This is a genomic window from Streptomyces sp. NPDC093097, from assembly GCF_044754325.1.
GTDB lineage: Bacteria > Actinomycetota > Actinomycetes > Streptomycetales > Streptomycetaceae > Streptomyces.
In genome coordinates this window covers 1-56,869 of sequence record NZ_JBIVOW010000005.1, presented here as the reverse complement: position 1 = coordinate 56,869, position 56,869 = coordinate 1, and the positions used below count along the sequence as shown (strand labels likewise).

Here is a 56,869-nt window from a genome sequence, read left to right as displayed (position 1 = left end):
TGCACGACGCCGAGCGCGGCGCGGCGGATCTGGTGATCCTGTCGGCCCAGGACTTCACGGGCGAGCCGGTCGCGCGCGTCCACCTTCCGGTGCGGATTGCCGAGAGTGGTGCTTCTGACCTGGACACCTTGATATCAGCGGCAATGGCGCCGTGGCGCAAGCCGCGGGCGGTGCACGACCCGGGCAAGGTCCTGCTGGATGTCGCGCTCGCGACGCTCGCGCGTTCCCAAGTGCACGGCAGGGTCCGGGAGTTGGCCCGTGCAAGCAGTCCGGCCGCCGACGGCAGTTGATCGTGGACATCGACGGCGTGCCGGTGCTTGCACACTCCGAGAAGCAGGACGCCACCGCGACCTGGAAGAAGACCTTCGGCCGTCATCCGCTCGTCGCGTTCGTCGACCAGGGCCAGGCCGGGTCCGGGGAACCGGTGGCCGCCCTGCTGCGGCCCGGGAGCGCGGGCTCCAACGCCGCCGCCGACCACATCGAAACCCCCCAACTCGTCCTGGCCCAACTGCCCAAACGCCTGCGGCGGGGACGACGGACACTGATCCGCACCGACTCCGGCCGCGGCACCCATGCCTTCCTCGACTGCCCGGGCCGATGGGTCTCCGACTCAGGTCACTGGGGAATGACACGGTTCCTCAGGTTGTGAGGGTAGGGGCCCTCGCCGTGAATTCTCAGTTCCGTGGCCACGTCGAAGCTGTAGTAGGGGTGTGAGGTGAAATAGCTGTCCAGGTTGGTGCCGCCGAAGCAGATGAGATCCGCTCCGCCCGCCGAGTTGGGCCCGTTGCAGAGGCTCAGCGTCGGGTACCGGAACCCGTCGAGCGGGCGGAAGCCGGTGCCGCCGGGGCCGGGAACGGGCAGGTGACCGACGAGCCCGCCAGGGTCGCCCGGCCAGTTCGACTCGCCGGGCTGCCGCCGGCCGTCGGCGAACAGGATTCCCTGGATGTTCCGGCCGGGCGGTTCGGTTTCCAGGACGGTGCCCGCGACGAGGGCGCCGAGGCTGAATCCGACGATGTACACCTTGGTGTTGAGGTCACACCCGTTGGTGACGTAGAGGTTGTAGAGCGCCGTCCTGAGGTTGGCGACACCGGCGTCGACATCGGCGTACAGGTTGATGTCGTTGACACTGTTGGGGTAGGGGATGCGTACGGGGTTGGCTCCCTCGGGAGCGAGAGCCGGGTCCAGGAGCTTCTGGGCCCCGCCGTCCTGCCAGCCCGGGACCACGAACATGACCGGCCCGCAGGACCGGGCAGGCCGTGCGGGAGCGGCCTGGGCCGTACCTGCCGACCCGATGATGGTGCTGGCGACGCTGGCGATCGACAGGGCGATGGCCAAGAGCCACCTCTGTCGCGGCGGTTCGAAGCTTCGTGTCACGTTTTCTCCTGATTCCTGAGTAGTGTGGGATCGGCCGGGCTACGTCAGGGACGCCGACTGGGCGGCGTTGTAGACGGCCTGCTCCTCGTCACCGAAGTGGGTGGAGCTCATGTTGGGGCCCTCCTGCCAGCCGAGGACGCCGATGATCTGGCCGGGGTCGTCGTAGCGGGAGAAGACTCCGGACTGCAGGCCTGCGCCGGTGGTGGGGTCGAAGTTCTGCAGCACGGCGCCGCCGCTGCATCCGGGTGACAGGGCCCCGGGCATCACGTCGCTGTAGTAGACCGGGTCGGCATGGGTGGTGCCCTGGGCGACCATGAGGTTGCGGCCGTCGAAGGTCCGCTGGAGTTCCGGGGAGACGTGGCCTGGGCGGTAGTAGTTGCGTTCGTTGATGGTCGGGTAGCCGAAGATGTGGTTGGTCTGGTTCTGCGGCTGGTTGAAGCCGATTCGCTGAGCGCCGGTGATCTGGCCGATCGGCCGTGGGTCGTCGGGGCTGGCCACGAGGACCGCGGCCATGTCGTGCCCCAGCAGCCAGTCGGCGCTCTGGCTCCAGGTGCTGGTGAACCACTCGCGGGTCACTCCCCAGACCCCGTACGGGGCGATGTCCTTGCCGGGGAGCGCCGTGCTGGTGGTGTGGCGGGGCAGGTTCGCTCCGTTGAATCCCGGCACGAAGGCCATGTTGGTGACCACGATGTTCCCGAAGCCCACGTCGACCGGGGTGTGGACGCGCAGGCAGTGGGCGGCGGTCACCACGACGCTCTGATTGGCACTGGCCACGACGTTGCCGGAGCACGCTGATTCCGTGACGGCACCGTTGTCCAAGTTCTTGTACTCCATGAAGAACTTGCCCGCGGTGCGCGAGACCAGTCCCGCCTTCTGCGGCCACGGCTTGCTGAGGTTGTCCCAGCCCCCCGGGGGCGGGGTGGCGTCCTGGTCCTCGTGGTTCAGGCCGACGGAGGCCATCTTCGCGAGGGTCCAGTGTTCCACTTCGGCCCTGAGCCTTGGCTGGTGGTCTGCACCTGCCGGGACCAGCGGAAGGAGCTCGAACGCGGAGACCTCGGCCCGTGCCGGAGGCGCCGCGACGAAGAGTGTGGCCACCAGCGCGAGTACGCCGAGCAGGGTCGTTCTCGTGCGTCCTGACAGCATTCCGATGGACAAAGTCTTTCCTCCTTGAAGGTATGGAGAGAGACGGTTCCGATGACGTTGGACGTTTTCCACGGCCGGTCTTACGGGTTGGTGGTCACCTCGAAGCCCGCGCCGAAGACGCCGGCGGGGGAAGCGGCGTCACGGGCACGCAGGTCGGCGAGGATGTTCGCCGAGCTGGTGAACAGGAAGGGCGGCAGTTGCAGGGTGATCCCCTTGACGATGCCAGCCCAAGGGCCCGATGCCTGGAAGCCGTTGGCCTGGGAGGGGAAATCGGTCCCCGGCACGTGCCAGATCGCCGGCCCGCCCGAGTCGCCCCTCAGGAAAACGGCCGGTGACCGGTAGACCCCGTCGGCGTTGTCCATGACGGTGCCGTACCACACACCCGCCTGGCCCGACGTGATGATCTCGTTGGTGCCGGTGGCGAGCAGTCGCTCGTTGTCCAGCGCGGGGCTCAGGGCGTTGGGACTGGCGGTCCCGCCGGGGACCTTCACCTCGCCCGTCTGCTTCAGGTACGGCCCCTGCGAGGAGAGCGTCACCTGCGGGACCAGCTCGATGACCATGTAGTCCTTGGTCACGTGACCCGTCTGGGAGCCCTCCGGGTCCTTGAAGTAGCGCACGTATCCGATCGGGCCGAACCCGGCGTCCGACCGGTCGTAGACGGGGGCGACGTTGTCGTGGATCTCACGGTCCGCGTATGTGCCTTCGGGGTCGCCGAGGCAGTGGCCTGCCGCGATGGCTAACTTGTGCCCGTACTTGTCGTTGCCCACCGCGCCGACCGTGCAGAAGAGATCGGGTGCCGACGGGTTGAAGATGATCTGCATCGCGTTGAAGACCCGCTTGCCCGGCTGGGCGTGGGCGGCGCCGACCCCCACGGTGCAGAGCACCGCCAGGCTCAGCAGGATGGTGCACAGTCGCTTGATCACGTACGTAACCCTGTCTGTTGGGAACGGGAGAGGTCAGGCGGACCTGAAGGCCGCTTCCACGCGTGGCACGAAGTCGACGAAATCCTGCGCCCAACAGCCGTAGCTGTGGCCGCCGTCGCAGCTGCCCCAGCCGGAGCCGTTGCCGTAGTCCACGTAGTGATAGGGGTAGCCGAGCTCGTCCAGGTGGTCCTTGGCGTGCTGTGCCGCCGACCTGACCCAGAACTCGGGATCGGTGGGCTTTCCCCTGCCGTCGCCGGTGTAGAGCGAGATGCCCATGCCGGCCAGCCGGTCCATGTGCGTGGACGGGTCTGCCTCGTTCCAGCGCCAGTCGGCGTCGAGGATCGGAAACGGCGTGCCGAAGAGCGCGTCGCTGGACACCGCGGGCCCGAAGTCGAGCGAGCAGGTGGAGTCGCTGGAGCCGCAGAGCGGCGCGCCGATGTTGGTGAGCGTGGCGACCACGGCTGCCCGCATGACAGCGTGGTTCCTCGAAAGGTCGACCGCGCCGGAGAACACCCCGACCTGGCTGAACAGTTCGGGATGCGCCTGGGCGTAGTGCAGGGAACCGAAGCCGCCCATCGAGAGGCCGGTGACGGCCCGCCCCTTCTTGGCCGCGATGGTGCGGAGATTGGCGTCGATGAACGGGATCACCTGGTTGATGTGGAAGTTCTCCCAGTTCTGCGCGCCGGCGGCGGTCTCCTGGTCGACCCAGTTGGCGTACCAGCCCCTGCGGCCCCCGTCCGGAATGACCGTGATCATCGACTTGGCCGCGAGGAGGGCGGGGTAGGCGAGTCTGGGGTTGCCCGGGTCGTCGGAGGCTCCGTGCAGGAAGTAGAGCACCGGGTAGCGCTTGGCGGGGTTGGACGTGTAGTCGCCGGGCAGCAGGATCCGGATGCGGTGCTCACCGGCGACCTGGGCCGTCTTCACGGTGACCACGAAGTTGTTGGCGGAACCGTATGCGGCTTCGGACTGGGTCAGACCGAAGCCGTCGGCCATCCTCGGCGGATCGGAGGGCTGTGCGTGCGCGGAAGGCGTTCCCAGTAAGAGGAGGAGGGTGGCCGTCACGGCGGCGACTGCTGCCCTCGCGCGCGGGAGCCGGAGGGACAGGACTGGTCTCATCAGGTGTCCTCGGAATGGGCCGGATGTCAAGGAACCGACGGTTTCGGCCAGACACCGGAATTCTCACCGCAGTGCTTCGTACAGCGCCATACTGAGACGGTGGCACACTCGGGCCACTGGCCCACGTGCGCCACCACGCAGTACGCCTCGGCGGCCGGGCGGGCCACCCCTGATACGGGCGAAGGGCGTGCCGTGCACGACGTGTTGGACCCGGACTCCGACCGCGGGCGCGTCTACCGATCCCTGGTCGGTCACCCACGTGAGCCCGTCGGACGGCTGGCGGCCCGGACAGGGCTGGGCGAGACCGCTGTACGGGCGGTGCTGAAGGAACTCGCCGCCGCAGACATCGTCATGACGACGGACGCCGGCGACGGGGAGGAGTCCTGGGAAGCACTGCCGCCCACACAGGTCGTCGAGGCGCTGCTGCAGCGCGATGCCGCCCTGTGGACGGCCCTGCGCCAGGCCGGGACGGAACTGGAAAAGCTCTACCGCTTCGCCAGGAGGGATGCCGGTCACTACGGCGCGCTGGAGGTCGTCGAGGACGCCGCCCGCGTCCTAGCCGTCAGCCGGCAGCTTCAGCAGTCCGCATGCCACCAGCTCCGGACCATCGACGTGCCACCGTACTCCGGCACGGTCGACCACTACCTCGGGCAGGAGGTGCTTCAGCGTGAGCGCATGGCCGCCGGAGTCGTCTACCGCACCATTTACCACGGCTCCGCGTTCGACGACCCCATCGCGGGGCCCAACATGGCCCGCATGATCGAGGCCGGGGAACAGGCGCGGACACTGGACGATCCGCCCATGAAACTCGCCATCGTCGACAGCGAGTTGGCAGTGGTCACCCTCGCCGCCGATGACCACCCCGGTGTCGTCTCTCTCCTGGTACGTCCCTCCAGCCTCTTCCGGGCACTGTCCAACGTGTTCGAGTCCCTGTGGAGGCTTGCCGTTCCCGTTTCGGCGACGGGCATCGGCACCCAGATCGATGCCCGGGACCGGCAGATCCTCACCCTCATGGCCAGCGGTGCCACCGACGACGCGATCGCCCGACGCCTGGGCATGGGCCGCCGCACCGTCGTACGCCGCGTCTCCGTCCTCCTCGCCAGGCTGGGTGCCACCACCCGCTTCCAGGCCGGGGTTCAGGCGGGCCGGCGCGGCTGGCTCTGAGAGGGCGTTTACCAGCCTGACCTTCAACGCCAGAGGCCGAACGACGCCTCACACGTGATCACTGGCTTGGTAACCGCCCACCGTGCAGGCGGACTTCGGCTGACCATGCGCTCCGGCCGAGGTACGCATGCACTCAGACGAAGGCCGTGGGGGCGAGTTCGCGGCATCACGTGGTCCGGCACGAGCCGTTCGCGTGGAACGGGCAGGCTTCCGGGGCGAAGTCCGCCGCACGTCAGGGCCGCGCCTCACGGTGGGGGAGGGGCGGCCGTGCGGTCGGCTCCGGCGGCACTGCCGAGCCCCGCCAGGGTCCTCAACTGCAGCCAGAGGACGAGGCGTTCATCGGGATCCTCCAGATCGATGCCGAGCTGCCGGCCGGCCTGCCGCAGGCGGTAGCGGCAGGTGTTGGGGTGGACGGAGAGCGCTTTGGCCGCCCTCGCCACGTCGCAGCCCGCGTCGAACCAGGCCACGAGAGTGCGGGCGTAGTCGGAGCCGTGGTCGACGTCCGCGGCCAGCACCCGCCGCCAGGCACCCGCGCTCAGCGCCCGCCGCTCCCGCATCACCTCGGACAGCAGCAGGAGCGTCACCTGGGGACGCACCTCGTCGACCATGGCCACCGGCAAGGCGTCGTTCAACAGGCGCAGGACCAGGTCCGCGTCCGCTCGCGAGTCCGTCACCTCGGCGAGGTGGGGCACCACCTCGCCGAGCGCCGCTCGCACCGGCACCCGCAGCGACCGGCCGGCACGGCACACGATGTCCTCCGCCATCTGCCGGTGCCGCCGGTCGACCGCGCTGCGCTCCTGCGGCGTGCGTCCTCCGCCGTGCTCCCCGGGCGCGGGCAGCAGTGCGTACACCACTCCGTCCAGGAGCACGCAGGCATGTTGCCCGTAGCGTGCCTCGCACTGCAGGCGTACGACGTCCAGCAGCCTGAGTGAGGTCCGTTCGGCGTCTGGCACGCTCGCCGCGGAGTCCAGCACGAACGCGGCCACGCGGACGGTGTCCCACCCCAGGCGGTGCGCCGCCGCCTGGGCATCCGCCGAGCCGTCCAGCAAGCGGCGTACCAGGTCGGTGTTCTGATGGCGAGTCAGTTCCTCGGTGGCGCGGGCTCGCAGCAGGAGCAGTGCCGCCGTCGATGCGCCCTGGGCCAGGGTCTTCTCGGCGTCCGCGGCGAGCGTGCCGCCGTCGACCACCCAGACCGAGCCCAGGGGTTCGCCGCCGGCCCGCACCGCGATGGCGAGCCGCGGCAGACCGCGCGGTGTGGCCGGCGGCAGCCACACCGGCCCGTCCGAGGCGAACACCAGCCGGACCTGTTCCGAGTTCTCCACGTCGTCCGGGACCTGGAGGCCGAGGATGCCCTGGCGGCGTTCCTCGTCGACCGGCTGGCCAGGCACGGTGGAGTAGGCCAGGACCCGTTGGCGCGGGTCCTCCACGGACACCGCCCCGCCGACCGCCGCCGCGATCGCGTCGGCCAGCGCGAACAGGTCGCCCAGTCCGCCGCCGTGTGCGGACCGTGCCCCGATCGCCGAGGCCAGGAGCAGGTGCACATGGTGCCAGGCCGTCTCCTCGTCGATCGCCAGCAGCGCCACGCCGTGCGTCTCGGCCTCGTCGACCGGCCCGTCCGTGCCCCGCACCACGACCCCGGTCATCCCTGCCTGCGCGGCGGCCCGCACCAGTGGCCCGGCCGCCGCCGCCCGCACGCCGACCGCGAGCAGCAGGGCCCCGGGCGCAGGGGGCAGCGGGGCGTGCGGGTCGTACAGCAGCGCCTCGGTGACCGGGGCCGAGGGGTCGGCCGGTGCGGTGTGCAGCCGTAGGGCCGGACTGCCGACGACGTTCATCAGGTCGCCGAGGGTGCAGCCGTTCATGGGTCCCTCTCCCGTATCGGCTCCGGTATCGCTTGGTGTCTCCGCGAGCGGGCTGTGGTTCAGTTGAGGGGGCGAGCGCCCCATGTGTTCTGGAGAGCCGGCTGTACGTCTTCTCCGAGAACGATGTGCGTCATCTTGCCGGGCAGGGTGGGGAGTTCGGCCCAGTGGGTCACGGTTTCGTCGCTGCCGAGGCCGTGGGGCAGGCGGACGACCCCGTCGGAGTCGACGAAGCAGTCCCGGTGCTCTGTCCCGTCCGCACTCTCATGCCGGGTCGTGAAGTACATCGGCCTCACCAGCCAGAATTCCTCCCCCAACGCCGCATCGGAGGCGGTGGCACTGTCAGCCGGATACCGGCCCGTGATCGCGGCCGCCACCGGGATACCGATCCGAGGCAGCCTCTCGCGCACGTCGACCCAGGTGACCACGGTGTTCAGGTTGGTCATCTCCACCCTCTCTCAGGCACTCGGCACGTCGTCTTCGGTCCCTATGGCGGCGCGTCGGCAAGGGCGCTGCCCGACCTCGGCACCCGGCAAGACTGCCTGGCGCTCGTGAGGGTTGCCTGAGCCGGACCTGCGGTCGCAGAAAACGTTTGCTGCGGTGTGGAGTTGGAGGACGAGGAACGGCTGCGGCCGGACAAGAAGGAGACGCCCGGGCGGCCGGCGCATCGCCCACGGCGGGGTGGAGGTTTTCCATGCCGAGGTGGCGCGGCCGGTGCGGGGAGGCGGTGCACGGCCTGGGCCTCTGATCGGCGCGGACTGCGGAGCCGGTCCGGGAGCGCTGTCAGGAGGTGTGGGTCTTGAGGTGGGCCCGCTCTCCCTGACGGCCGAAGAGGACGAGGAGTTCGACGACCCGATCGTCGTCGGGGCCGAGCCAGTGCGGCACATGGGTTCCGAAGCCGACGCCGAGCTGGACCGCGGCCACCAGCGCCCCGGTCCAGTTCCGCCAGAACGCCAGGCACCGCCACGGCCGACATCAGCACCCACGACCCCAGGACGAACGGCCGCCGCCTGCTGGCCCGGTCCGACCAGACCCGATCCACGACCACCGTGGCTGGCAACGTCACACCGTTCACGGCGGTCAGTGCCAGCACATCGCCTTCCGGAGCCGCCACCGCAACACGTCTCGCACGTAGTACAGGAGATACAGCAGCACCAGCGCATTCCCGAGGTTCACCAGAAACGGGTCAGTCAGGCCCAGCCCAGATCAGGATGACGCCGCACATCGGGCCTGCCCATAGTGGAATGTGGTGGGCGGCCGTCCCGTCCGCTGCGTGGTAATCGAGCCCCGTGATCAAGTCGTCATCGGATGCCTTTCTCCTTGCGGAGGATGCACATTTCTCGAACGTCGGGATCGCCGATGAGGAAATATAGATAGGTTCCTTTGGCATCACTTGAGGGGTTCATGATCCACGTGGAGGAGTGACTCTGCGAGTCATGCCCTGAGGGGAAGTGCGAGAGGGCGTCATTGTCACGCTTCTCGTCATCTTGACCGTCCTTTGATTCGTTGTCCGTCGCAACGGACAGTCTGAGCAATTTCCCGTTCCCTACAGACATCCCCCCTTTGTATTCGCCAGGCTTGACGACTCGCCATGCCCCTTCCCCTGAGACTGGTTTGTTCGGATCGTACTGGAACTCCTGGCGCCCAAGCCCCTCGACTGCTGCGCGCCCTGAAGTGTCCAGTTTCACCGATCCGTTGCATCCTTTCCACGTGCCTACGAGTTCACGTTCCTTCACCGGACGATCGTCGGGGAGTGGCTGATACCTGGAGTCGGGCGCGCAACTGCACAGCAGCGTGAGGAGCAGACATGCGAATGTCGGGGTTCTGCCGGGTATGTTGAATTTCTTCTCTGTGGTCAAAGCCTTGGCCTTCGGCGTGCTTCGTCGATGCGTGTGCCCTCGAGGGAGTTCTCAGTGAAGTGCGGACCTCGCCGCTATCTTCATGGGTATCCCGAACTCGTACTCCCCGTAGGCGGTTTCGGCAGGGTGATGGGGGTGACCGGCCTGTTCGGCCAGAGTCCGGCCGTTCTTGCGTTTCAGTGGGGCGATCAGTCCCCGCATGTAGGCGAGTGCCGACTCCCGCGGCTCTGACGTGGAAAACCTGTGCACGAACCGGTCATGTACTGCGTCCAGTTCGCCGGCCCACACCCTGATATCAGCGAGGTCCCCACCCATGCTCAGGCCAACGACCAGCCTGTCCGACCGTCCCGACGAACACCGTTGCAGTACTAGCAAACGGTCTCCGCGTGGAGTTCGGCCCTGCTCGACAGCGCTAGCAGTGCCGCTTGGGTCGGGGAGTCCGGTTCGGCCGCGTACAGCAGCAGTGTCAACTCCTCGTCCGGCGGCGGCAGTCGCATCGCCTGGAAGTGCAGCTCCAGTGTCCCGTAATCGGGATGGCGGACGAGCTTGACGCCGTGTCCCTTCTCCTCGACCTCCTGGGATTCCCACAGCCGGGCGAACTCCGGGCTGCGCTCGCGCAGTTCACCGACCACCTCGCACAGCTGGACGCTGTCCGGGGTGCGGCCGGCCTGGGCGCGCAGTACGGCGACGACCTCGCGGCGGATCTGCGCCACCTCCGGGTGCGCGTCCGCCACGTCCGCGTGGAGGAACATCAGCCTGGCGATGTTGCGTTCCTCCGGCGATCGCTGCGCGAAGCCGCACAGCAGTTGCCCGCCCAGCCGGTTCCACGCCAACACGTCCATGGCGCGGCCGTAGACCAGGGCCGCGACGCCGTCCATCGCGTCGAGCACCGCACGCAGGCCGGGCCGCACGACCTGCGGTACTTCCGGGGCCGGCTGCCGCGCGGCCCCGCCGCGCGCCGCGCGCTGCACCATGTTCCGCAGGTATGCGTGCTCGGCCGAGGTCAACCGCAGCCCGCGGGCGAGGGCGTCCAGCACCTCCGGCGAGACGTTCCCGCCGCGACCCTGCTCGATGCGCGTGTAGTACTCCACGCTGATCCCTGCCAGCCGGGCGGCCTCCTCGCGGCGCAGCCCGCGCACCCTGCGCCGCGCTCCGCCGGGCGGCAGGCCGACTTCGGCCGGGTCGAGGGTCGCCCGACGGGCCTTGAGGAACGCGTTGATCTCCGGCTCTGCATGCATCGGACCATTCTCCATGCCGGGTTCAGCCTGGCCCTGCGGGTACCAGGATCCGCCGGGTCTGGTTGGTGCGGGGGCCGGCAGGCAGGGTGGATTCCGACACCGGTCATACGAAAGGCATGGGAGCAGCCATGAACCGCAGGATCCTCGGCGGCACCGGCATATCCGTCAGTGAGTACACCCTTGGCGCGATGATGCTCGGTGCGTGGGGCACCAAGGATCACGACGAGGCCGTCCGCATCGTGCACACCGCCCTCGACGCAGGCATCAACACCATCGACACCGCCGACATGTACTCCGACGGTGAGTCCGAGGTGATCGTCGGGAAGGCACTGAAGGGCCGCCGGGACGACGTCGTCCTCGCCACCAAGTTCCACCATGCGATGGGTCCGGACGCCAACCACCGTGGCAATTCCCGGCGTTGGATCGTCCGTGCGGTCGAGGACAGCCTGCGCCGCCTGGGAACCGACTGGATCGACCTCTACCAGGTGCACCGCCCCGACCCGTACACCGACATCGACGAGACCCTGGCGGCGCTGTCCGATCTGGTGCGCTCCGGCAAGGTCCGGGCGATCGGCTCGTCCACCTTCCCCGCCGGGGAGATCGTCGAGGCCCAGTGGGCCGCCGAGAAGCGCGGCCATGTCCGCTTCCGCAGCGAGCAGCCGCCGTACTCGATCCTGGCCCGCGCCATCGAGCGGGATGTGCTGCCGGCCGTGCAGAAGTACGGAATGGGCGCGCTCACCTGGAGCCCGCTCGCGGGCGGTTGGCTGTCGGGCAAGTACGGCGGTCCCGACGGCGCGGCTCCGAGCGAGGCCACCCGCTCCACCTTCCTGCCGCAGCTGTTCGACACGAGCCTGCCTGGCAACGCCGCCAAGCTCACCGCGGTCACCGAGCTGAAGAAGGTGGCCGCCGACGCGGGGCTGACGCTGCCGGCACTTGCCACCGGATTCGTCCTCTCGCACCCCGCGATCACCTCCGTGATCATCGGCCCCCGCACCCACGACCAGCTCACCTCGCTGCTGGACACCGCGGGAACGGTGCTGAGCGGCGACATCCTCGACCGCATCGACGAGATCGTCCCGCCTGGCACCGACCTCAACCACGACGTCACCCACTACGACCCGCCCGCGCTCACGGACAAGGCGCTGCGCCGCCGCTGAGTCGGAGCGCGGAACGCCCCGCACACCGGGCGTAGTTGGCACCCGACAGTCGAGCGCCGTGGACCTCAGGTCCACGGCGCTCGGCCGTTCCGAGGTGTCCCGGCGTCATGCGGCGACTGGCGCCTTCACCTGCTCCCAGCGGCCGTTGAGAGCCTGCTTGGAGGCGTTCAGGGCATCGCTGACGGTCCCTTGCAAGGGGACTGTCATGATGGCTGCCTTGTAGGCCCAGGCGAGGCGCTTGACCTTGTCTTCCATCGGTTTTTTGGGGTCGATCCAGTCCCGGTGGGTCAGGGAATTGTGCAGGCCCGTGTCCTCCGTGACCTTCCTGACGCTGATGACGGCCTTTTTCTCCAGGGTTTCGGTTCCGCCGGTGTCGAATCCTTTGTACCCGTCGTCCAGTGCCCTGTTCATCGGTGTCCGGCCGCCGCCCAGGTCCCACAGAAGACTGTCCATGCCCTTGCGTTGCCATACGGCGCTCGCGAAGTTCGGGCCGATCCTGTCCGTCTTCCACGGATCGCTGTCGGTTATCTTCTTCAGGCTGTTCTTGTCCGGCTGGAGCTTGATGTTGCGATACAGGCCGACTGCTCCAGGCGTCAGCGCAGCCAGGTCCACGCGTATCGTTTTGATGTTCCAGGATTTCGCGGTTTCGGCGAAGAGGTAGACGAGCAGGGAGCCCAGCCCTATCCCCTCGGGTTTGGCGTCGATGTTCTCGATGACCATGGCGGCGTTCTTGCTGTCGTACTTCACCTCGAGCCAGGCCCGTATGGTGGTGTCGGTTTCTCCCTTGGCCTCCCACTTCACGGATGTCGGGCTCGGGGGAGGATTATCCGGGGTGACGTTCACGGCCTTGCCCTTGTGTGGGCCCTCCTGCGTACATTTCCACTTGGGCATCTTGTTCCCCTTGCCGTCGGGTCGGGTCGGGCTGGGCGCACGCAGATGGGTGGTGCGCCTGTTTCGGCCTTCACCACCCATGCCAGCATGGGCGCGTTTGGGCTGCATCTGGATCTCCGGCGCGCTTGTCCCCCCCGGTACGTTCCAGGTCGGCCGCGTAAGCGTCCGCTTGAACGTCTCGTGCTGTGCGGCGACTACGGGCCCTCTCTCTGGCGGTCATCGGATCTCTCGCGCCTCGTCCACGCGCGACGAAAAAGACCTCTTGATCAGTGGCTTCCGCTCTTCATGAGCGGTGAGGTTCGGTGGTCGCGTCGTAATCGCGACCACCGTGGAGGTCTTCCCCATGCTCCTTGTCCTGTTCATCGCCGCATCTCCGACATTGTTCTTCGCCCACGCAGCTTCCGCTGTCCTCGTCGAAGTAATCGGGTGCGTGTGTCCGGGGCGAGGTCGTCATGGCCCCGTCTCCCGGGAACGTCATGGTGTGCGGGGGGAGTGGTGATGGCGCCGCTGCACCGTAAGCGCAATGCCGTTCGCGTGGTCTGGCGCTGGACCGAAGACACCCCTGATGCGGTGTCGCGAGCCCGGACGGCCCTGGAGTGTGCTTTGGACCAGCTCGGATTTGGCGGAGAGGTGCGCGAAGACGCGGTGTTGGCCGTCTCGGAGCTGGTTGCCAATGCGCTGGAACACGCGCCGGGTCCCTATGAGATGAGACTGCGTCGGGTCACGGCCGGAATGGTCTGTGAGGTGGTGGATCGAGACCCACGCATTCCTCGGGTCCCCGCCATGTCGGCACGGATGCCTTTCGACCCCGTACCAGAATTGCGGGGAGGCGGGCTTGACGCCCTGTTGGAGGTCATGTCGGAACGGGGCAGGGGACTGCACATCGTGCATCAACTCACGCATGGCCGCTGGGGCTTCATGGCGTGCACGCGCGAAGAGATGAAGGTGGCCTGGATGCTGATCCTCAGTGGCGACGTGCATGGCCATGGGCGGGCTTGAACCGCTTTGACGGACGTCGTCCTTCGGAGGTCGAAGCCCGTGATCTCCGATGCCGGCCAAGTGGCACGAGCCAGTTGGCCGGTGTCGTGCCGGGGCCGTCACCGGCTGAAGGCCGAGAGGGAGTTCGGGGCCGCTGCCCGTGCGGCTCGTGTACCGATGTCGGCCGGTCCCCAACTCTCGTTGCCGAAGGCTCCGTTGGGTAGATCACAGAGAAAACCGCAACAACGGGAGCAACTGTCAGCCATTGCCCCGGTTTGCCCCTCGGGGTGGTTGGGGGATCGCACGTGTAAGTCGAAAATTCGTTGCCTTTGCCGCTTATTTCGGTCATACGATCAGGGCCTCCCGTGCGCGTCGGCATCACGCCGCGCGGCGGGCGTCCTCTCTCTGACCAGGAAAGGCTCCAGTGATTCTTCGTCGCACCCTCGCGTCCGCCGTTGTCGCCGCAGTGACCGTACCCACCGTCCTGCTCACAACGGGTTCCGCCTTCGCCGACAGCGATCTCCCGGCGCAGACGCAGCACAAGCCGACCTACGCGGAGCTTCAAAAGGCCGCCGAGGACGCGAAGAAGGCGTACGACGCGGCAGTCGACGCGAAGAAGGCCGGGCTGGAGAAGCTGAAGGCCACGATGGCCGACCTGGACCGGGACACCCACCCGCTCAAGGCGGCCTGGCTCGCCGCGGAGAAGGTGGCCAAGGCCGCCGGTGCCGACAAGGCGGCCGCTGACCGGGCGGTCGTGGAGGCCCAGGCCAAGCTGGCAGAGGCCACGGACGTGGCCGGCAAGACAGAAGCCCGGAAGGCGCTCGCCGCGGCCGAGGCTCGGGCCGAGAAGGCCGCGGCAGACAAGGCTGACGCCGACTCCAAGCAGGCAGAGACCAATGATGCCTGGCACGACGCCCGCGTTGCGGCGTCCCGGGAGTACAACACGTTCCTCGTCGCCCTCGACAAGGCCGCTGAGGCGCAGGAATCCGCCGACCAGGCACTCGCCGCCGCCAAGAAGTGCGTACGGGCGCTGGACCTGACCGTGCTGGCCAACGGCCTGCCCTCGAAGGTCGTTGCGGGTACGACGGTGGACTTCTCGTTCACGGTGGCCAACGGCACCGACCGCACGCTGGACGTGGACCCGTTGGTCTTTTTCAACCTGCAAGCCACGGACGAGTACCAGCACTTCATGAAGGTGCAGTGGTCCAACGGCTCCGACTGGCAGGAGCTGGACAGCCGCAACGGCTCCTCCCACATCGCGTCTGTCAAGGCGATGAAGCCCGGTGCTCGCTCCGACGTGAAGATGCGTATGACGGTCGAGGCGAAGGCCCCGGCCAACAAGGCCCTGGCCCTCCTCGCGGGTGACGCCTCCGACCCGTACAACCCGTGTGTGCTCGGCCCGATGAAGCGCTACGACTTCGAGGTCCTGCCCGCCGGCAGCAAGCCCGGCACGGTCGACGAGGCCAAGCCCGGCACGGTCGAGGACAAGGACCGCGCGAAGCCGACGCCGACTGCGAAGTCCACGCCGAATCCGTCGGCACAGGGCGGCGCCTCCGCCGAGCCGGCGCCGAACTCCGGCTCCGCCGAGGGCAACCTTGCCACCACCGGATCGTCGTCCGCGATGCCGCAGCTCGCCCTCGCCGGTGGTGCCGCCGTGCTGCTGGGAACCGGAGCGGTCCTGGCCGTACGCCGCAACCGTGCGGCCAAGGGCTCCAACTGAGGTGACGGGCGGAGCCGGGAGCCCTGCGCGGTGACCGGCTCCGCGCGGGATCTCCTCGACGGGGCGACTTGTCCGCGGAGCGGGGCCGGGCGTGCGGCGCTCCGCTCCGCGGATACCAGGTCGCTGCCCGCTAGGAGTTGGCCGGCTTGCGGGCGATGACGACGCCGTTGGCGGCCGGGGCGTCGAACGGCCGGACCTCGACGTCGGTGAAGCCGGCGTCCAGCAGCCAGGACCGGTACTCCTCGCCCGTGTAGTTCCGGCCGAAGGTCTCCACCAGCATCGACAGGCTCATCAGTGTGGCGTCCAACGGGCCGTCCTTGGCGTCGGCGACCAGCAGTTCGCTGATCAGCAACTGGCCGCCCGGGGCCAGGGCGTCGTAGCAGCTCCGCAGGATGGACCGGCACTGATCTATGTCCCAGTCGTGCAGGATCATGGACAGCAGCACGACGTCCTGGCCGGTCGGCAGCGGGTCGGTGAAGAAGCTGCCCTGCGCGAAGGAGACGCGGTCGCCGAACCCGGCCTGCTTCACCTTCTTCTCCGTCAGGTCGCAGACGAACGGCAGGTCGAAGATGGTGGCGGACAGCTCCGGGTAGGCCCGGCACAGTTCGATGGCGTAGGCGCCGCCACCGCCGCCGACGTCCAGCAGCGAGCGGGCGGCCGACAGATCGACGGTCTCGGCCATCACCCGCGCCGTCGGGCGGGAGATCGCGCTCATGCCCTCCCAGAAGGTCTCCACGACAACCGGGTTGGTGTCGTCGAACAGGGAGTCCCGCCGCTCGCTGTCCCAGGCGGTCGGGCGGTTGGTGCGCAGCGCGTCGTCGAGCCGCAGCCAGCCCGGGTAGTCGTGGCGCGAGACCACCTCGACCCAGCCGCCGACGTAGTCCTGGCCGCCGCGGATCAGGTACCGGCTGGTCATCGGGGTGTTGCGGTACCCGTCGCCATGGCGCTCCAGGAGGTCCAGTCCGGCGCAGGCGGTGACCAGCTGCTCGACCGGGCGTTCCTCGCAGCCCAGTTTTTCGGCGAGTTCCGCCGTGGTCATTCCGGGATGCTCGGCGAACCGCCCGAAGACATCGCGCTCATGCGCGGTCACGAGCGTCTGGGACACCCACAGGCCGTAGACCATGTTCATGATGGGCATGACCGATACCGGCTCTTGGACGGAAGTCATCGTCATCCTTCTTTCTCGGTGCGGAAGCGTGGGGGGTTGGTGACTTGGTGGTCCGTCGGGACGGAGCGTCAAACGGTTCGTTCCGCGACCGACTTGCTCCACTCGCGGGCGGTCGCGTTGGCGGCCCGGCGGGTGGCCTCCGACGGCACGACCGGGGTGGCTGCCTTGCGGCCGAACAGCACGTCCATCGGCTCCTCGATGTCGCCGGCATAGCCCATGGCGAAGCAGCCCTGCTGGTAGCCGATCACCTTGAGGAGCTCTTCGGGGTACGTGCGGGCGAGCTCCGGCGGCGACACGAGGTACTGGTTCTCCTCCTGGCGGACCCAGCCCGAGCAGTAGCTGAGGATCAGGCCCCGCCGGACCTCGTCGGTGACGTTGTGGCCGCCGCCGTGCACCACCTTCCCGTCGAAGATGAACACCGACCCCTTCTTCATCTCCACGGGGATGGAGTCCTCGGGGTTGACCTCGTCCGGGGAGAGCGCGCCGCTTCCGGGGACCACGTGGGTGGCGCCGTTGGCCTCGGTGAAGTCGGTGAGTGCCCAGAAGAACTGGCACATCACATGGTGGTCGGCGGCGAACGGGAAGAAGTCCCAGACCAGTTCGTCCTTGTGCGGCTTCTGCGCGACCGAGCCCGGGTGGGCGCTGATCAGCTGGGTCTGCGAGAGCTGGAACTCCGTGGAGGTCTTCAGCAGTTCACGTGCCACGCCGGTGCAGAGCGGGTGGACGACGAGGTCCCGGCCGGTGGCGGACCGAGCGACGACGCTGCCGGTGCGCTTGGTCTTCTGGCCGGCGAACGCGTCCGGCCCGAACGGTGTGGCGTCGATATGCGGCATCATCTCGGCCAGCAGGGCGTCCACCGTCTCGGGTGACAGCACCTCCTCGACAACGGCATATCCGTTCTCGCGCATGCTGTGCATGACCTCGTCGAGACTCGCGTCCTTGCGGAAACGGTCGTTGACCTTGGGTTTCACTGAGATACTCCCTGACTCGGGGTGCGGGGATTCTCGGATTGACGGGCCGTCGGCTGTCCGGAGTTGCCGTAGAAGGCCCGATGGAGAAATACGGAGGGAAGCAGGCCGCGTTTTTCAGTACGGGAAAATGCTTCGCTGCGCTCCTGGCTGCCGCGTAATCACTGCCTCGTCTGTCGATACGCGCTGCTGTTGGGGGGTGCTCCGACGCGGTGCGAAGGGGTTTCTGCGTCGAGAGTTTTTCTGAATGGATCATTACCTGCGCTTGACCATGGCGGCAAGGCCGGCAGTTGCGATCGGCTGGATTTCGGTCCGCTCGGTCGGACTTCGGTCAGTCCGGCCGTCACGGTGCGGTTCCCTGCCAGGCGCGTCGTTGACCAGGTGTTTCTTCGGGGGCCTGGGCGGCGGTGGCAGTGATCTTCGGACGCCGGTGTCCGGATCCGCGTGCCGACGCGGGGGAGTTGCCTGCCGTTGAGTCGGACGCGTCGACGGGGCGTGAATTACCTCTGCACTGGCCGATTTTACTCGGGATGGGTCGCTCGGCACCGATCGGGCCGAATGAAAATGGCCAGGGCGGCAGAGTTTCAGCCAGTGCGGGTGCCGGTGGCAAGGGTGGCGTGATCTTTGTGGGGGGTGGTTTCCGAGAGGGCGGTCGCGTCAATTGTTACGGGAGTTACCACGAATGCTGTGATTGACCCGTGCGAGACCGGAGGCTAGCGTGTAACGTGCAACAGCAGCGACCGAGTAAGTTCGCCTCGGTTCTTCTCGCTGATTCCTCCCCGACCGTCTTGATGTCAACGCGACGTCGGCGTACGGGTTTCCCGAAACGGTGCTCCGTGACGGGTTCCAGATAACGGGTCTCCCATAACGGGCTTCCCGTGATGTCTTTCCCCTCGATTTCACCCCGGCATCCCCTCCGCCGGGTGATGCAGCAAGCCGGTGGACGCGCCGCATCCCGGCGAACCGCCCTTGCCCCACGAGTTCTCCGCCGGATCTCCCGGCCCCCCCCGACCTCCAACACAGGGAGACAGTGCCTTGACCACGACAGTCAACACCACGACCGAGTCCATCTCGTTCGACGGGCAGAACCTCGGCATCGAGGACGTCCGCCGGATCGCGGAGCACTACGTGCCGTGCACGGTCACGCCCGAGGTACTGACCAAGGCGGCAGCCAGCCGGCAGCAGTTCGAGGACATCGTCCACCAGGGCGCCGCGGTCTACGGGGTGACCACCGGCTACGGCGAGATGATCTACATGCAGGTCGACCCCTCCAAGGAGGTCGAGCTCCAGACCAACCTGATCCGCAGCCACAGCGCCGGCGTCGGACCGCTGTTCGCCGAGGACGAGGCCCGCGCCATCCTGGCCGCGCGGCTCAACGCGCTGTCGCGCGGCTACTCCGCGGTCCGCCCCGAGGTGCTGGAGCGCCTCGCGCTCTACCTCAACCTGGGCATCACCCCGGCAATCCCCGAGATCGGCTCGCTCGGCGCCAGCGGCGACCTGGCGACCCTCTCGCACATCGCCTGCACCGTCATCGGTGAGGGCTACGTCCTGCGCGACGGCGGCCGGGTCCCCACCGGTGAGGTGCTGCGCGAACGCGGCATCGAGCCGCTGCAGATGCGGTTCAAGGAAGGCCTCGCGCTGATCAACGGCACGTCCGGGATGACCGGACTGGGGTCGCTGGTGGTCAGCCGCGCCTTCGACCAGCTCCACCAGGCGGAGATCGTCTCCGCGCTGATAGTGGAGACCCTGCGCTGCTCCACCAGCCCGTTCCTGGCCGAAGGCCACGAACTGGCGCGCCCGCACGGCGGACAGATCGACTCGGCGGCCAACCTCCGCACCCTGCTCGCCGACAGTAAGCTGGCCGTCGCCCACGAGGACCTTCGCGCGGAGTACCAGAGCAAGAAGTCCGGCGACGACGTCACCCGCACCGACGTCTACCTCCAGAAGGCATACTCGCTGCGGGCCATCCCCCAGGTCCTCGGCGCGGTCCGGGACACCCTGCGGCACGCGGCCGGCACGCTGAACACCGAGCTCAACTCGGCCACCGACAACCCCCTGTTCTTCCCGGGCAAGGAGGTCTTCCACGGCGGCAACTACCACGGCCAGCCGGTGGCGTTCGTCATGGACTTCACCACGATCGGCCTCACCCAGCTCGGTGTGCTCTCCGAGCGCCAGAGCAACCGCCTGTTCAACCGTCACCTCAGCTACGGACTCCCGGAGTTCCTGGTGGCCGGCGAGCCCGGCCTCAACAGCGGCTTCGCGGGCGCCCAGTACCCGGCGACCGCACTGATCGCGGAGAACCGGACCATCGGCCCGGCCAGCACCCAGAGCGTGCCGTCCAACGGTGACAACCAGGACATCGTCAGCATGGGCCTGATCTCCGCGCGCAACGCCCGCCGGGTGCTCAGCAACAACAGCAAGATCCTCGCGGTGGAGTTCCTGGCCGCGGCCCAGGCCGTGGACCTCACCGGCCGCTACGAGGGGCTCAGCACCGCCGGCAAGGCCACCTACGACAAGGTCCGTTCGCTGGCCCCGACCCTCGACCACGACCGGTACATGTCCGACGAGATCGAGCGGGTGGCCGCCGCGGTGGCCGGCGGCGAATTCCTCGACGCCGTCAAGGCCGCCGGTATCGAGCTGCGCTGACCGGTCGCGGACGGTATCGGATCGCCCAAGCGGCGGAGGGAGTCGGGATGAAAACAGCGGACGCCCTGGCGGTGCTGGATGCTCCGCTCGATGTGGACGTGGACCCGGACGAGTTGGTCCGGGCGGCCATGCAGTGGCACTTCTCACCGGAGACAGGCACGCCGTTCTGGCTCGACCGGCTGGACCGGCTGGGCTTCGACCCGCGCACGGACGTGCGCACAAGGGCCGACCTGAGCCTGTTCCCCCAGGTCGTCGACGACCTGCGGCACACCCCGGTGGAGGACCTGCTGCCCCGGGGTTACGGCGGGGCGGCCGAGGTGATCGGCGTCTTCGAGAGCGGTGGCACCACCGGGGCCCCCAAGCGCGTGGTGTATCTCGCGGACTGGATGGAACGCGAGATGGCACAGGCCATGCGGGCCATGGACGAGCGGGGCTACCCGCGCGGGGTGAACTGGCTGTCGATGGGCCCCAGCGGCCCGCACGACTACGCCGAACTCACCGGGCAGCACGCGCGCCGCCGGGCGGGCCTGCGGTTTTCCATCGACTTCGACCCCCGCTGGGTGCGCCGATGCCTGGGGCAGGGACGCCCCGAGGAGGCCGATCGGTATCTGGACCACGTGCTCGCCCAGACCACGGACGTCCTCAGCAGCCAGCGCGTCGGGGCCATCCAGGCCCCGCCGCCGCTGCTGGAACGCCTGGCCCGGGACGAGCGGCTGGTGCAACTGGTGCGCGACCAGGTCCAGGTGATCACCTGGTGCGGAACGAGCATGGACCGGGACACCCGGGACCTGTTCACCCGCGAGGTGTTCCCCGGCATACCGCTGTACGGGCTCTACGGCAGCACCATGGCGCTCGGCGCTGCCTTCGAGCGGACGACCACGGACGGCGGCGACTCGGTCTTCGACTCGCCCTCGGTGAACGTCACTTACGAGGTCGTCGCCCCCGACAGCGGCAAGCCGGTCGCTGTCGGGGAGACCGGCCAGGTGGTCATGCACCACCTCAGCAAGTCGGCCCTGCTGCCCAACAACCGCGAACGCGACATGGCGCGCCGGGTGGCCGGGCCGGCGGACCGGGCGGGCCATTCGGTCGCCGACGTCCGCCCGGTCGAGGAGTTCACCGGTGTCCCCGTGATCGTGGGGGCCTACTGATGGCGGCGGCGTTCCCGGGAGCCACCCGGGCCGCCGCCGGCGGGGCCCCGCCCGATCAGCCCCGGCTGCTGGACGCCCTGGTCCCGGAGGGCACCTACCGCACCGGCCGGCGGGAGACCGTACGGGACGTGGCGGGCCGGCCGGTCGCCGAGCTGACACTTGTCCCCCCGCTCTACGTCGGGCGGACGCTGGACCGACTGCGGCGGCGGCCGGCCGTCGCGGCGGACTGGGCACTGTCCGAGCGGGAAGCACGGCTGCGGGCCGCCGCAACGGCCTTCACCACGGCCCCGCTCGGCGGGCTCGAACCCGACGCGCACCACCGTCTGGTGGCCCGCACCACCGGCGTCCCGGTCTCGGTGATCCGGGCCGCGTCGGAGATCGTCGGGGAATCGCTGGCGCACGCGGTGCGGGCCGCCGAGCGGGCCCGCCCGCGCGGGGCGCTGCCGCCTGACTGGCAGCACACCGACGTCGGGGCCGACGGCGCGGTCGTGTGGCGCCGCCGGGGCCGGCTGCTGAGCGTCAACGCGTCCGGCAACCACCCCGCGGTCCACTCACTGTGGCCCGAGGCCCTGGCGTTGGGGTACCGCGTCGCCGTCCGGCCGTCCCGGCGCGACCCGTTCACCGCCCACCGGCTGGTGCTCGCGCTCCGGTCGGCCGGGTTCGCGGACGAGGACGTGCTGCTGCTGCCGTGCGACCACCGGGCCGCCGACGAGGTGGTCCGGGGCGGCGACCTCGCCATGGTGTTCGGCGGGGACGACGTGGTCGACCGGTACACCGGCGGCTCGTCGGACACACCGGTGCTGCCCCAGGGCCCCGGCCGCGTCAAGATCCTCATCACCGGCGACTGGGAGCCGCACCTCGACGTCATCGCCGACTCGGTCGGCGGGCTGGGCGGGGTGTCCTGCCTGAACACCACCGCGGTGCTGGTCGAGCACGACGCCCAGGGCTTCGCCGAGGCCCTGGCCGAACGGCTCGCCGCACTGCGGCCGCTGCCACCGGACCAGGAGGACGCCGGGCTTCCCTGCCTCCCCCTGGCCGAGGCCCGGACCGTCGACGCCTTCCTCCGGCAGCGGGCACACGGCACCCGGGCGGTCCTGGCCGGCGGGGTGCAGGACCTGGCGGACGGCAGCGCCGCACTGCGGCCGGCTGTGCACCTGCTGGACGACCCCGCCGCCGAACAGCTCGCACTGGAGCTGCCGTTCCCCTGCGCATGGGTCGCGCCGTGGTCCAGGGAGCACGGCACCGCTCCGCTGCGCCGGTCCCTGGTGGTCGGCGTCGCCACCCAGGACGACGCGCTGGTGGACGCGCTGCTGGGCGAGGCGTCCATCCGCAACGTCTACGGCCTGGACCGGCCCACCTGGTGGCTGCCGCCGGGCATCCCGCACGACGGGTACCTGGCCGAGTTCCTGATGCGCAGTACCGCGCTGGCACGAAACTGAAGGAGGTGTTCCGTTGCGTGCCGTAGTCATGCACACCGTGGGCGACGTCCGCATCGAGGACGTGCCCGAGCCCCGCGTCGAGCAACCCACGGACGCGCTGGTGCGCGTGGTGGCCGCCGCGGTCTGCGGTTCGGACCTGTCCGTACTGCGGGGGCTGTCCCCGCTGCCCCGGCCGATTCGCAGCGGCCACGAGTTCGTCGGGGTCGTCGAGGACGTGGGCAGCGAGGTGGCGGCCCTGCGCCGGGGGCAGTTCGTCATCGCACCGTTCAGCACCTCCGACGGCAGTTGCGCCAACTGCCGCCGCGGGATGCCCATCGCCTGCGACAACGGCATGTTCTTCGGCGAGTTCGGCCCCGACGGGTCGGCACTCGACGGCGGCCAGGCCGAATTCGTACGGGTACCGCTGGCCGACACGACACTGCTGGCGGTGCCGGAGATGCCCCCCGAGGAGCTGGTCCCGGCACTGCTGGCGCTCACCGACGTGCTGCCCACCGGGCACGAGGCGGCCCTCCACGCGGAGGTGCGGCCCGGTGCCACGGTGGTGGTGGTCGGCGACGGCGCGGTCGGGCAGTGCGCGACCCTGGCCTGCCGCCGGCTGGGCGCGGAGCGGATCGTGATGATGTCGCGCAACCCGGAGCGGCAGCGGCTCGCCCGTGCGCACGGCGCCACCGACATCGTCGCCACCCGGGGCGACGAGGGGGCCGCCGAGGTCGCCGAGTTGCTCGGCGGCGGCAGCGACCACGTGATCGAGGCGGTCGGGACACTCCAGTCGATGCAGCAGGCGATCGGCTGCGCCAGGCCGGGCGGCCGGATCGGCTACGTCGGTCTGCCCTGGGGCGTGAGCCTGCCGCTGTGGGAGTTGTTCGGCAAGAACCTCCGCCTCAGCGGAGGCGGCGCCAACGTCCGCGCCACCATGCCCGAACTGGTCCCCGAGGTGCTCGACGGCACCCTCCGGCCAGGCGGGGTGTTCGACGCGTCCTTCGCCCTGGCCGACGCACCGCAGGCGTTCCACGCCATGGACACCCGCCAGTGCGTCAAACCCGTCCTGCGCCCCTGACCACCGCGGCCGCCCCGCCACTCGGGGGCGATACGCCGCCAGACCGCGGGCCCGGCGCCGCCTATCGTGGCGTCGCCAGGCCATCGCGGTTTTTCCCGCCGCACGACAACACGCCCTGTCCCAGCGTCCTGCGCACCAGACAGGCGTAACACGCAGCAGGACCAGGGCAGTCCACGACCTGTCAGGCGCCTCCCGCCGATCCGAGCGCGCGGTATCGGGGGGCGAATTCCTCGTCGACGAACCGCTCGATGGAGGTGGGGGTGGAGGTGCGGGCGGTACGGGGCTGCTGCATCCGCGTGAGCCGGAGGTTGATGGCCTTGCCGACCTCGGCCATCATGTCCGCGACGTTGGCGGACACGCCCTTCTCCCGGAGTTCCGCGTGGAAGGCGGCGAGTCCGATCTGTTCGTAGGCGAGGTCGGCTGCGCCTGTCATCTTCGCGATCACATCCGTGGCTTCCCGCATACTCACGTCGCGTTCCCCCTGGAGCTCAAGAACCTCCGTGCTGCGCCAGGTCCCATCGGCCAGTTCCTCGGCCGCCCTGACTCCGATGTCCCGCGTGCTGACGAAGGGCAACGGAAGGTCGGGGTCGAAGGGGGCACGCAGGCGGTGGGTTTGCCTGACGACCTCGACGTGGTCCAGGAGGTTCTCCATGAAGTAGCCGGCCCGCAGCCACAACGTGTCCAGTCCGGGGACGGCCGAGAGACGCTGCTCGAAGCGGTGGAGCCCGGCGACCGGGCCGGTGCCCGCGGCGTGTTGGGATCCCCAGCTGCTGAGCCCGACGACGCGGGTCACGCCGGACGCGGTGATCGCCTCGGTGAGGGAGGCCGACACCTGGTCCTGGAAGGCGCCGAAGTCGGGGTGGTCGGCGATGTAGTTGGGCTGGATCACCGCGTAGATGCCGTGCGCGCCACGGAAGGCAGCGGTCAGCGCAGCCGTATCGGTCTGGTCTGCCTCCCACACCTCGGCACCGCGCTCGGCAAGGCCGGCGAGGCGCCGGGCCGAACGACCGACGGCTCGAACGGCATGCCCCTGCGCGAGCAGCCGCGCCGCAGCGGCCCGTCCGGTCCGACCACTGGCGCCGGTGATGACAAGCATCAACTGCTCTCCCTCTCTCACGTTCTGCACTGAAGTCTCGCGTTCTGTACGGGTACCGGGCGCACCTTCGCCGTTCCCCGTCCACGACCATGACCACGCCCATGCGACGCCCTGGTCTCGGAACATCCGGGAAGGGGAGGGGGAACGGGGAAGCGGAGCGCTCCTCTGCGGCCCCTGCGTTCCCGGCACGCCTCCGCACGGTAGTCATGCCGCTGATCGGACGGGTAGGAGTGGCACACCCACTCCACGCGCGCGCCCGCACCCCGCACGTCGGCTGGCCGCGCGTCCTTATGCTGCTCGGCATGGAGGTTTCGAGCGGCCGCAACCGGAGCGGCGGGCCACTGGCAGGATTCCTGCGCGCCAGACGGAAGCAGGTACGCCCCGAACAGCACCGGCTGGCCCCGGGAGCGAAGCGTCAGGTAGCGGGGCTGCGGCGGGACGAGGTGGCGTTCCTGGCGGGGATCAGTACCGACTACTACGTGCGTCTCGAACAGGGCAGGGAACGGCGACCGTCTCGTGCGGTGGTGGAGGGGCTGTGCGACGCGCTGCTGCTGGACGCCGCAGCGGCGCGACACCTGCGTGAACTCGCCGCCGGCGAGGCGGCGGCCGCGGACGGGGGAGGAGCAGAACCCGGCATGGACGGGGAGCGGTTGGCGGAGGTGCGTCGGCTGCTCGCTTCCATGACGGTGCCCGCCTTGCTGGTGAACCGCCGGCTCGACATCATGGGAAGCAATGCGCTCGGTGCTCTTCTCCACGAGGGGTTGGCGCCGCGGGACAACTACGCCCGCATGGTCTTTCTCGCCCCCCGCGCGCAGTCGTTCTTCGCCGAGTGGCCCGAACTTGCCCACTGCATGGTGGCCGCTCTCCGCGCACAGGCCGGTTACGAGGTGGGGTCAGGCCGGTTGGCGGCGCTGGTGGCCGAACTGTCGGCCCACAGCGTCGCGTTCAGCACCGCCTGGAGCGAACACCGCGTCTACGAGAAGGCGATGGACCGCAAACAGCTCCGACATCCGCGGGTCGGACCTCTCACCCTCAACCAGCATGTCCTGGAACTGCCGGGAGGCGAAGGCCACCGGATCTGGGCCTACCATCCGGCGGACGAGGCGACCTCGCGCGCCCTGCATCAACTGGGTTCCTCGGCAATGCCGTTCGACCGTCCGGGCCCCGCGCCCGTGGAACGGACGGAGTAGAAGCATCACGCTCCGATGCCTGCGGTGTGCCCTTCGGGATCGGGCACACCGGTATGACCCGCCCTTGCTCGGGCCCACCCTGGACGCGGCGAAGAGGCACGTCGACGCGATGCCGAAAACCGTGAACGTCAACGTCAACCTCGACCGCGGCTACGACAATGCCAACTCCCGTCCGCTGGCAGCGAGATGGGGATTACGGTCGGCACCGCCCGCAAGGGCGTGCCGGCCCCGATCCGGACTGGCAAGCGCTGGGTGGTGGAACATTTCCACCCGTGGATGAATGGCTACGGTTATGGCAAGCTCCGGCGTCGCACCGAGAGGAGCGGCGAGGTCGTGGACTTCTGCCTCGCCGCCGCACGTGTCACGCCACGTCTGCCGATCTGCCGTGCGACAAGCCGCTCTCGCTGGAACGGCCGTCCCACCACACGCCGCCTCAAGTGATCCACCTGCGAGTCGGTCCTACTCCTCGGCCGTGCCGGATTTCCCGCTGAGGGACTCCTGATAGACGTCCGCGTAGGTGCGCGAGTCCTTGATCAGGTCGTCGCAGAAGGCGGCGACGTCGTTGCCGATGAGTTCCAGGACCCCCTTGCCGGTCGCGACGCCCTCCTCGAAGAAATCGACAATCCCGGAGAGCAGGGTCCCGTCCGCCAAGTCGATCGGTCCGACCTTGAAGAAGTACTTCTGCATCTCCTTGTAGGCGATCTGGTAATCCTGCGGGAGCGCCTTGACCCGCGCCATGTGCGCTCGCCACTGCTTCTTGCCCTCGATGATGTCCTGGATGCCCACGTCAGCCTCCCAGCTGGCCCAATTTCCTTGCGACGTTGCGGTTCAACTGCTCGCGCCACCGGTCGCGATAGCTCCGAGCCCCTTCTCCACCGGCCAGCGCCGCGCAGAAGCCCTTGATGTCGTCGCCGAGTACCTCTTGAACGCTCTGCCCGTCCGCCGCTGTTTCTTCGAGCAGCCCCAGGGCGCCGTCGAGAATCGGCATCAGGTTGCGACCCGTGAAGCCCGAGTAGGGGAAGAGGTGAGCCTTGATCTGTTCCCACGCCGCTCGGTAGTCGGCCGGCAATGCCTCGGCCCGAGCTTCGAACGCCTTCCATTCCCTGGTGAGGTCGCTACCGGTAATGGTCTCCCAGAAACTCATCTCCCGCCCTCCTTGAGCTTGTTGATTCGCGATGAGAGGTACTCCCACTTCGCCCAGAACCTTCCGAGTTCTTCGCGCCCAGCATCATTGAGCGCATAGAACTTGCGCGGCGGACCCACCCCGGACGGTCGTTTCGTCACTTGGACGAGCCCGTTCTTCTCCAGCCGCAGCAAGATGGTGTAGACCGTCCCCTCGACGACGTCGGCGAAGCCGAGTTCGTTCAGTCGACGCGTGATGGCGTACCCGTAGGTCTCCTCGCTGTCGATGATTTCCAGCACGCAGCCCTCCAGCGTGCCCTTCAGCATCTCCGTCAGGTCGTCTATCGCAGGCCTCCTCGTCGAATCTCTCGGTACTACGTAGTGCCGAGTACTGCTACACGGTATCACGGAGTAGCTTGCCGAGCGGCGAGCTCGGGGCGACGGAAGCGAGGTGAACCATCGGCGCTGTGTTTGGCGCGCGGCACGGGAGGGGGCTGGTCGTCGCTTGCGGGCTGGGGCGTTGCCGTATGGGGACTTCTGCCTCAACTCACCGCGGTACTGGTCGGGCTCCGCATCCTCGTCCGACGCGCGACCAAGCTCTACCGCTCGGACGCCCGGCCATCATCCGCCGGCTCAAGTGATCCATTTGCCGGTCGGTCCCAGGCGATCGCCACCGCCGTCTGCACCAAATGATCTGCCTCCGCAACAGGGGCATGGTCAAGCGGCCAGAGCTACCTACTGGCTTTTCGGCGCACAAACATCAGTAAACGCAGAAGCACCATTCTTGATGTTCAGTCAGTCATGAAGTGGATTCCTGGAAGGTGCCCCCCATCAACGTGTTTCGGCACGTGTTCGAGCGGTGTGCGGGGTTCCTTGCGGAACCAGCTCCGCCGGGGCCACGTCTTCCAAGTAACGTTACGTGCCCCGTTGACCGAAATTGCCCGGGCGCCGCAGATCCGGCACGGGGCACGCGATCTGAGCAACGCGCTGAGCTTCAAGAAACGAGAGTCGTTCGGTAATCGCACACAGGAACAGTGAACGGGGGCTGACTCATGAGTATCAGGTGTGGCAGGCCAAGGGTGAGGATCATCCTTGTGGCCGCCACGACTTCGGTGGCGGCAAGCGGGTTGGTGGGTGTTGTCGGAGCTGGAACGGCTGCCGCGCAACCGATTTCGCGGACGTTCGGCTATACGTGTTCGTCTCCCTTGATCGGCGATCAGCCATTCACAGCGGAGATCGAATCGGACATCCCGAATGCGGTCGCAGTCGGCACGCCCAGCAACGTCATCGCCGTCCACGCGGTGGCGACGGTGGGCGCGAGTTTCACCCAGTGGCTCGCAAGCGCCGGCATGAAGACTCTCGGGGGCACGGTCGACGCGAGGGCCCATGTGGCCGCGCCACAGGCTGACTTCGACGTCACGGTCCCCTTCCGCATGGCCACGGCCAACGTCCCGGCATCCGGTCCCTTCAAAGTCACGGCAACCGCCAGCGCGACCTCGCGCACCTTCAGCCATCCGGGCAGGGGGACGGTCACAGCCGGCGGCCTCACCCTCCACCTCCTCGCGAAGAACGCGACCGGCACCCTGGCGCTGCAGGGCGACGCGCCGTGCACCCTGAACGCCGGCCAGAGCAATGTCGTGACGTCCTTCGACGTCACGAAGCCGAGTTCGGTCCCCTCCGCCACTCCGCCCCCTTCGACCGGACCGGTGGCCTCCGCCGCTCCGAGGCCGACGACCGGAGCGGTGGGCGCTGCCGTTCCCGGGCCGACGATGTCGGAGGGCGCCGGGCCCGCAGAGGGCGGCGCGACCACGCCCGGCAATCCGAGCCCCAGGGCTTCCCACCCCACGCCGGTGACGAACTCCTCCCGTCCGACGCCGAGGTCGAGGCCGACCGAACCCGAGATCGTCCCCAAGCCCTCGGCCGCCGGCCAGGACACCGGGGATCTCATCCTGCTGGCCGTGGGCGCGCTCGTCGCATGCGCCGCTGCCTTCTTCCTCGGCACGCGGCTGAAAAACCACCGCCGCACCGGTGATGACGGAGGGGATCAGCAGCGCATCACCCCGAAGCCTGACCGGCCCGCCGAAGGCGTCAACGCCGGCCGGAGCGACGTCAGTTGCCGCCGGGCGGTCTTGCTTGCTGCTGCCCCCCGGCGTCGAGAGTGTGACGGTGGGGCGGCCTCGCATGGCAGCACGGGGCGGAAGGGTACGGACGGCCGGAATCTTGTGATGGCGCGTCATATTCCGCACCGGGCCGCCCATCAGGGCGTCCGTGCGCGCGCTACTGGTGGCGCCGATCTGGACAGTCAACTCGCGGGCCTGCTGCAGGGTGAAGACGTCGATGTCGTGACCGACGAGAAGCCCAGCACCGCATACGTTCGACAGGCGTAGTGGACAGGCGTAGTGAACGGCCACCGCCTGGGTAAAACGGAGGCTGAAGCAGGGTGGCCGGCAGGCACAGGCGCCTGTGCCTGCCGGCCGGGGACGAGGTCGGCCACGGAAGGCCGACTGTCTGCGTGAAGAGGGAGGTGCCTCTGTTGGCGGGGATCGACACTGTGCTTGGCCAGCTGATGCCGGCAGGTGCAACGCCGGTGGTGGGTGCGAATGGCGTCGGCGTGCTGACCAGGGCCGAGGGCGAGGCGGCCGGAGCGACGATGCGGCCGGGACGGCGGCTGCTGGTCGGCGAGTTGCCGGCGATGCTGCCGGAGCGCCCGGTCGCCCAGGCCGCCGGGACGCGCAGCGTCTCCGCCACGGACAAAGCCGGGGGCATCTCCACCGGCGAGGGCGTGAGGAACATCCTGTGCCGGTGAGCGTCGCGCCGGATCCGGAGGAGTCGGGGCCCGCAGCACCCACTCCCGACCAGGCGGGCGGCAATCCGCCGATCACGGTCGGAGAGGTCTCGGGCATCCTCGCCATCGGCGACCACACGGTCAACGTGCTCTTCGCCGAAGGGGCCTCCACCGAGGGCGCGCTGGCCACATTGGTCGAGCAACTCGTGGAGGCAGTGCGCGCCGAGCGCCGCTCCGTCGATGATGCGCTGGCCGACAAGGCCGATCTGCTCGCGAATGACGTCCACGCACGCCTGCGGCATGAGGAAGAACAACTGAGGCTGCGGGATTCGGACTCGCTGCCTGTGCGCTGGCAACCGGTGCCGGGGAACGTGCTCGGCCGTGAGGAAGACATCCGCAACACTCCGGCTGGGGCAACGGATGCTCCTCCGCAGGGCCGGGCCGATGCACTGGACGAGATCGCGGCTGGCGTTCAGGGACAGGCGGAGTCCGGCTGGTTGATGGTGCTGGGGCGGGCAGGATCAGGGAAGAGCGCCCTGGCCCTACGTTTCGCATTGACCCGCCTGAAAGCGCGTTCTCGCACCCATAAAACGCCGGTGCCGGTGATCTTCAGTCTCGGATCATGGAATCCCAAAACCACCCCGCTGCGAAGCTGGTTGATCAGCCGATTGGAAAGGGATCAGTCCTTTCTCGCCGAGACCGGCCCCAGCGGCAACAAGACGTGGGCCGCCACGTTGGTGGGTGCCGACTACGTTCTTCCGATCCTGGACGGGTTCGACGAGATCGCCGTCGGTCTGCGCAAAGACGCGCTGATAGCGCTCAACAGCTGCACCATGCCGCTGCTTGTGACCAGTCGGCGCGACGAAATGGAAGCCGCCAGGGAAGAGTCCCAGGTGGTGCCCTCCGCCACCGCCATCGAGCTGGTCGACCTCAACCTGGACGACTCCGTCAAGTATCTGCAGAAGGTCACCGGCACCACTCTCCCCGACGGTAGGGAGGTCGCCCCCGAGGAGGGATGGGCCTACGTCCTGAGCGAGTTGCGCCGCCCTCACCCCACACAGGCCGGCGCCAATCTCGCCGCCGTGCTGACCACCCCCTTGATGGTCACACTTGCCCGGTACGTCTACGAATCCGAGCGCGACCCGTCGGAACTGCTGACAGACAAGGAGCTCGACACCCAGAAAGCCCTGGAAAACCACCTCTTGGACATCTTCATCCCCACCGCCTACAAGCGCTTTCTCAACAACGAGCCAGCAGGAGAAAACCGGCGCTGGGACCCCGAACGTGCCCGGCACTGGCTCGGCTACCTCGCCGCACATATGACGGAACTCAAGACGCCCGACATCGAATGGTGGCGGCTGGGGACCACCGTGAGGTTGCGCTGGCGCATGCTGCGGGTCGGGGTCACGGTCGGAATCGCGTCCGGACTCGTGGCCGGGATCGTCTACGGGACCGAGGTCTGGCTCTTGTCCGGGCCTGTGAACGGGCTCGTCGTGGCAGGCCTCACCGGCCCGCAGAACGGGCTCGGGCTGGGGCTGACCTTCGGGCTCATGCACGGGCTCGTCACGAAGATGAAGGTCGGCGGCCCGAAGTTCGAACCGTCGCTCATGGAGATCAGGCTTCGGGGCTGGACGGAGAACGGGACGAAGGCAAGACTGCGGGAGAGCTTCCGCCCCAGAGTCACGCGCGGGCTCGCCGGCGGCCTCCTGTTCGGACTCCTGTGGGCGTTCGGAAGCACGGCCGTCATGGCTCTCCTGGGCTATCCCGGGCCCGTGATCGCGCTGAATGCGGGAGTGCCGCTCGCGGTGGGCACCGGCCTGGGGCTCGTGATGGGGCTCATCGCCGCGCTCGGGGCCGGGTTCGAGACCGTCATCCCGATTGAGCAAAGAAAGGAAATCGCCCTCCCATCCGTTCTGTTGAACAAGAACCGCGCCACCGTACTCAAGCAGATGCTCACCATCGGGCTCGTGATGGGGTCCGGATACGGGATGGCCTTCGGGCTCGCGAACAGTGCCCCGGCCGGACTCGGGGCCGGGCTGGTGGCCGGATGCGTGATCGTGATCGGGGCCGCCACCATGACCGCCTGGGGGCGTTGGGTGGTCCTGGCCCGCATCTGGCTGCCGCTGTCGGGATGGTTGCCGAGGGACCTGGACGCGTTCCTGCAGGACGCCTGCGAGCGGAAGGTCCTGCGCCAGGTCGGCACGGTCTACCAGTTCCGCCACGCCCGGCTCCGCGACCACCTGTGCAAGACCGCCGGCACCCTGCCCGAGCGCATCCTTCACCGGACCGACAACGTCAACCCGGACCGCCCACCCGACGTCACCGACACCGATGGCCACGGCCTGTGAAGCACTCGACGACGTTCCACCGCCGGGATGCCACCGGACCGTGAACGTCAGGAGTTGCGCGGGGGCACGAGGCCGGATTCGTGGGCGAGGACCCCGAGTTGGGCGCGATCCCGGGCCTGGAGCTGGGTCATGGCCCGGTTGATGTGGGTCTTCGCCGTCATCGGGCTGATCACATGCGGCGCGCGATCTCGTCGTTGGACAGGCCGTGCGCGGCCAGGACGACGGCCTCGCGTTCGCGACCGGTCAGCTGGTGAGGATGACGGTGTGCACCCGGGCCTGAGCCGGGGCGGCGGCGAGGCGCCGGGTCGCCTCGATGCCGTCGGTGCCGGGCGCGCCCTGGGGCCTGTGTGAGGTTGTGATCATTCTCGGGTTCTGTCCCGTTCGGGAGCCGAACCTGGTAGGGCGTCGGGTGTGACGCGCAGGCAACTCACCGATGATCAGTGGGAGTTCATCGAGCCGCATCTGCCGATAGGTGAGTACGGCCCGTACCCGCAGCGGCTGCGGGACCAGTTCGAGGGGTGATCTGGCGATTCCGTTCCAGTGCCCAGTGGCGGAGATGCCCGGTGAGTTCGGCCCCTGGTCGACGGTCTATGGCCGTTTCCGAATCTGGCGTGACGCTGGTGTGTTCGCAGCACTCTTGGAAGGCCTGATCGCCGAGGCCGCCCGCCGGGGGAAGGCAGACCTGTCCCTGGTCAGCGTGGATTCCACGACGGTCCGCGCACACCACGACGCCGCCGGGATGAGGATCGACAAAGAGGTCGTGGAGGCGCTGGAGGAAGCCGCTGCCGAGCAAGAGCAGGCTCGACAAAAAGGGGTGAATCGCAGGGATGCAACGGGCGAGGCGGCGGAAGCGACCCCGGCAGGGAAGAGCGGCGGCGCATCCGACGGCGCCGCAGGCTCCGACTGAAAGCCGCTCTGCTCGGCCGGTCCCGGGGCGGAATGACCGGCAAAGTCCATCTCGCCGGGGATCGCGGGTGCCGCCCGCTGGCAATCGTGCTGACCGCGGGACAGGCCGCCGACGGCCCACAGTTCGTCTCGGTCCTGGAGAACGTGCGTATCCGCGGGCCCGTCGGCCGTCCTCGGACCCGGCCTGGCGCGGCCGCCGGTGACAAGGCCTACTCCTCCCGAGCCAACCGCGCCTACCTGCGCAAGCGCCAGATCAAGGCGGTCATCCCGGAGAAGAAGGACCAGGCCGCCAACCGCAAGAAGAAGGGCAGCCGAGGCGGGAGGCCCGTCAGCCACGACACCGATCTCTACAAAGAACGGAACACCGTCGAGCGCCTGATCAACAAGCTGAAGGCCTGGCGCGGCATCGCTGCCAGGTACGACAAAACATGATCTGGATCAACGACCTCCTACAGACACCCGACTGATCACGACCTCACACAGGCCCTAGCTCAGGAAGGTCCAGAGCTGGTTCGCCCCGCCGTTGTCCGGGTAGACGCCCACCCAGCGGCCGTCGCCGGTCAGGTTGCGCAGCACGTCCAGGTCCCACCCGTAGTAGGTGTTCACCAGGTGCACGCTGCCGTTGGTTCCGACCGTGAACTCCCAGTCCTGGGTGAACTGGCCCGCGCAGTCGTACTGGTCGACCCAGTCACCCTGGGGCGCATGGATGCCGTCGTGGACGTCCAGGCACTTGCCCGACTCCTCGTTGACGATGGTGAAGGTGCCGGGGCCGCTGGAGTCGAGGTGCCAGCGCTGGTTGGCTCCGCCGTTGTCGGTCTGGGTGATCACGTGGGCGTAGTCGTCCTGTGAGGCGCCCTGGACATCGAGCAGCCGGTTGCTGTTGCTGACGCTGGCGATGGCGGACGACTCCCGGGTGGCGATCTCCCACTGCTGGGTGTTCGTGCCGTCGCAGGGGGCGATGGCGGCGGTCGCGACGTTGCCGTTGGCGCCGACGACGTCGAGGCAGCTGGTGGTGTGGCCGCTGTTCACGAGCACGCCCGTGGCCGAGTCGTTGCTGTTCGGGTGGAAGTTCCACTCCTGGGTCGCCTGGCCCGAGCAGGTGGCCTGGTCGACCAGGTCCTGCCGGCCGTGGCCGTTGAGGACATCGACGCACTTGCCGGTCCTCTGGTTGATCAGCACGAAGGTCGGCTTTCCGAGGAGGGGCGCGAGGCGCCACGTCTGCTCGGGGCCCGCGGCGGGAACCGCGGCCTGTCCGCCGGTGCGGCTGGTGGGGGGATAGGTGATCAGTTCCGTATGGTCGGTGGTCGATCCGCCGGGGACCGCCAGGCGGTTCTCGTCGTTGCCGACGTTGCGCAGCTCGATCGGCTCGGCGCCGCCGCGCAGCGCGAGGGGGAGCAGAGCGACGGGAGTGTGGTCGCTGCTCATCGCGTTCAGCCGCACCCCCTCGTACAGCGCGGCCGCGGTGAGCGGCCGACCGGTGAAGAAGTAGTCCGCCTCGGAAGGGTTGTCGGTGTAGAGGCCCACGGTGGGCTGGCCGCTGCGGTACTGCACGGCTCCGGCCGGTGCCGTGATCGGCCGCACGCTGGGATCGCGGTTCCAGTCGCCCATCGCCAGCCAGTTGGCGTTGGGCGACGCCGCCTGGATCGCGTTGAGCGTGGCCTCCGCATTGTTCTGCTGCCCGCCGAGGGAGTCCGCGTGCGCCGTCCAGAACGACGAGTTGCCGAGCTGGATCCCGAAGGCGGGACGTGCCCCGGGGTTCGGGCCGTACAGGATCTGGGTGGTGTACCACGGGGTGACGATGGCCAGGTTGACCCGGTTACCGCCGAAGTCGGTCCGCAGGTAGTAGATGTAGACGATCTCCTGGCGGCTCTGGGTGCCCGCGTTCCATTGGAAGACCTCCACCGGCTGGGGGCCGCCGGTCGGAATGGTTCCCAGGAACGCCCCCGGCACGGCCTGTCCGGGGCCGGCCTCCTGGATGGCGATCATGTTGTAGTTCATGGCAAAGAGCTGCGGTAGGTCCTTGGTCCACTTGTTGACGTCGTTTCCGCTGCCCGCGCCCTGCAGGTTGTAGGTGGCGGCCTGGACGTCCTCCAGGCTGTTCGGCGGAGGGGGCTGCGCCGTCGCCGGACCGGCCGTCCCGAACACCAGTCCGGCGGCGGTCAGCACCGCCGCCACGATGCCCGCCACGAGGCGGGTCAGCCCGGCGCGCGACCGGGCTCGCGTGCCGTCCGTCCCTCTGGGACGACTCCTGCCAACGGACAGTCTCATCCTGTTCCTCCGTTCGGCTGGGCCGCCGTGTCGCGGGCCGACGCGCACGCAGGGGCTCCCGACCGGCTGGGCGTTGAAGCCGTGTGCAGGGATCTTCGGGCGACGGCCCGAGGCGCGGGGGCCCGGGCATCGTGCGGACCGACCACACTGGCCGCATACGTATTGTGCTGATGTGGATACCCTGGGTGCGTGGGTCGCATGTGCTCCTTCGGTAGCGCGACGTGCCGACAGGCGCCCGAAAGTGCGCCGGAGCGCGGAGGCGTCGCGCATGGAAGCTTCGGGCCCGCTGATCGCCAAGGGCACCCGCGTGATCGCGAAGGCGCCAGCCCGGGACATCTCGAACCCGCCCGCGTTGACGTCGGACCACGCCTCGGGCCCAGCCCGCGCGGGTGAACGCAACATCGACGATCTTCGCGACGGACACGCCCTGAGCGGACACCCCTGCCTGTTCTGCCCCTGGACCGGCAACCGGACGACGCCCCCTCCGCAACGCAGGCAGATGCGGCAGATTGATCATGCCGAACGCCGGCGCGCAGGATATGTTCCAGGCGAAGCTCGACGGCAACGAGAACCTGGCGAACCTCAAGCCCATGATGCGCGCCACGGACAAGGGGCCGACGGTGAGCGATTTCCGCGAGCGGTACCAGAAGGCCGCTGCTGAGCGCGGGTACGCGTACAGCCTGGACGATGGCAAGAAGTCCTGAGTCAGGCAACCGGGGCGCCTGCGGATCGCCCCCGGTACGGTCAACTCCCCGGCCTTGCCTTCTATGGCGTGTATCGGAGGCACGCGTCATGGGCCTTCGGCGGCGTGTGTTGTACTTCTGCGGTGTGTGCTGAATATGAGCTTGGTCAGGTCATTGCCAGCCGTGAGCTGGTCTTCACCGCTCCGGACGGGACGCAGCTTCCGGTGCTGCTGGAGGTCGGGGTGCCTTGCCGCGACCCGGAGGGGACGGATTGGTACTGCCCGTGCCGGATCACCGGATATCCAGGTGTCGTCGACCGAGTGACGGCGATCTTCGGTGTGGATTCGCTGCAGGCCCTGCAGTGTGCCCTGACCCGCTTTCCTGCCGAGTTGAACGGCGTTGAGGGGCTGACTTTCCTGGGCGAGACGGACTTGATGCTGGTGCCCTGACCGCATGGGTTCGCCGGGTTGACCGTGGTGGCGGTCGGACGTGCGCTGACGTCCGATCCGACTGCCGGAGGTGCTGCGGTGGACGAGCCTGTCCGTGTGCGCCGACTGACTGACCAGGAGGGGCAGAAGCTGCAGCAGGTCGTGCGCCGGGGCAGCACCGGTTCGGTGCGTCATCTTGGCGCGATGATGCTGCTGGCCTCCGCCGGCGGGAACCGGGTGCCGGTGATCGCCCAGTTGGTCCAGGCTGACGAGGGCACTGTCCGGGACCTGAACCACGGGTTCAACGAGAGCGGCCTGGCCTGCCTGGACCAACAGTGGGCGGGAGGCCGTCCCCGCCCATCAACTACCGTCTCCTCGCCCGGTTCCCGGTAGAGGTGGCCGGCACGACGGCCGACCGGTACGACGGTCGGCCGGTACGTCACCCGACACGTCATCGAGCGCGTCAGGCTCTGGCACACCGCGTTCCCGCCGGGCCGAGGCAACCCACCGTCCGTACCGCGTGGCGATGTGCGGCTGACGGGCCGAGTGGGAAATCGGTGGAGTCGGCCCCACACCGGCCGGGAGCGGTCGGCAGCCCCGCTGACTGTGCAGCGCGGCGACAGCCATCTGGAACACCTCGCAGAGGCAAAGAGGTTCAGTTGACCGGTAGTTGGTCGTTCTCCCGTCGGGAGGCTGTGCCGAGCAAGGTACGTGCGACGTCTTCCAGCGATCCGAGCAGCGGGTTGGGGTCGTCAGCGCGCGTGACGAGCACGACCTCGCAGGGATCGATGTCGATGACGGGCACCAGGGCGATGTCCTCGCGCACAGCGGCGCGTCGATCGCCGGCAGGGAAGACCGCGACACAGTGGCCGGTGGCGATGAACTCCAGCTTGTCCTCGAAGCTGTCGTCGCTCGCGGGCGGGGGTGGTGCCGGGCGGTTGCCGACGGGCTTGGGCATCCCCCAGAGGACCGGAGTGCTGGCGCAGGCGACCAGTTCCTCGTCCGACAGAGCCCGCAGGCTGACGGTTTTCTCGTTCGCCAGATGATGACGTGCCGACGTGACCAGTACCCGCGACTCCTCATGGAGTTCGGTCACCCGGAAGCCGTCCGTGGGCAAGGGCAGGGGCCTGTACGCGACGAGGGCGTCGACCCGCCCCTCGGCGAGGGCGAGCGTGTCCCGCCAGTCGAGGTGCCTGGTGCGGACCTGGCTGTCAGGGTGCCGGCGGCGCAGTTCCTGCACGCAGGCGGTGATGACCAGTCCTTCGGCGCAGCCGACGGTGATGGTACGGGGCTGGACGGCGGCTCTGGCCGTGTGAGCGGCTTGCTCGGCCTCTTGGAGCAGTATGCGGGCCCTGGGAAGGAAGGCCTGACCGGCGTCGGTGAGGCTGCTGCCTTGCGGCGAGCGGTCGAACAGCCGGACACCGAGCTGAGCCTCCAGCCGCTGGATCTGACGGCTCAACGACGGCTGCGCCAAGTGCAGCCTGGTGGCGGCCCGGCCGAAGTTGCCGTACTCCGCAACGACCGTGAAGTAGCGCACGAGTCGCAGGTCGAGGTCCATGCGCCCAGGGTACGTCGCGCGCCGTCATGCGCCTGGGACATGACGGCATGCGGAACAGGTCTTGGACAGGGTGTGGGGGTGGATATTTGGCTTGGGGCATGACCACTTATGACGGCAAGAAGATCGTGATCACCGGCGGGAGCAGCGGTATCGGCCTGGCTGCGGCCCAGTTGTTCGCGGACGGTGGGGCGCACGTACTGATCACCGGCCGTACCCGATCCACCCTGGACGCCGCGCTGGAGCAGTTGGGGGACAAGGCGATCGCCGTCTGCAGCGATGCCGCGTCCCTGAAGGACATCAAGGCGCTGGCCGGCACGGTCCAGGAGCGGTTCGGCATGGTGGACGCGCTGTTCGTCAATGCCGGCGTCACCGCGTCCGCGCCGTTGGAGGCGACGACGGAGGAGATGTACGACACACTGTTCGGCGTCAACGCCAAGGGCCCGTACTTCACGGTGCAGGCGTTGGCGCCGCTGTTGCGCGAGGGAAGCGGCGTGGTCCTCACCACGTCGGTGGTGAACGTCATGGGCCTGGACGCGCTCAGTGTCTACTCGGCGAGCAAGGCAGCCCTGCGGTCGATGACGCGCACCCTGGCCCGAGAGCTGCTGCCGCGCAAGGTGCGCGTCAATGCCGTGAGCCCCGGGCCGATCGACACAGGCGTCCTGAACCGCTCCCTGCCTGCCGACGTCGTCGAGACGATGGAGGACACCTACCGGAGCACGATCCCGATGCAGCGGCTGGGGGCGTCCGAGGAAGTGGCCGCCGCGGTGGCGTACTTGGCGTTCGGCGCGACCTTCACGACGGGAGCGGAGTTCCCTGTCGACGGAGGGGGTTCGCAACTCTAGTGTGCGCCAGGGATCCGTCGGCAGAAGCGTGCCAGGGAGTCGAGGAGGTCTTCGCCCTCGGGTCCGTTCACCATTGCGGCGGCCGGAACGGGCGAGGCCGCTCCGGCCGTGTCCGTCATGGCGTCCAACTTGTCCCTCGGTTCAGTCGTCCTTGTCCAGTGAGTCCGCACGGGCTTGCCCGGCCCACGTCAGCACCCTTTCGGGGCCGGGCCCCCACTGTCACCTGATGAGGTCTTGCAGCCGGAGTTCACCTACCCTGCAGATGGGGCGCTGCCCGGTGAGGGGGTTGGTGTAGGTCGCTGTGCTGCACCCGGTGTCACGGAAGCCGACGTGGCTGGCGACATACACTGCGGCACGGTTTTCGATTTCTGTCCGCGCTACTATGCGCCGCATTTCGAGCTGGTCGAAGGCGAAGGCGCACAAGGCCCTGAGTGTGGCAACTGCTGTGCTGAGTCTGCGGGCTTCCGGATGGAGTGCGATGGAGACTTCGCCGCTGGCCTGTGCGGGGTCGAAGGCGTGGATTCCTGCGAACCCCACGAAAGCGCCGGTGCCGGCGTGTTCCACGATGAAGGTGGCGTCTTCTCCATCGGTCCAGGTCTGCTGGATCCTGTCGAAATAGGCGTCTGCCATGGCCGGATGAAGGACGAGGGGAATGTGGGCCATGTAGCGGCGGGTTCGGTCGTCTCCGTAGGTGGCGAGGAACCCCTCGGTGTCCGATTCTCGGCGGGCACCGAGGGGGCCTCTGAGACATACCGGCTCAGCCATTACACGGGGGATTGTCACGAAAGAGCTCGGCAGTCGCATGGTGCTTCCTTCATGTGCAGGTAGAGAAAGGGACTCTCAACACTGCCAGGCGATGGAAGGGCACTGGAAAGAGGTGGCGAAGGTACTGAGGGTCCTATCCGTTTCGCTGTTCCCTTCAACCGGCGGGAGTTCCCTGTGTCTTATATCCAGGTCGAAGGACTCCTCAAGCTCGCAAAGTGCGTCGTGCTGCTCCAGGGCTGCGCCAAGCATAATTCCTCCTCGGGCTGTTCTTCTGGTGGGCCGTTGGGCCCTGACGTGATCAACTATGTGCAGCCAGATGGCGCGCAGTCAAGGCCCTGGAATCTTCAATCACTGTTCGCTCAAGGGGGATTACATCAAGTTGAGTGGGCCCTACACTTTAATTGGAGCTCTCCTGCCCATCGGAAAGAAGGCCGGAGTTTAAAGCCGGTTGCTGGGCTGACTAGATTTTCCTGACCGGCGTGGATTAGCGTCCGGGCATGTACCGTTGCACTGGCTCCTACATGAGGGCGCCGTCCGCGCCATTGACCGTGGATCAGCGGGAATTGCACCCGTTCCCCGCAGACGGAGAGCTGGATCGTCTTGCCCATATGGCTGGTGAGCAGGTACTGCGCGAGGCTGTGGAGCTGGCCAGCCCATCGTTGTCGACGGCGTTGCGCAGCTGGGAGTCGGGGCGGCCCGTACAGCCCCCGGCTGTACGCAAGGCCATGGTGGGGCTGAGGCGCTATCAGCTGCGTATGAGCAGCCGGGCCACGCCGTTCGGGCTGATGGCCGGTGTGGCGAGGGCGGGTTTCGGGGGCACGTCGCTGTTCGTGGCGGGCAGTTCGCATGTCAAGGCGGCCAGGCCGGATCATGCGTGGCTGCGTGCCGTGGCCGCTGGTCTGGAGGAGCGGTGTGAGGTCCTGGTGGCTCTGCGGCTTACGGCGAACGACCTGTGCACTCTGCGGGCCGGCCGTGTCACGCTGCTGCAAGGCACTGGCAGGCCGGGCGCCGCAGCGGACCGGGGCGGGGGTGTGGAGGTATCCATTCGGGCGACTGCGGTCGTGCGGCGTGTGCTGGAGGCCTTGGCCGTCTGCCGTCTGGGCGGGGATCTGGTCGCCATGCTGCGCGAGGATTTCCCTTCTGTGCTTCTGCCGGACATCCAGGGCGTGTTGGTGGAGATGGTCAGGCAGGGTTTCGTCATCACCGAACTCGTTCCGCCGCTCACGTCAGCGGACCCCCTGGGGCGCATGATCAACGTCTTGGAGCGGGTGGAAGCAGCATCGGCGGACAGCCAGGCACTGCGGGCTGTCCGGGCAGAGCTTGCGCATTATGCAGGTACTGCCATGGGGAAGGGCTCCGAGGATCTGCTGCAGGCCGGTGCCCGCATGCAGGGCCTGGCGGCTGTACCTCATCCAGTGCAGGTGGACCTGGGGCTGGATGTGACGGCGCGCCTTCCGCACGATGTGGCCAGGGAGGCCGAATACGCGGCGCGGACACTCCACCGCCTGGCGCCGACGGTTGTTCCCCGCCATGTGAGTGAGTATCACACGAGGTTCCTGGAGCGGTACGGCAGTGGGATCGGCGTGCCGGTGAGGGAGGTTGTGGATCCTGCTCGTGGTCTGGGCCCCCTCGGCCCGGTTGCTACAGAGGACCCCTCGTCCCGGCAGGGGGCTGGTGAGGCCCGCCAGCGGCTGTTGGCGGGCCTGGCTCAGTCGGCTGTGCTCGAGGGGCGGCACGAGGTGGTGCTCGACGCGGGCCTGGTCGAACAGCTGGCAGGCGAGCAGCGGGATCCGGGACCGTCTCCTTCCGTGGACATCTGTGCCCACGTCCTGGCGAATTCCTCTGCCGAGCTCGATGCGGGGGATTTCCGCCTGATGCTGACAGCAGGCATGGTGGCTCCTCTGGCAGGAGCCATGCGGGGGCGTTTCTCCCACCTCCTCGATGCGGGCTCCGACATGCGGGCGAGCCTCGCCGCGGTCGCGTGCGGCGAGGCGGGTGCGCAGCGCGTCGTGCTGGACTACCGTCCCAGCCCGCCGCGGCACGCGAACGTGGCCTGTACCTCTGGGTGGGGCCTGCCGCGCCTGTGTGTGGGCACCTTCCGCGAAGAGGGTGATCTCGGTGTGGAGGACCTGCTTGTCGAGGCGGACGAGCAGGGGCTGTACGTGCGTTCCCGGGCGCTGGGTACGCGTGTGGTTCCCAGCAGCTTCCATATGCTCAACCCCGAACGGCAGCATCCCCTCGTGCGCTTCCTGGCCACACTGGGCGCGCTGGACAACAAGCAGTGGGCACCGTGGGACTGGGGACCTGCTGCTGTTCTGCCCTATCTGCCGCGGGTGCGCCACGGCCGCACAATCCTGTCCCCGGCGCGTTGGACCCTGGACGCCCAGTCGCTGCCGGGCACGGGGGGATCCTTTGACCGGTGGAGGGAGGGCTTCGAGCAGTGGCGTCGCACCTACCGTGTGCCGGCGGCCGTCCGCGCCACGCACTACGACCAGTTCCTGGAGCTCGACCTCGACGATGAAGAGCACCTGCACCTGCTCCACCAGGATCTCGTACGCGGGCGGGTCACCGCCTTGAGCGAATCCCCGCACGCCACCGGCTACGGATTCGGCTGGACCACCGATGCTGCGTCCAAGGCCCACCGCCCATTTAGGGAAACCCCCGCCGAGTTCGTCTTCCACCTCACCAGCGGTCCTCGCCACAACCCCAAACCAGCACCGGCCACGCCCGTCCTCCAGGCCAGGCGCATCAGGCATCTGCCCGGCGGTCTGTGGCTGTACGGCCGGTTGGAATGCCCCGAGGCCTTCCAGAACGACGTCCTCCTCGACCACGTGCCCGCCCTCCTGGCTGACGCTCCCGAGGGGGCCGACCAGTGGTTCTACATCCGCTATGCCGACCCGCGCCCGCACCTTCGCCTGCGCTTGCGCACCACCACCCAGCAGGCCCACATGGACATGCTCACGGCATTGCGCCGCTGGGCGGGCGAGTTGCAGGAAGGCGGTCTCGTAGGGGACTTCTCACTGGAGACCTATGAGCCGGAGACACAGCGCTACGGAGGAGCCGACGGCATCGAAGCAGCGGAGGAAGTGTTCTGCCTGGACAGCCATGCAGCTCTCCTGGAGCTGCGCCTGCTGCGTGAGATGCAGCTGGATCCCGATCTTCTTGCCGCTGCCAGCCTCACGGACCTGCTCACAGGCGCGCTGGGCGTGCACGAGAGCGAAGCCTGGCTGATGGACAGCATCCCCAAGCAACTGCAGCGCGGTTTCTTCACCTCTCACCGCCAGCAAGCCCTCGCGCTGATCACCAGCGACAGTCTGCCTGCCCCTCTCGGCGACGAACTCGCCCGTTCCTGGCAGGCACGGGCCGCCGCGGCGGCCCGCCACATGCGTGCCCTTGAGCATCTCCCGCGCGAGCGCAGGGACCAATCCCTCTCCGGCCTTCTGCACATGCACCACAACCGCCTGATCGGTCCCGACCGCGACAGCGAAGAGCGCTGCTTCGCCGTTGCCCGGGGCATGGCCGAGGCACGCCACAACCGCAGAAAGCACATGCCGTGAACCTCCACTCCCGCGCGGCACGGGAAGCAGTCCGCCTGGCTCTGCTGGAAACCGAACCCGCCGCAGTCACCGATGCGACGCTGGCCACGGGCCATGCCGGCTACGCCCTGCTGCTCTCGGAAATCGAGCTCGGCACCTCCCGCCGCCTCGCCCACGCCCACCTTGAACAGGCAGTCTCTGCCCTGCCCGCCGCACCAGGGCTGATGACCGGGGTCGCCGGAGCGGCCTTCGCAGCCCTTCAGCTCAACCGCCGTCACACCGACTACGCCACACTCCTGCAGCACTTGGATACCTGGCTGCACGAAGCCGCCCGGCACCTGATCCAGGCATGCGACCAGCAACGAGCAAGCTCACCGCCGCAACTGCGCATGAGCACCTACGACACCGTCAGCGGACTGTGCGGCCTCGGAGCCTACCTGCTGCGCCGCTGCCGGCCCTCGTGCCAGGACCTGCGCGCAGTCCTGAGCTGCCTGACCCGCCTCGCTCCCCAGCCCGCCGGGGAGAACCTCCCCTCGCCCGGATGGTGGATCACGGGTCCACCCTCACCCGACAGCCCTCCCGCCTACCACAACGGGCACGCCAATCTCGGCCTCGCCCACGGCATCGCAGGACCCCTCGCCCTCCTCTCCCTCGCCCACCGCCGCGGAATGAACGTTCCTGGCCACTTGGACGCCATCTCCTCCATCGCCCGCTGGCTCATCGCCCGCCGGGTGAACTCAAGCCAAAGGCACGCCTGGTGGCCCAGCCACCTGACGGCAGCGCAAGAAGCAGGCAAAGAAACCCTCGACAGCGCCCCCACCCAGCTTGCCTGGTGCAACGCGACCCCTGGCATCAGCCGCGCCCTGCAACTGGCCTCCCTCGCCGTCCAGCGACCTGACTGGAACACCCTGGCCGTCTCCACCTTCCTCTCCGCCATGGCCGTGCCCCACCTGCGCCAGGCAGTCAACTCCCCGTCTGTGTGCCACGGCTGGGCAGGACTCCTGCAGATCACGACCCGGCTACGGCAGGACTGCCACGGACCGACGGCACACCAGCGCCTCACGCGCCTGGCTCGGCTTCTCGCCGAAAGAACCCTCTCCACCGCCCAGGACCACACACCCGAGGCCAGCGGCCTGCTGTTCGGGCCCACCGGTGTGGCGCTGGCACTTCACTCCTACGCATACCCCAGCAGGCACGGAGACTGGGACGCAGCACTCCTCCTCGCATGAACCCGGCATGCCCACGGAACACAGCACAAGCTCAACGGAAGGCACGGCCATGACAGCTGGCGAACACCGGCCCGTACAGCGACTTCTCGTAGGCGTCACCGGCTCGCTCGCCGCCTACGGCATCCCCATCTACCTGAACTACTTCCGCACCCACCTCGCCCACGAGATCCGTGTCATACCGACGGCATCCGCGTCCCGCATGCTGCCCGCCGAAGGATTGGCCCACCTCTGCGACGGGATCCACACCAACGAATTCGATGCAGAATACGGACACGTTCGCCTCGCCCGCTGGGCCGACCTGCTCCTCATCGCCCCCGCCACCGCCAACGTCCTCGCAAACGCTGCCCACGGTACGGCTTCCACACTGCTGACCAGCACGATCCTCGCTCACCCCCGCCCCGCGGTCTTCGCACCCAACATGAACCCCCTCATGTGGGAGAGGCCCGTCGTCCAGCGCAACGTACAGACCCTGCGCACCGACGGACACATCGTCATCGACCCTGTACACATGCCGGCATACGAATCCGCAGAGAAACGCACCGAACCCGGTTACGTCATGCCACCACCAGCAGACCTTGCTCGCATGCTCACAGAAGCGTTGTCAACTTGAATAACGTGGAGAAAGACTGCAACCGGGCCCCATCAGGCGGGCACTAGCCTGCGTTCGCACCGAGGCAGAAGGGCGTCCAGGCCCTTAGGGGGCTTGGACGCCCTTGCAGGAACCCGGGGCGGGGCGTTGACCAGGGTCCTGTCCCGGGCGTCCTCGGCCGGGTCGCGGCCCGGCTCCCGCTCCGCCGTCTGGTCGGCGCTCAACTCTTGTGTCCGGGTGCCGGACCGGCGGTCGGCTACTGGTGATCCAGAACGGCCTTCATGACCGCCTTGGCGATGGGTGCACCCAGTCGGCCACCGGCGATGTCCGAACGGGAGATGTTCATGTCCTCGGGGTCGACGAGTACGGCGACCGCGACCGGGGACGACCCGTCCGGCAGTTTCGCGTAGGAGACGAACCAGGCGTAGGGGCGCTCGTCGCGGACGTCGGCACCGTGCTGGGCGGTGCCTGGTTTGCCGCCGACTGTGACGCCCTCGATCCGTACCTTGTCGCCTGTGCCGTCGGTCACCGTGTACTCCATCATCTCCTGCACCTTCTTCGCGGTGTCCTCGGAGACGGCCTGGTCCAGCACCTCGGGTTCGGTTTTCTCGACCGTGGAAAGGTCGGCGCCGTGCAGTTCGTCGACCATGTACGGCTTCATCACCTTGCCGTTGTTGGCAAGTCCGGCGGTGACCATGGCCATCTGAAGCGGGGTGCTGGCCAGGCTGCCCTGTCCCATGCCGGTCAGCGCGGTCTGCGGCTTGTCCAACTTGCCCGGATAGTCGCTCGCGACCGTGCGCACGGGGGCGAAGTGCTCCTTGTTGAAGCCGAACTTCTCGGCCGTTTCTCGCATCTTGTCCCCGCCGGTCTTGAGTGCCGCGTCGAGGAAGACGTTGTTGCACGACCACTGCATGGCGGTCTTCATCGAGACCCGGTCGCACTGGGAGTCGGGGACGACGTTGCCGATTTTCGTCGTGCTGAGCGGAAGCTGGTAGGGAGCCGGTGCTCCTGACGAGGCGTAGATGTCGGTGACGGCGCCGCTTTCGAGGGCTGCCGCCGCTGTGAGGATCTTGAAGGTGGATCCGGGCGGGTAGGTCTCGCGGATCGCACGGTTGCTGAGCGGCTTGCCCTTGTCCTTATCCAGCTTCTGGAACACCTCTCCCTCCTTGCTGGACATACCAGCGAAGACGGAAGGGTCGTAGGACGGCGTGCTCGCCATGGCGAGGATCTTGCCGGTGCGCGGGTCCAGAGCGACTACGGCACCCTTGGCGTTCAAGTCTGTCAGCCCTTTGTAAGCGGCCTTCTGCGCTGCCGGGTCGATCGTGGTGACGACATTGCCGCCCCGGGGCTTCTCGCCGGTCAGCATGGCCAGGGGCCCTGTGTACAGCCGGTCGTCCTTGCCGCTCAGCAGGTCGTTGTGAACGCCTTCCAGGAAGGTCGCGCCTTGTGCCTGGGAGAAGTAGCCCGTGATCGGCGCGTACATCGGGCCGTCCTTGAAGACGCGCTTGTACTTGAAGTCGGAGTCGGGCGTCGCCTCGGAACCGGTGATGGCTTCTCCTCCGACGAGGATGTCGCCACGAGGCTGGGAGAACGCCTCGATCTGCACCCGCCGGTTGTGCGGGTTGTCGGCCAGGCTGTCGCTTTGGAAGAACTGCAACCACGTCGCCCGGAGCAAGAGGGCCATCATCACGACCCCGGAGAAGACGGCTATGTGTCTGATCGGTCGGTTCATCGTTGTCCCGTCGAGGTCGTGCGGTGGGTACGGTCGGGTGGGCCCGTGGGGTACGGGACCCGTGTCGTCATGACGGGTCGGCGGGGACGTCGGAGAGAAGGCTGCGGACGACGGGCCCTGCCGAGGCGCCGCCGGTCTTCCCCTGCTCGACGACGCAGGCGATGGCGACGTTGCCGCGGTGGGCCACGATCCAGCCGTTGTTGGGGGCGTCCTCGGTGACCTCGGCGGTGCCGGTCTTCGCGCCGATGCCGCCGGGCAGGCCGTCCAGGACCTTCGCCGTGCCGTCGGTGACCGTGGCACGCATCACCTTCCGCAGTTGTTCGACCACGTTCTGCGGAAGCTTGGAGGTCGTCGTCGTGTCCTTGTTCCCTCGCGTGATCGTGGGCTGGTGGAACGTGCCGGAGACCGCGGTCGCGGTGACGGACGCCATGATCAGCGGATTGGCCAGCACCCTGCCCTGCCCGATCATCGAGGCGGCCTTCTCCGTCTCGTCGCGGGGTGCTGGAACCGACCCGTCGAACGACGGGATGCCGGTGCGCCATTCCTGGCCGACGCCGAAGTACTTCCCGGCGACGTCACCGAGTTCCCGGTCGCCGAGCTTGTCGCGCAGGCTGATGAAGGCGGTGTTGCACGACTCGGTGAAGTCCTTGAGGAACGTCGCGTTGCGGTGTTCGGACGTCTCGACGTTGTGGAACTCCTTGCCGACGGTGAGGTACTTGGGACAGTCCACGATGTCCTCGGGCTCGACCGCGTCCTTGAGCATCAGCGCACCGGTGGTGACGATCTTCCAGGTGGAGCCGGGTGCGTAGGTGCCGGAGATGGCGCGATTGAATCCGGAGGGGGAGTTCGCCACGGCCAGGATCTCGCCGTTGTCGACCCGTAGGGCGACGAGCGCGGCGTTCTTGCCGCCGGACTTGGCGGCGAGCGCCTTCTCGGCAGCGGTCTGCCAGGTGGAGTCGACCGTGGTCCCGATCGGTTGGTCGCGGGGCTGGGAGGGCTTCTTGCCGAAGGTGGCCTCGGTGCCCTTGACCTCTCCGGTGGCGCGGGCGACGCGCTGGATCGCACCCCGTGGGCCGGCTCCGGCCGCGCGGGCGATCTGTGAGAGCACGGGCCCCAGGGAGGGGTGTGTGTCCTCGGACAGCGCACGGCCCGCCCGGTCGGTGACCTCGGGCCCGTCGCTGTCCTCGCGGTCCAGCCGGAACTTCTCCTTGTCGCTCAGGTGAGGGTGGACAAGGGAGAGCTTCCAGGCCACTTTCCAGGAGCCGTCGTCCTGCTTGCGCACGGGAAGGGTCGCGTCGTATGTCCACGTACCGAGGTCGGCGACGGGCATGGCGGCCGTGAACGGAACGCGGACGGTGCCGTCCTCGGTGACGGCGGCCGGATGCGCGGTCAGGGTCGGCTTTTCGATGCCGAGTCCGGTGGTGAAGTTGCGCAGCACTTCCTGGGCCTTGCCGGGGCTGGTGGTGCGCTCGCCCGCGTTCGACAGCCGCCCCTCGGCCCAGTCGGCCAGGAAGGCCCGCGCCTGGGCCGTGGCGTCGGGGTCCGGAACGGGTGAGCCCGGGGCGAAGGGACCCCATTCGGCGAGGTAGGCACCGCCGGCGGCAAGGGCGAGTGCCAGGGTCGCCGCGCCGGCCGTCCGGATCACTGAGGTGGCCCTGCGGCGCGTCGGGGCGGGGGTTCTAGCTTTGGCCGTCAGCGGGCCGTCGTTTGTGCTCACACGGTGAGGAGAGCAGCAGCCCACGCTGTTTGTCCAAGTTTCTTATCAATGTCAGATTAATTAAAAAACGCTATGCTTGCTGGTCATGGACCTGATTCGGCACCTGGAATGCTTTGTGGCTGTTGCAGAAGAGTCACATTTCGGCCGTGCCGCAGCGCGCCTGGGCATCGCCCAGCCACCGCTCTCGCAGCGCATCCAGCGTCTGGAGCGCGAACTGGGGTTGCGCCTGTTCGAGCGCACGAGCCGGCAGGTGACGATCACCAAGGCCGGAACGCTGCTACTGGACGAGGCACGCGAACTGCTCACCCGGTCCGAGGCCCTCACTGCCACCGCCCGCCGCATCCGGGACGGGGAGGCCGGGTTGCTGCGCGCCGCGCTGCCGCCGGACATCGCCGGCGAGACCGTCGCCGCGATCCTGGCGGGCTTCCGGCAGCGCCACGCCGGTGTCGAACTGGAGCTGCACGAGCTGCCCACCGCCGAGCAGCTCACCCGGCTCGCCTCGCACGATCTGGACGTCGGGCTCATCCACCACCCCTGCGACATCTCCGGCCTCGAACTGGGGCCGGTCCTGCGCCGCGAGGTCGGGGTGCTGCTCCCGCGCCAGGCGCCCGCTGCGGCACTGGACACGGTCACGCTCGCCGCCCTTGACGGACACGACCTGGTCGTCTTCCCCCGCTCCGGAGCTCCGGCGCTCTACGACGACATACTGACCACCTGCGCCCGCAACGGCTACACGCCCACCGTCGTCCGGCAGGGCCAGGGTGCCAGCTTCGTACGCGGCCTGATCCTCTCGGCGGGCGCCGTCGCCTTCAGCCCGACGGACGCCCACAGCACGCACGCCGCCGAAGGGGACCCGGACATCGTCTGGCGCCCCCTTGCGGGCGCTCCCCTGACGTGGCGACACTCCGTAGCCTGGCCCCGGGGGCGTAGCGACGCCGCCGTCAGGGCCTTCACCGAAGCGACCACACGCGCCCTACTGGACGCGGCCGCAGGTGGCGCGGAGGAACCCGCACGGCCGCTCTACCTGCGCCCGGCATCGGAGTACTGGCTGTGACGACTACGACCACCACCCGCCGCCGCATCCGCACAGCCTTCGCCGAAGCCGGCGTCACCGGCCGGCTGCACGCGCTCGACATCGACTCCGGCGCGGAGGTCGACGCGGGCGCGGACGAGGCGGTCGTCACCGCCAGCGTGCACAAGCTCTGCCTGCTCGTCGCCCTCCACCAACAGGCCGCGGCGGGCCTCGTGGACCTCACCGAGCAGATCGAATGCCCGCCGGATGGCCGCACCGCCGGTCCCACCGGGCTTGCGGCCATGCTCGACCCGGTCCGCATGTCCCTGCGCGACGCCGCCTACCTGATGATGGCCGTCAGTGACAACACGGCCGCCAGTCTTCTCCTGAATCGGGTCGGCCTCGAAGCCGTGAACTCCACCACGGCTGGCCTCGGGCTGCCGCGGACGCGCGCTGTCCACACGTTCCACGAGATGCTGGCCACCATTCGGGAGGACGCCGGCCCCGATCACGCTCGCGCACTGACCGATCCGCAGGTCGTCGCCCGACTGTCAGCCCTCGATCCCGCCCGCACCAACCGCAGCACCCCGCGCGAGATGACGCGCCTTCTCAGGGCCGTGTGGCGTGACGAGGCTTGCCCTGCCGAACACGGTGCGGCGATCCGCCGCCTCCTCGGTCTCCAGGTCTGGCCGCACCGGCTGGCCTCCGGCTTCCCCTTCGACGACGTCTACGTCGCGGGCAAGACCGGGACCCTGCCCACCGTGCGCAACGAGGTCGGCGTCGTCGAGTACCCGGACGGTGGGCGTTACGCCGTCGCCGTCTTCACCCGCGCCGCCAGCACCGCCGCCACACTTCCCGCAGCGGACGCCGTCATCGGCACCGCCGCTCGGATCGCGGTCGACGCGCTGCGCGCTCCTTAGCGCCGTATCAGGCACCGTTCGCCCTGTCCTTGGCCTGTCGGGTGGTCGTCCACCATGCCGGATACTGAAACCATGCAGACGATCTCCCTCGACACGCAGGTCCGCGAGCACTTGGAACGCGCAGCAGGCGCAAATTCCGGACGCAGCGCGGCAACCGTCTATGCCGGTAACGAGCACGGACTGCGCCAGACCATCCTCGCGCTGACCGCGGGCTCCGGCCTCGCCGAGCACGACAGCCCCGGTGACGCAACTCTTCTGGTCCTGCGCGGACATGTGCGGCTCACCGTCGGCGAGAGCTCCTGGGAGGGGCGGACCGGCGATCTGGTCCCCATTCCTCTGGCTCGCCACAGCCTCGACGCGATCGAGGACTCAGCAGTACTCCTCACCGTCGCCAAGAGCGGCTGAACTCCACGCCAGGCAGGTGCAGCCACCAGCGAGCACGTAGCCGGATGACGCGGCGGTGCTCCACGTGCTCGCTGGTGCTGCGGCCAGGCACGGCAGCCGGACTGTCAGGACAGGAGCGGTAGTTGGTGTCGGCGCCGGTGCGCTGCTGCATCCGACAACTGGCCTGCTGAAGACCCGCGCAGCTTCGCATGACGCACCATTCGACTGGCCAAGACGTGACGGTCAGGGGCTCGATCAGCGCGGGGAAGTTGAGCGAGAAAGACCAGGGCGGCGTTCGTCGGCGGGTTCACCGAATGATGCGGTGACTGCGGACACGCGGCTGCGGCATACCTCGGGGGCACCCGCGGACAGCGCAGCCTCCGCGTGCTCTTTCCACAGTCGATGGGCCTCGACAGCCTGGCCGTTGTGACATGTGCCGTTGCCGCAACGCCCTCCGGCGGGGGCGTAGCGGAGATCAGGGCCGCGCCACCCGCAGGCACAGCCGGGGACAAGAGCGCAGGGCTGCTCGGCCGGGGCGCCAGGCCCGGGGCCGCCCCAGGCACCGCCGGAGGCAGCGGGGGAATCGATGAACCGGCGCTCGCATTCCATGTGCTCAGAGGTGAAGGTGGGGATGGTGCCATCTGCAAGGCGGCCGAGGACGAATCCGCCGTGCCAGGCGCCCTCGTCGTTGTTGAGGAGCCACATCACGGCGTCACCCGCCCGTCGCACGGCGCGGCGTCCCGACTCGGGCCCAGGGGCCGGAGCCAACACGCCGATGGCGGCCAACGCCTCAGTCAGGGCATCGTGGGCGGCGTCCGCACCGAGCCGAGTGCTGTAGCGGCTGACTGCGGCAGAAAGCCGGTCGTAGGCGTGCTCGTACTCGCTGGGGGTGAGGGCCCGGGGACCTTTTGTCGGGTCTTGACTTGTTGCCATGGCGCCAACCCTCCGGCATTTCTCACTGAACGCAAAGCGGTCGGTGGCCCTCGCCATCCCCATCTGGACGGTGCAGGCCGGCCAGACCCTGGCCGCGATCGCCGCCGCAGGGGTGTCGCTCGGAGAGCTCCTCACCACCAACCCCAGGTCCGCAACCCGAACATGATCCACCCCGGCGACCGGATCACCGTCCCGACCGCAACGACCAGGGGAGCACCAACCCGACCACCCCGGCCAAGCCCCGCCCACCGGCGAAGCCCTACCGACCGCCGAACAGCCAGATCGGGGGCAATACCTACGGCCCTGGGGCACGGTGGGCCACATCACGACCGTCGCCCAAGCCCTCGTCGCCCACGGTTTCGGCTGCTACTGCCGCGTCGGTACCGGCCCCACCTGGACCGACGCGGACACCCGCACCTACGCCGCCTGGCAACGCTCCCTCAGCTTTCGCGGCCCGGACGCCGACGGCATCCCCGGACCGACATCCCTCCGCCGTCTCCTCGGCAGAGAGATCCACGCCAAGCCGCAGACCGCACCGCCCTTACCGGGCCGCGAGGCTGTCCGCTACGGCGCCCGCGGTCCGGTCGTTCTGAAGGTCGACCACGCCCTGATCCGACACGGCTACGGCCGCCACCTCACCTACGGCCCGTCCGCCTACTACGGCCGCTGTAGGAGGGGCAGTTGGGTGGCTGGAACACACCTCCACCAGGGCGACTGCCAGTGCCGTATGCGATGGTCGCCACCTGGGAGTCAGAGGCAAGGGCCGAGGGGGAGGCATGGCTGGCGACGGCTTCGACGTCGACACCGATCAACTCAAGTCCACCGCACCAACGTTCCACCGGGAATCCGCCGCCCTGGAGCGGGCGACGGCCAAGCTCCGGCACACGCTCGATGGGCTGGGGGAGCCGTGGGGTGGTGACGAGCAGGGCAAGAAGTTCGAGCACGTCTACGCCCCGCACCGGGCGCAGATCGAGAAGGCTGCTGTGGCTCTGGTGAAGGGGCTGTCGAGCATCACCAAGGCCATGAACGACATGGCGGCCAACCATGAGGACGCGGACCGGTCGGCCAAGTCGGGCTTCGAGGGCGGTGCTTGATGGGCGCTGCCGACAAGGCCAAGGAGATCGTCCAGGACTTAACTGGCATGTGGTGGCCGGAGGGCGACGAGGACGAACTCCGAGAAGCCGCCCGCGCTTGGCGCACGTTCGCCGACGAGGTCGAGGACTGTACGGCGGCCTGTCACAAGAAGGCCCAGGACGTCATCGACAACAACAAGGGCAAGTCGATCGAGGCGTTCGGCGCGTTCTGGAAGAAGTACCACGGTGGCAGCAAGGGCTATCTGGACGATGTCGCCACAGCTGCACGGGACATGGCCAAAGCTCTGGATAAGTTCGCCGACCAGATAGCCGAGGCGAAGAAGAAGACCGAGCACGAGCTGGAGATCGCCGGGGCGGTCCTGGTCGCCGGTACTGCCCTGGCCGTCTTCACTGGCGGCATCAGCGAAGTCGCCGCCGCGGGCGCCACCGAGGCGATCGTCGCCGCGGCCGGCACAGCAGGCGTAGCTGTCTCCGCCACCGTCGCCGAGATCGCCGGTACCGTCCTGGCAACCGCTGCTATCGGTGGCATCGAGGCCATCACAGTGGACGTGGTCGTCGCCCAGGGCGGCCGCAACCTCCTCGGGGACCAGCACGGCATCAACGCCGCCGAAGTCAAGGACGCCGGCGTGTCCGGCATGCTCTTGGGCGGCGCCGTCGGCGGAGCCGCCCGCGGCGTCAAGGCCATGGCGGGCGCCGACGGCGTCAAGAACGTCCCGCGCAACATGAAGTTGGACAGCTTGGGGCACCTCGACGCCTCACTCCTCAACCTCCAAATACGGATGCCCAACCTGGTTGGCCCGCGCCTGGCAATGGCCGGCGAAGGTCCCGCCGGCCCGACCGGACAGCCGCTGATGCGCAGTGCCGAGAGCGGAGGAGGGGGAGGCCGGGCACCTCAAAAGCCAATCCCGCCGTACTGCAAGCCACTGGACAGCATGGGGCGAGCCACCGGTGTCGAAACGAGGGTCACGCAAGACATGCTCGACACCGGCACCAAGGCATCCCGACGGATGCAGCCTCCGGGCTGGGGAGGCGAAGCGGCTGGTCACACGCGCGGACACCTGCTGGCCCGGTCACTCGGGGGAGACGGCCGCTCCGAGGTGAACGTCGTGATCATGCACAAGACGGCGAACAACGAGGTGATGGAACAGCTCGAAGAGCAGATCTATGAAACCGTGAAGCAGCGCGGGAGCGTGGAATATTCGGCGGCGCCGGTCTATGCCAATCCCGGAGACGTCATTCCTGCAGGCGTCCATGTCAAGGCTACTGGACCTGGCCTGCACATCGACCAGACCATCATCAACAAGTAGGCGGCCATGACTGATCTCGAACTCCTGGCTTCGTTCCCCGCGACTGGTGAAGCGGGACCGGTCCTCAATGACTGGGAGACCGCTGAGGAGGAGCTGGACACCGCGTTTCCGCCTGCGTTCAAAAAGTTCCTCGAAGCATTTGGCGGCGCGAAGTTCGACGACTTTCTGCGGGTGTATCGGGCGGGTGCCGAGAACGAGTTCGCCGACCTGGTGGCGAACACGGTCACGGCGCGGCACACCATGGAGGTGACGCGGGACGCGATCCGGGAACTGCTGGCAGAGCGCGGCGTGAAGCCCTCGCAGCTGATCTGCTGGGGCGGCACAGACAACGCGGACATGTGTTTCCTGGTCCCGCACGAGGACCCCGAGCAGTGGGCCGTCCTCACCGTCATCGGCCGCGGCAGGGAGTACGACCTGTACGAAGGCCCGGTGGAGAGCTACCTGTTGCGGATCCTCCGAGGTGACCTCGTGAGCGAGGTCTTCCCGGACGACTTCCCCGACGAGGAACCCAGCTACGAGCGCAACCCGTGGATCTAACGGGTACAGCGACGCGCCTCCGATCCGGCACATGACCGGATCGGAGGCGCCTTTTCGTTTTGCGTCCACGCCGCTTGGATCCTAGGAAGGCGTGCGCGCCCCGACGACCGTGGATACGGCAGAAGGCCCGGGAAAGTCCTCCGGCAGTGCATCCATGATCAGTTCGTCGGCGCGCTGCCCGAGCCAGAACCCCGACCGCCGGAGTCGTCCGGCCGGATGGAACCCTGCCTTCTCGTAGGCGGTGATGCCGGCCTGGTTCGGTTCCAGGACCTTGAGCCACACCATGTCCAATGAGCCGATGTGGAAAGCCCAGTCGAGCGTCAAGCGGGTGGCCTCGGCGGCATAGCCGTTCCCTCGTGCCTCGGGGGCGATGAGCATGATGTATTCCGCGGTGCGGACGGCCTGGTCGACGTACAGGACCGTCATCCCGACCGGCTGCTTGTCTTCGAGCCGGACGACCTCGAACGCGGGGCGTTGACTGTTACGGGCCTGCCCTTCCCAGCCGGCGGATCGGACTTCCCAGCTCTGCGGCATCTGGTTGCCGTAGCCGAGGATCGTCCGTGGGTCGTTCTCCCACCGGTGGTAGGTGGGCAGCATGCCCTGCCGGGGCAGGCCGAGGGCGAGCCGGTCACCGGGGAGAACGATGTGGGGGTCACTCACGTTGTGCCTCCTTTGAAGCCTTGGTAGGGGTTGCGTGGCTGAGTCAGCGTGCTGAACCTGGCTCGGTGGCGAAGACGGCACGAAGGTGGTCGAGATGCTGCCGCACGCCATCGGCCAGTTCGGCGTAGAACGGGACCCGGGCGGCTGCCTGGAGGATTTCGGTGCAGGCGGTCAGCTCGCCGACCCGACTGGCGGGGGCGTCCAGGACGTGGGCGAACTCCTTGCGGACTCGCTCCGCCAGGTCGGGCACGGGGAGGGAGTGCAGGTAGAGGTTGGCAGTGTCGTAGCCGACGGGTGCGGTGCCCCAGCCCTCCCAGTCGATGAGGGTCAGTTTCGGGTCGGTGAGGTTGGCCCAGTGGAGGTCGCCATGGGCTGTGGTCCAGGTGATCTCGTCGGGGGTGAAGCCGGTGAACTCCGGGACACGGCGGCGGATGTACTGCTCGCGGACCGCCTCCCGGCTTGTGGGGGTGCGAGAGAGGTGGTCCAGAGCATGGCGGAGGTCGTGCCACCAGGTGTCCGGCAACTCCACGCCGTGGCGGAGGACCGGGCTTCGGGACACCGGCGGGGTGGAGACGTATTCGTACAGCTCTGCCCGGTATGCCCAGCCGTCGGCTGACCAGTCCCGCAAACCGATCAGCCGTGGCCGAGGCACGGCAGAAGGCGCATGCTGTTCTGCCTCCTTGGGGCCTTCCCGCAGCTTCCCGCCTTCTTTTCCGGCGGGGTCGCTGACCAGCCTTAGCCAGACGGGGCTGTCCGGGGCAGTGGCGACCCCGTACAGCGTCCGGCCGGCGTATCCCCACACCTCTCCGCCCGCGGCGCCGGTGAGGCCCAGCAGGTCGTAGGCGCGGTCCCAGGCGGAGAGCATGCGGTCCCTGACGGCTGGCTCAGGGGCAGTGAACATCGGGCTGGCTACCTTCTGCGGCTGACGGCGGCGACGTCGGCCGCCACCAACTCCGTTAGCAGAGCGGCGACCTGGCCGACGGGGAGCGACGAGGCTACCGCCAACTCGGCCATGGATGCAGTCTGTCCCTTGGCGAGGTGTTTGACCACGGCGAGGGTTGGCGCGGCGAACGTCCACTGCTGCCCGCCTGCGTTCAGCACCGGTCCCTCGCCGTCCACCTCGTACCACGCACCCGAGGGGGTGAGGCGGACGTGGAGGCATTCGTCGGCGGGGATGCCGTCGACGAACGGCAGGGACGGCATCGGCCGACCCGGGGCCGTCGCTCCCCGCGCGCAGAGGAACTCCTCGATCACCCCGTCGTGCAGGGCTGCCGTGAACTCCTTCAAACTTTACTTTTAACCCCGCCAAGATCATTCCTTGGTGGGGTTTGATGCTGAGGCCCTGAACATGGAGGCGGCCACCCGCAATTCTTCGGAGTGCTG

Annotated in this window: 47 protein-coding genes and 8 pseudogenes (1 of these 55 cut by a window edge); 29 read left to right on the top strand and 26 right to left on the bottom strand. The window is 68.4% G+C overall.

Annotated elements, in window-relative coordinates:
• A pseudogene (locus ACIQE0_RS10275) lies at positions 1 to 38 on the top strand (carotenoid oxygenase family protein); its annotated part reaches 721 nt to the left of the window's first position; the annotation flags it as partial.
• Positions 33 to 583: pseudogene (locus tag ACIQE0_RS10270) on the top strand (transposase); the annotation flags it as partial. The pseudogenes ACIQE0_RS10275 and ACIQE0_RS10270, both read left to right, overlap by 6 nt.
• A gap of 32 nt (positions 584 to 615) precedes the next feature.
• Here ACIQE0_RS10270 and ACIQE0_RS10265 read toward each other — a convergent pair.
• From ACIQE0_RS10265 to ACIQE0_RS10250, 4 genes are all read right to left on the bottom strand, one after another.
• The gene (locus ACIQE0_RS10265) at positions 616 to 1,374 is read right to left on the bottom strand and encodes a hypothetical protein (protein WP_402330434.1); all 759 of its coding nucleotides are present in this window, start codon (positions 1,372 to 1,374) and stop codon (positions 616 to 618) included.
• A 39-nt stretch (positions 1,375 to 1,413) separates the two neighbouring features.
• Positions 1,414 to 2,529, bottom strand: a complete 1,116-nt coding sequence (locus ACIQE0_RS10260; protein WP_402330432.1) for a trypsin-like serine peptidase — start codon at positions 2,527 to 2,529, stop codon at positions 1,414 to 1,416.
• A 68-nt stretch (positions 2,530 to 2,597) separates the two neighbouring features.
• A complete protein-coding gene (locus tag ACIQE0_RS10255) occupies positions 2,598 to 3,440 on the bottom strand; it encodes a hypothetical protein (RefSeq protein WP_402330430.1) in 843 nt (280 codons plus the stop codon).
• Between the two features lie 33 nt (positions 3,441 to 3,473).
• Positions 3,474 to 4,556 (bottom strand): alpha/beta hydrolase, encoded by a 1,083-nt coding sequence (locus ACIQE0_RS10250; RefSeq protein WP_402330429.1) that lies wholly within the window; start codon positions 4,554 to 4,556, stop codon positions 3,474 to 3,476.
• A gap of 99 nt (positions 4,557 to 4,655) precedes the next feature.
• Here ACIQE0_RS10250 and ACIQE0_RS10245 point away from each other — a divergent pair, with 99 nt between their 5' ends.
• Positions 4,656 to 5,720 carry a LuxR C-terminal-related transcriptional regulator gene (locus ACIQE0_RS10245; protein ID WP_402330427.1) on the top strand — a complete coding sequence of 355 codons (1,065 nt, stop codon included), beginning with the start codon at positions 4,656 to 4,658 and terminating at the stop codon, positions 5,718 to 5,720.
• A 245-nt stretch (positions 5,721 to 5,965) separates the two neighbouring features.
• Here the strand turns inward: ACIQE0_RS10245 and ACIQE0_RS10240 are convergent, their stop codons facing one another.
• From ACIQE0_RS10240 to ACIQE0_RS10215, 6 genes and pseudogenes are all read right to left on the bottom strand, one after another.
• Positions 5,966 to 7,579 carry a PucR family transcriptional regulator gene (locus tag ACIQE0_RS10240; RefSeq protein WP_402330425.1) on the bottom strand — a complete coding sequence of 538 codons (1,614 nt, stop codon included), beginning with the start codon at positions 7,577 to 7,579 and terminating at the stop codon, positions 5,966 to 5,968.
• Between the two features lie 59 nt (positions 7,580 to 7,638).
• Positions 7,639 to 8,022 carry an AQJ64_40280 family protein gene (locus ACIQE0_RS10235; protein ID WP_402330423.1) on the bottom strand — a complete coding sequence of 128 codons (384 nt, stop codon included), beginning with the start codon at positions 8,020 to 8,022 and terminating at the stop codon, positions 7,639 to 7,641.
• 337 nt (positions 8,023 to 8,359) lie between these two features.
• Positions 8,360 to 8,473 (bottom strand): annotated as a pseudogene (locus tag ACIQE0_RS10230) (XRE family transcriptional regulator); the annotation flags it as partial.
• A 404-nt stretch (positions 8,474 to 8,877) separates the two neighbouring features.
• Positions 8,878 to 9,264 (bottom strand): hypothetical protein, encoded by a 387-nt coding sequence (locus ACIQE0_RS10225; RefSeq protein ID WP_402330422.1) that lies wholly within the window; start codon positions 9,262 to 9,264, stop codon positions 8,878 to 8,880.
• A gap of 306 nt (positions 9,265 to 9,570) precedes the next feature.
• Positions 9,571 to 9,750: pseudogene (locus tag ACIQE0_RS10220) on the bottom strand (IS701 family transposase); the annotation flags it as partial.
• A 53-nt stretch (positions 9,751 to 9,803) separates the two neighbouring features.
• On the bottom strand, positions 9,804 to 10,673 hold the full coding sequence (locus ACIQE0_RS10215; protein WP_402330420.1) for a helix-turn-helix transcriptional regulator: 870 nt from the start codon (positions 10,671 to 10,673) through the stop codon (positions 9,804 to 9,806).
• A 128-nt stretch (positions 10,674 to 10,801) separates the two neighbouring features.
• Here ACIQE0_RS10215 and ACIQE0_RS10210 point away from each other — a divergent pair, with 128 nt between their 5' ends.
• Entirely contained in the window at positions 10,802 to 11,830 is a 1,029-nt protein-coding gene (locus tag ACIQE0_RS10210; protein WP_402330418.1) for an aldo/keto reductase, read from the top strand.
• 105 nt (positions 11,831 to 11,935) lie between these two features.
• Here ACIQE0_RS10210 and ACIQE0_RS10205 read toward each other — a convergent pair whose 3' ends face one another.
• Positions 11,936 to 12,829, bottom strand: coding sequence for a hypothetical protein (locus ACIQE0_RS10205; RefSeq protein WP_402330416.1), 894 nt, complete (start codon positions 12,827 to 12,829; stop codon positions 11,936 to 11,938).
• A 390-nt stretch (positions 12,830 to 13,219) separates the two neighbouring features.
• Between ACIQE0_RS10205 and ACIQE0_RS10200 the strand changes: the two genes are divergently transcribed.
• Together ACIQE0_RS10200 and ACIQE0_RS10195 are read left to right on the top strand one after the other, a co-directional pair.
• Positions 13,220 to 13,720, top strand: coding sequence for an ATP-binding protein (locus tag ACIQE0_RS10200; protein WP_366331081.1), 501 nt, complete (start codon positions 13,220 to 13,222; stop codon positions 13,718 to 13,720).
• Positions 13,721 to 14,165: 445 nt separating this feature from the next.
• Positions 14,166 to 15,419: an LPXTG cell wall anchor domain-containing protein gene (locus ACIQE0_RS10195; protein ID WP_402330413.1), complete on the top strand. Its 1,254-nt coding sequence runs from the start codon at positions 14,166 to 14,168 to the stop codon at positions 15,417 to 15,419.
• A gap of 130 nt (positions 15,420 to 15,549) precedes the next feature.
• Here the strand turns inward: ACIQE0_RS10195 and ACIQE0_RS10190 are convergent, their stop codons facing one another.
• Positions 15,550 to 16,587, bottom strand: coding sequence for a methyltransferase (locus ACIQE0_RS10190; protein WP_402330412.1), 1,038 nt, complete (start codon positions 16,585 to 16,587; stop codon positions 15,550 to 15,552).
• 68 nt (positions 16,588 to 16,655) lie between these two features.
• Positions 16,656 to 17,558, bottom strand: a complete 903-nt coding sequence (locus ACIQE0_RS10185) for a phytanoyl-CoA dioxygenase family protein (RefSeq protein WP_366331084.1) — start codon at positions 17,556 to 17,558, stop codon at positions 16,656 to 16,658.
• A 1,032-nt stretch (positions 17,559 to 18,590) separates the two neighbouring features.
• Between ACIQE0_RS10185 and cmdF the strand changes: the two genes are divergently transcribed.
• From cmdF to ACIQE0_RS10165, 4 genes are read left to right on the top strand one after another with little or no spacing between them, the layout of a single operon-like run.
• Complete coding sequence (cmdF, locus tag ACIQE0_RS10180; RefSeq protein ID WP_366331085.1) at positions 18,591 to 20,201, top strand: tyrosine 2,3-aminomutase; 1,611 nt, start codon at positions 18,591 to 18,593, stop codon at positions 20,199 to 20,201.
• A gap of 47 nt (positions 20,202 to 20,248) precedes the next feature.
• Positions 20,249 to 21,349, top strand: coding sequence for a phenazine antibiotic biosynthesis protein (locus ACIQE0_RS10175; protein WP_366331086.1), 1,101 nt, complete (start codon positions 20,249 to 20,251; stop codon positions 21,347 to 21,349).
• Complete coding sequence (locus ACIQE0_RS10170; protein WP_402330408.1) at positions 21,349 to 22,788, top strand: aldehyde dehydrogenase family protein; 1,440 nt, start codon at positions 21,349 to 21,351, stop codon at positions 22,786 to 22,788. Before ACIQE0_RS10175 ends, ACIQE0_RS10170 begins: the two co-directional genes overlap by 1 nt.
• A 13-nt stretch (positions 22,789 to 22,801) precedes the next feature.
• On the top strand, positions 22,802 to 23,845 hold the full coding sequence (locus ACIQE0_RS10165; protein WP_402330406.1) for an alcohol dehydrogenase catalytic domain-containing protein: 1,044 nt from the start codon (positions 22,802 to 22,804) through the stop codon (positions 23,843 to 23,845).
• A 181-nt stretch (positions 23,846 to 24,026) separates the two neighbouring features.
• Here the strand turns inward: ACIQE0_RS10165 and ACIQE0_RS10160 are convergent, their stop codons facing one another.
• Positions 24,027 to 24,941, bottom strand: a complete 915-nt coding sequence (locus ACIQE0_RS10160) for an NAD(P)H-binding protein (protein ID WP_402330404.1) — start codon at positions 24,939 to 24,941, stop codon at positions 24,027 to 24,029.
• A 302-nt stretch (positions 24,942 to 25,243) separates the two neighbouring features.
• On the opposite strand from ACIQE0_RS10160, the gene ACIQE0_RS10155 reads away from it, so the two are divergent.
• Positions 25,244 to 26,131, top strand: coding sequence for a helix-turn-helix transcriptional regulator (locus ACIQE0_RS10155; protein WP_402330403.1), 888 nt, complete (start codon positions 25,244 to 25,246; stop codon positions 26,129 to 26,131).
• Positions 26,132 to 26,590: 459 nt separating this feature from the next.
• On the opposite strand, the gene ACIQE0_RS10150 is transcribed toward ACIQE0_RS10155, so the two are convergent.
• Genes ACIQE0_RS10150 through ACIQE0_RS10140 form a run of 3 tightly spaced genes read right to left on the bottom strand, consistent with a single transcriptional unit; the run spans position 26,591 to position 27,598 of the window.
• Positions 26,591 to 26,917, bottom strand: coding sequence for a DUF1048 domain-containing protein (locus ACIQE0_RS10150; RefSeq protein ID WP_402330401.1), 327 nt, complete (start codon positions 26,915 to 26,917; stop codon positions 26,591 to 26,593).
• Between the two features lies 1 nt (position 26,918).
• Complete coding sequence (locus ACIQE0_RS10145; protein WP_366331092.1) at positions 26,919 to 27,275, bottom strand: DUF1048 domain-containing protein; 357 nt, start codon at positions 27,273 to 27,275, stop codon at positions 26,919 to 26,921.
• The gene (locus tag ACIQE0_RS10140) at positions 27,272 to 27,598 is read right to left on the bottom strand and encodes a PadR family transcriptional regulator (RefSeq protein ID WP_366331111.1); all 327 of its coding nucleotides are present in this window, start codon (positions 27,596 to 27,598) and stop codon (positions 27,272 to 27,274) included. The genes ACIQE0_RS10145 and ACIQE0_RS10140 overlap by 4 nt, the downstream gene beginning before the upstream one ends.
• 749 nt (positions 27,599 to 28,347) lie before the next feature.
• On the opposite strand from ACIQE0_RS10140, the gene ACIQE0_RS10135 reads away from it, so the two are divergent.
• The 3 genes from ACIQE0_RS10135 (at position 28,348) to ACIQE0_RS10125 (ending at position 32,386) form a co-directional block, all read left to right on the top strand.
• Positions 28,348 to 29,640 (top strand): DUF6801 domain-containing protein, encoded by a 1,293-nt coding sequence (locus ACIQE0_RS10135; RefSeq protein ID WP_402330399.1) that lies wholly within the window; start codon positions 28,348 to 28,350, stop codon positions 29,638 to 29,640.
• Between the two features lie 200 nt (positions 29,641 to 29,840).
• Positions 29,841 to 30,059, top strand: coding sequence for a hypothetical protein (locus ACIQE0_RS10130; protein WP_402330396.1), 219 nt, complete (start codon positions 29,841 to 29,843; stop codon positions 30,057 to 30,059).
• Positions 30,056 to 32,386: an NACHT domain-containing protein gene (locus tag ACIQE0_RS10125; protein WP_402330393.1), complete on the top strand. Its 2,331-nt coding sequence runs from the start codon at positions 30,056 to 30,058 to the stop codon at positions 32,384 to 32,386. The genes ACIQE0_RS10130 and ACIQE0_RS10125 overlap by 4 nt, the downstream gene beginning before the upstream one ends.
• A 47-nt stretch (positions 32,387 to 32,433) precedes the next feature.
• Here the strand turns inward: ACIQE0_RS10125 and ACIQE0_RS10120 are convergent.
• Positions 32,434 to 32,633: pseudogene (locus tag ACIQE0_RS10120) on the bottom strand (response regulator transcription factor); the annotation flags it as partial.
• 164 nt (positions 32,634 to 32,797) lie between these two features.
• Here ACIQE0_RS10120 and ACIQE0_RS10115 point away from each other — a divergent pair.
• A pseudogene (locus ACIQE0_RS10115) lies at positions 32,798 to 33,721 on the top strand (IS5 family transposase); the annotation flags it as partial.
• Between the two features lie 57 nt (positions 33,722 to 33,778).
• Here ACIQE0_RS10115 and ACIQE0_RS10110 read toward each other — a convergent pair.
• Positions 33,779 to 35,560 carry an RICIN domain-containing protein gene (locus ACIQE0_RS10110; RefSeq protein ID WP_402330391.1) on the bottom strand — a complete coding sequence of 594 codons (1,782 nt, stop codon included), beginning with the start codon at positions 35,558 to 35,560 and terminating at the stop codon, positions 33,779 to 33,781.
• A gap of 509 nt (positions 35,561 to 36,069) precedes the next feature.
• On the opposite strand from ACIQE0_RS10110, the gene ACIQE0_RS10105 reads away from it, so the two are divergent.
• The 3 genes and pseudogenes from ACIQE0_RS10105 to ACIQE0_RS10095 all read left to right on the top strand — a co-directional run.
• Entirely contained in the window at positions 36,070 to 36,264 is a 195-nt protein-coding gene (locus ACIQE0_RS10105) for a hypothetical protein (protein ID WP_402330389.1), read from the top strand.
• A 122-nt stretch (positions 36,265 to 36,386) separates the two neighbouring features.
• Positions 36,387 to 36,692: a DUF6968 family protein gene (locus ACIQE0_RS10100; RefSeq protein ID WP_366331096.1), complete on the top strand. Its 306-nt coding sequence runs from the start codon at positions 36,387 to 36,389 to the stop codon at positions 36,690 to 36,692.
• Positions 36,693 to 36,770: 78 nt separating this feature from the next.
• Positions 36,771 to 37,028 (top strand): annotated as a pseudogene (locus ACIQE0_RS10095) (helix-turn-helix domain-containing protein); the annotation flags it as partial.
• Positions 37,029 to 37,326: 298 nt separating this feature from the next.
• Here ACIQE0_RS10095 and ACIQE0_RS10090 read toward each other — a convergent pair.
• The gene (locus ACIQE0_RS10090) at positions 37,327 to 38,229 is read right to left on the bottom strand and encodes a LysR family transcriptional regulator (protein ID WP_402330386.1); all 903 of its coding nucleotides are present in this window, start codon (positions 38,227 to 38,229) and stop codon (positions 37,327 to 37,329) included.
• Between the two features lie 98 nt (positions 38,230 to 38,327).
• On the opposite strand from ACIQE0_RS10090, the gene ACIQE0_RS10085 reads away from it, so the two are divergent.
• A complete protein-coding gene (locus ACIQE0_RS10085; protein WP_366331098.1) occupies positions 38,328 to 39,071 on the top strand; it encodes an SDR family oxidoreductase in 744 nt (247 codons plus the stop codon).
• Positions 39,072 to 39,290: 219 nt separating this feature from the next.
• Here the strand turns inward: ACIQE0_RS10085 and ACIQE0_RS10080 are convergent, their stop codons facing one another.
• A complete protein-coding gene (locus ACIQE0_RS10080) occupies positions 39,291 to 39,875 on the bottom strand; it encodes a GNAT family N-acetyltransferase (protein ID WP_402330383.1) in 585 nt (194 codons plus the stop codon).
• Positions 39,876 to 40,444: 569 nt separating this feature from the next.
• Between ACIQE0_RS10080 and ACIQE0_RS10075 the strand changes: the two genes are divergently transcribed.
• Genes ACIQE0_RS10075 through ACIQE0_RS10065 form a run of 3 tightly spaced genes read left to right on the top strand, consistent with a single transcriptional unit; the run spans position 40,445 to position 45,211 of the window.
• On the top strand, positions 40,445 to 43,393 hold the full coding sequence (locus ACIQE0_RS10075) for a lantibiotic dehydratase (protein WP_402330381.1): 2,949 nt from the start codon (positions 40,445 to 40,447) through the stop codon (positions 43,391 to 43,393).
• Positions 43,390 to 44,601: a lanthionine synthetase C family protein gene (locus ACIQE0_RS10070; protein ID WP_402330378.1), complete on the top strand. Its 1,212-nt coding sequence runs from the start codon at positions 43,390 to 43,392 to the stop codon at positions 44,599 to 44,601. Before ACIQE0_RS10075 ends, ACIQE0_RS10070 begins: the two co-directional genes overlap by 4 nt.
• Before the next feature lie 7 nt (positions 44,602 to 44,608).
• The gene (locus ACIQE0_RS10065) at positions 44,609 to 45,211 is read left to right on the top strand and encodes a flavoprotein (protein ID WP_402330376.1); all 603 of its coding nucleotides are present in this window, start codon (positions 44,609 to 44,611) and stop codon (positions 45,209 to 45,211) included.
• Between the two features lie 235 nt (positions 45,212 to 45,446).
• On the opposite strand, the gene ACIQE0_RS10060 is transcribed toward ACIQE0_RS10065, so the two are convergent.
• Both ACIQE0_RS10060 and ACIQE0_RS10055 read right to left on the bottom strand, forming a co-directional pair.
• Complete coding sequence (locus ACIQE0_RS10060; protein ID WP_402330373.1) at positions 45,447 to 46,922, bottom strand: peptidoglycan D,D-transpeptidase FtsI family protein; 1,476 nt, start codon at positions 46,920 to 46,922, stop codon at positions 45,447 to 45,449.
• A 67-nt stretch (positions 46,923 to 46,989) separates the two neighbouring features.
• Complete coding sequence (locus tag ACIQE0_RS10055; RefSeq protein ID WP_402330370.1) at positions 46,990 to 48,567, bottom strand: penicillin-binding transpeptidase domain-containing protein; 1,578 nt, start codon at positions 48,565 to 48,567, stop codon at positions 46,990 to 46,992.
• 157 nt (positions 48,568 to 48,724) lie between these two features.
• Between ACIQE0_RS10055 and ACIQE0_RS10050 the strand changes: the two genes are divergently transcribed.
• From ACIQE0_RS10050 to ACIQE0_RS10020, 7 genes and pseudogenes are all read left to right on the top strand, one after another.
• Positions 48,725 to 49,693, top strand: coding sequence for a LysR family transcriptional regulator (locus tag ACIQE0_RS10050; protein ID WP_402330367.1), 969 nt, complete (start codon positions 48,725 to 48,727; stop codon positions 49,691 to 49,693).
• Positions 49,690 to 50,571 carry a serine hydrolase gene (locus ACIQE0_RS10045; RefSeq protein WP_402330364.1) on the top strand — a complete coding sequence of 294 codons (882 nt, stop codon included), beginning with the start codon at positions 49,690 to 49,692 and terminating at the stop codon, positions 50,569 to 50,571. The genes ACIQE0_RS10050 and ACIQE0_RS10045 overlap by 4 nt, the downstream gene beginning before the upstream one ends.
• Positions 50,572 to 50,643: 72 nt before the next feature.
• Positions 50,644 to 50,976 carry a cupin domain-containing protein gene (locus tag ACIQE0_RS10040; protein WP_402330362.1) on the top strand — a complete coding sequence of 111 codons (333 nt, stop codon included), beginning with the start codon at positions 50,644 to 50,646 and terminating at the stop codon, positions 50,974 to 50,976.
• 1,225 nt (positions 50,977 to 52,201) lie between these two features.
• Positions 52,202 to 52,375 (top strand): annotated as a pseudogene (locus ACIQE0_RS10035) (peptidoglycan-binding protein); the annotation flags it as partial.
• Between the two features lie 289 nt (positions 52,376 to 52,664).
• On the top strand, positions 52,665 to 52,982 hold the full coding sequence (locus tag ACIQE0_RS10030) for a WXG100 family type VII secretion target (protein WP_402330360.1): 318 nt from the start codon (positions 52,665 to 52,667) through the stop codon (positions 52,980 to 52,982).
• Positions 52,982 to 54,289, top strand: coding sequence for a DNA/RNA non-specific endonuclease (locus ACIQE0_RS10025; RefSeq protein WP_402330358.1), 1,308 nt, complete (start codon positions 52,982 to 52,984; stop codon positions 54,287 to 54,289). Before ACIQE0_RS10030 ends, ACIQE0_RS10025 begins: the two co-directional genes overlap by 1 nt.
• 6 nt (positions 54,290 to 54,295) lie before the next feature.
• The gene (locus ACIQE0_RS10020) at positions 54,296 to 54,826 is read left to right on the top strand and encodes an SMI1/KNR4 family protein (RefSeq protein ID WP_402330356.1); all 531 of its coding nucleotides are present in this window, start codon (positions 54,296 to 54,298) and stop codon (positions 54,824 to 54,826) included.
• Between the two features lie 81 nt (positions 54,827 to 54,907).
• Here the strand turns inward: ACIQE0_RS10020 and ACIQE0_RS10015 are convergent, their stop codons facing one another.
• Genes ACIQE0_RS10015 through ACIQE0_RS10005 form a run of 3 tightly spaced genes read right to left on the bottom strand, consistent with a single transcriptional unit; the run spans position 54,908 to position 56,773 of the window.
• A complete protein-coding gene (locus tag ACIQE0_RS10015) occupies positions 54,908 to 55,486 on the bottom strand; it encodes a GNAT family N-acetyltransferase (protein ID WP_402330353.1) in 579 nt (192 codons plus the stop codon).
• Positions 55,487 to 55,529: 43 nt separating this feature from the next.
• Positions 55,530 to 56,387, bottom strand: a complete 858-nt coding sequence (locus tag ACIQE0_RS10010; protein WP_402330351.1) for a hypothetical protein — start codon at positions 56,385 to 56,387, stop codon at positions 55,530 to 55,532.
• Positions 56,388 to 56,395: 8 nt separating this feature from the next.
• Positions 56,396 to 56,773, bottom strand: coding sequence for a hypothetical protein (locus ACIQE0_RS10005; protein WP_402330348.1), 378 nt, complete (start codon positions 56,771 to 56,773; stop codon positions 56,396 to 56,398).
• Positions 56,774 to 56,869: the final 96 nt, after the last annotated feature.

Bases quoted from the DNA above. Each gene is read 5' to 3' on its own strand.
- ACIQE0_RS10080 (WP_402330383.1), bottom strand. From the start codon at position 39,875: ATGCGACTGCCGAGCTCTTTCGTGACAATCCCCCGTGTAATGGCTGAG.
- ACIQE0_RS10155 (WP_402330403.1), top strand. From the start codon at position 25,244: ATGGAGGTTTCGAGCGGCCGCAACCGGAGCGGCGGGCCACTGGCAGGA.
- ACIQE0_RS10090 (WP_402330386.1), bottom strand. From the start codon at position 38,229: ATGGACCTCGACCTGCGACTCGTGCGCTACTTCACGGTCGTTGCGGAG.
- ACIQE0_RS10235 (WP_402330423.1), bottom strand. From the start codon at position 8,022: ATGACCAACCTGAACACCGTGGTCACCTGGGTCGACGTGCGCGAGAGG.
- ACIQE0_RS10190 (WP_402330412.1), bottom strand. From the start codon at position 16,587: ATGACTTCCGTCCAAGAGCCGGTATCGGTCATGCCCATCATGAACATG.
- ACIQE0_RS10175 (WP_366331086.1), top strand. From the start codon at position 20,249: ATGAAAACAGCGGACGCCCTGGCGGTGCTGGATGCTCCGCTCGATGTG.
- ACIQE0_RS10060 (WP_402330373.1), bottom strand. From the start codon at position 46,922: ATGAACCGACCGATCAGACACATAGCCGTCTTCTCCGGGGTCGTGATG.
- ACIQE0_RS10250 (WP_402330429.1), bottom strand. From the start codon at position 4,556: ATGAGACCAGTCCTGTCCCTCCGGCTCCCGCGCGCGAGGGCAGCAGTC.
- ACIQE0_RS10085 (WP_366331098.1), top strand. From the start codon at position 38,328: ATGACCACTTATGACGGCAAGAAGATCGTGATCACCGGCGGGAGCAGC.
- ACIQE0_RS10025 (WP_402330358.1), top strand. From the start codon at position 52,982: ATGGGCGCTGCCGACAAGGCCAAGGAGATCGTCCAGGACTTAACTGGC.
- ACIQE0_RS10075 (WP_402330381.1), top strand. From the start codon at position 40,445: ATGGCTGGTGAGCAGGTACTGCGCGAGGCTGTGGAGCTGGCCAGCCCA.
- ACIQE0_RS10160 (WP_402330404.1), bottom strand. From the start codon at position 24,941: ATGCTTGTCATCACCGGCGCCAGTGGTCGGACCGGACGGGCCGCTGCG.
- ACIQE0_RS10240 (WP_402330425.1), bottom strand. From the start codon at position 7,579: ATGAACGGCTGCACCCTCGGCGACCTGATGAACGTCGTCGGCAGTCCG.
- ACIQE0_RS10170 (WP_402330408.1), top strand. From the start codon at position 21,349: ATGGCGGCGGCGTTCCCGGGAGCCACCCGGGCCGCCGCCGGCGGGGCC.
- ACIQE0_RS10210 (WP_402330418.1), top strand. From the start codon at position 10,802: ATGAACCGCAGGATCCTCGGCGGCACCGGCATATCCGTCAGTGAGTAC.
- ACIQE0_RS10110 (WP_402330391.1), bottom strand. From the start codon at position 35,560: ATGAGACTGTCCGTTGGCAGGAGTCGTCCCAGAGGGACGGACGGCACG.
- ACIQE0_RS10030 (WP_402330360.1), top strand. From the start codon at position 52,665: ATGGCTGGCGACGGCTTCGACGTCGACACCGATCAACTCAAGTCCACC.
- ACIQE0_RS10205 (WP_402330416.1), bottom strand. From the start codon at position 12,829: ATGCAGCCCAAACGCGCCCATGCTGGCATGGGTGGTGAAGGCCGAAAC.
- ACIQE0_RS10065 (WP_402330376.1), top strand. From the start codon at position 44,609: ATGCCCACGGAACACAGCACAAGCTCAACGGAAGGCACGGCCATGACA.
- ACIQE0_RS10215 (WP_402330420.1), bottom strand. From the start codon at position 10,673: ATGCATGCAGAGCCGGAGATCAACGCGTTCCTCAAGGCCCGTCGGGCG.
- ACIQE0_RS10200 (WP_366331081.1), top strand. From the start codon at position 13,220: ATGGCGCCGCTGCACCGTAAGCGCAATGCCGTTCGCGTGGTCTGGCGC.
- ACIQE0_RS10010 (WP_402330351.1), bottom strand. From the start codon at position 56,387: ATGTTCACTGCCCCTGAGCCAGCCGTCAGGGACCGCATGCTCTCCGCC.
- ACIQE0_RS10145 (WP_366331092.1), bottom strand. From the start codon at position 27,275: ATGAGTTTCTGGGAGACCATTACCGGTAGCGACCTCACCAGGGAATGG.
- ACIQE0_RS10050 (WP_402330367.1), top strand. From the start codon at position 48,725: ATGGACCTGATTCGGCACCTGGAATGCTTTGTGGCTGTTGCAGAAGAG.
- ACIQE0_RS10020 (WP_402330356.1), top strand. From the start codon at position 54,296: ATGACTGATCTCGAACTCCTGGCTTCGTTCCCCGCGACTGGTGAAGCG.
- ACIQE0_RS10040 (WP_402330362.1), top strand. From the start codon at position 50,644: ATGCAGACGATCTCCCTCGACACGCAGGTCCGCGAGCACTTGGAACGC.